Raw genomic sequence first — 57,671 nt, forward strand, 5'->3', positions numbered from 1 at the left:
TTTAATTGTACTTCTAAACAGTATTGCCAAGCGTGATCCTCTAACCAAATTAGTCCAATATCTTCTCCGAATTTATTTTTCATCCGGACTCCTTTTTTCAGAGTATCTAATTGTTCAAAATATTCGACTACGGCAATTCTCTTTTTGACGAGTTCTTGATTTTTTTGGTCAATAGGAGCAATAATCAGCTCAATAGCTTCACTCTCCAATTCCAATTCAAGTGTATACTTTTGACTGTAATTGACATTTTTGATTTCATTAAATGAAATAGGTATTTGACCGGAAAGGATGAGGGAAGATTTTGGACTGTTTTCTGATAAATAAAGAAAAAGAGGATAGGTGTATTGATCTGATGCAAAACCTCTAGTGATCCGACATTCACCAAATTCAGGATCTATTTTGATTGAGAAAGGTTTTGGAGTAAATGCCTCTCTTTCTTTGTCTGATTTGATTTCAGACCATTCGTCCTGATATAATAAATATTCAGTGACAGGTTCCTGATTTTCAATATGGCTTTTTATTATTTCTAGGCCTTTTTGTGGATTGAGGTCCTTGTACCAATAGTTAGGCTGAACAATGCATGTTGGAGCATCTTCACACCGACCGTTACATCTTGTTTTGATCGTGTGCGTGCTGTCCCATTGTCCACTATTTCTCAAGTAAGCACGTACGTTGCGTACCACTTCCTCTGATCCTGCTTTTTGGCAAGATCCTCCATCACAAAATAAAAAAATCTGTTGAGTTTCAGCGATGTTTTTCCCCATTAGTCAGATTGTTTGATTGAATAGCAACAATTGGGGATAATAGAATGACAATCTGCTAATTAAAAAATTAGTCTAGGAGACTAATAGCTGTAGTATAGATTGAAAGTCAGAACTTTTATTCCCGAAAGTCTTATAATTTCTTAGTACTTCTTCAGGCAGGTATTCTGACTTACTTTCTTTTGTTACTCCTTCCCATTTATCAAACAGTGGCTCATTGTAACAAAATTGTTTTCCGAAGAAAACGAAAGCTTACAGCTGCGGGTACAGTCTTGGATTTTCACCAAATTCCCTTTTCATTCCTCGATAGGAACACCCTTAAAGCATAGCAAAGTTACTTAATTTTCATTGGCATACAAACCTTGTCAAAAACAAAATTCATACGGTTTTCTACAGAATCAAAAGGAAGGTAAATTAGCTCAAATCCATACTCTAAATAGGTCTCTTTTAATACGTTAGAAAGTGATTTTTGGTAAGAAAATGATTCAGGTCTTTGGAGATCAGTGATATAAATCTTCTCCCATGGAAGGGCAAAAAAAACGACTTTATGATAAAATTTTTGATAGGGAAAGGATAATAAAGGTTCAGGGATGGATTTGTTTTGAAACTTCAGATAAGCTACTGTATCAATTAAACTTCGGTCACAAAAAGAGGCTCCAAAGTAGGATTGTAATTGAGTTATTGTTTTTTGAAATACCAATTGACTAAACCGTTCTACATCTTTCCAGGGCATCCCTTCTCCGCCTGTCAACTGTTCATGCATAATCACCTGTCGGGAAGCTTCGGGCATAGTTTCCACCTCGTTGTCAATTGCATTTATCAACGTTGTTTTTCCTGTTCCTGCTGCGCCTGAGATGATGTATTTTTGCATTATAAAAATTGAATTAAAACGAGAATAAAGACAATTGACAATACAAAAAGCCAGCTCGTAGCATAGTTTATATTCCCTACTTTGTAAATTTCTTGATGCTGAATATTTCTATCATTATGACCTATATAAGGCTTGTCTACTAATTTCCCTCCGTAAAAGTTGGGTCCTCCAAATCTGACATTAAGGATATAAGCCAATGCTGCTTCTGGAAAGCCGGCATTAGGACTGCTGTGTTTTTTACCTTCTGAGAAAACAGTAGTGAGACCTCCCAAACGAAACGTAATAATCAACATAAAAAGGGCAGTTAAACGAGCAGGAATATAATTCGCTACATCGTCTAACTTGGCTGCAAATTTACCAAACTTTTCGTAACGCTCATTTTTGTAACCAATCATAGAGTCAAAAGTATTGATCATTTTATACATCATGGCACCGGGTACGCCTAAAATAGCAAAGTAAAAAAGCGGTGCTATGACGCCATCACTTAAGTTTTCCGACATGGTTTCCAATGTAGCCGTGCGGATTTGTTGAGCACTTAATTCGGAAGTATCTCTTCCTACAATCCATGATAACCGCTTTCTTCCGGCTTCCAAACCTTCTTTTTCTAATGCATTAAAAACGGCAATTCCCTCTTTGACCAACGTCTTATTCGCCAAGCAATAAAATAGTAATATAATGCTGATCACTGTCGCAATAACTGCATTAAAGGAATGTATTAATCCAAGAATGTAAAAAGGCAAGGCGAATGACAATCCTACTAATATTATGGTCAAGAAGGCTCCTTTAAGTAGTTTGTTATTCCCTTTATTTAATCTTTTTTCTCCCAAAGAAATCAAGTTTCCATACCCTACAATAAGGTGGGGTAAAGCCCTTGGATCTCCAAAGATGAGATCTAATAAAAAAGCAACCGTTAATATAATAATAGACTCTAAATCCATGATTTTAATGCTTCAATGAGGTGTTGGTTTGCTGTATTAGATTGCACTGAAAGTCGGATAAATTCTCCTTCCAAATTGGTAAAATTAGTCGCATCACGAATCAATATTCCTTTTTCAATGAAATAGTTTTTCAATTCGCTCGCTTTTCCTTTCAATAATTTCACTAGGAAATAAGAGGTATTCGTGGATTGTACTTCTATAAAATCAATTCCCTTTAATTGCTCTTGAAAAGCACTTCTTTTTTCTAATAGTTCATCAATATCAAAAAGCAATTGATCATAATTCTCAAAAAGAAACTTCCCTGCCGAAAGTGCCAATCCATTTACACTCCAAGGAATTCGAATTGCCTTTAGAGTTTCAATACTTTTTGCATTAGAAATAATGTACCCTAAACGGAGTCCAGGGATAGTAAAGGTTTTAGTCAGTGATCTTACGATGATCAAATTATCGTATTTTTCAACTAAGGGAGCAACAGATGTTGTGGCAGAAGTAAACTCAATATAGGCTTCGTCAATTACGAAGGTAGTTGCTTTATTCTCCTTGATTAGTTTTTCTAATTCATCAAATGAAAAAACACTTCCCGTTGGATTATTAGGATTGCAGATAAATACCAAATCTGAGCAACGCTCTTGAATCACATTTCGATCCACCACCTGATAATTCACTTCATGAATCCTGCAGGCATCTTCATATTCTGAAAAAGTAGGCCCTACAATAGTAGCTAATTTCCCTCTAAACAACTGTGCTATCAGATAAAAGGCTTCAATAGCTCCATTGGTAAATAAGAAATTATCTGCCGGTTGATGATACCTTTTGGAGGCACACACGGACAGTTCTTCTGCTGCTGGCGAAGGGTAATTTTGAATGTTATGGAATTGTTCTTTTAGATGATCTAAAATTGCTGGGGGGCAACCTTTGTAAAAAACGTTGGAGCTGAAGTTGTGTTTGATTTGACCTTTTATGAGATGAAGATCGTCACCATGTCCGTTTAGCATATATCTTCCATGATTTTATTGATCTCCAAATTCTCCTCTACCCAGTCTGCCAGTTTATCAAACTGCTCTCCTTTGAACGTCTTATAATCTTGAGCCTCTGCATCTGGAAACTTCCTTTTCAATAGCTCATTGACCACTACTTGATTATCAAAAACACCATGCAGATACGTACCCCAACTCAATTTCCTATCAAAAAATCCTTCCTTTATACCTCCAATTGTATTCAATGCAAAAGCTTCCGGCACCAACGTTTCACCCATGTGTATCTCATATCCTTCACACACTTCATCGTGATTTTTGAAGGTAAATTGCTGCTGAACGGTTTGTTTATTTTTAGATAAAGTCGTTTCAATATCAAAAATTCCTAGCCCAAGTTCCTCTTCTTTTTCTCCTTCTACATGATGAGGATCGTAAACTACTTTACCCAACATCTGATAGCCTCCACAAACACCTATGATGGGAATTTTATCATACAATTCATGGATTAATTTGTCGATACCTTCTTCTTTCAACTTCGCTAGATCATTCATGGTGTTCTTCGTTCCCGGAAGTACAATCACATCTGCTTTCTTGAGTTCACCAATATCTCTTGTATAATATAAGTTGATCAGCGGCTCATTTTCTAATGCATGGAAGTCGGTATAATTCGACATATAATAATGCTTGAGAACCGCCACATTCAAGAATCCCTCTTGGGCAGTGACATTTCTAGTGCTTAAAGCAACAGAATCCTCTTCTTCAATAATAATATCTTGGGCATAAGGCAACACTCCCAAAACAGGATAGCCCGTCAACTCTTCCAACTTCTTCTTTCCTTCTACAAAAAGGCTTGCGTCCCCTCTAAATTTATTGATGATAATGCCTTTCAATAACTCCTTTTCCCAATCTTCCAACAAAGCAATCGTGCCATACACACTACCAAATACGCCTCCTCTGTCAATATCTGCCACCAGATAAACACATGCATTGGCCGCTTTTGCCATACGCATATTTACAATATCTCTGTGCTTTAAATTCAGTTCACTAATACTCCCTGCCCCTTCCATGACAATGGGACCGTATTGATCAGCAAGTTTATGAAATGCATTTTGAGCTTCCGCAAAGAGGTGTTTTTTATTTTCTCCCAAGAAATAATCTCTAGCCGACTGATCTCCTACAGGTTTTCCATGAAGCACCACTTGTGATTTATTTTTCCCGGAAGGTTTTAATAAAACGGGATTCATCTCTACCATCACGGGCAACTGACATGCTTCTGCCTGTACCGCTTGTGCCCTTCCAATTTCCAATCCATCATAAGTAGCAAAACTATTGAGAGACATGTTTTGAGCTTTAAAAGGAGCGGGTTGATATCCTTTATTTTTCAACCAACGACAGATACCTGTGGTGATCCAACTTTTTCCTACGTCAGAACCGGTACCTACCAGCATGATAGGACGCATGTTATTCATTTTAGTTTGATGTTAATTTGGGCTAAGTACTCTGGTGATCAATTAAACTATACTTTAATTTTGAAAAGAGTAATTAGTCATATTTTTTATAAATCTTGGTTACTTCTTAATTCAATATCAAAGTAAGATGAATGAAATGTATAGCGAACTAAGAAATATGACACTAAGGTAAATAATATTTTTTGATGGATGGGTTAGTAATCTTTTTAAAGGACTCTAATTAATGTCATGTTTTTTTTCAGAGAAGTGATTAAGAAATAAAAAAAGTGATACCGCCTAAAAATAGACGGCATCACCCATAATTGACAATTGAATCTAAATCACTACTACGCTAATGATTATCTTTTAATGACCTTCTTACGAAGGACTTCATTTTTCTCATGATTAATAATCTCGAAAACATATGTTCCTGAAGGGAGATCCGATAAGGATACTTCTATAGTACTGATGCTTTCTAAATTATCGATTGCTTTTACATGATGTCCTAATAAATTGTAGACATTAATAGTAGCGTTTCCAACAGCTCTATTCAATGCAATTTTAATAGTGCTCGATGTTGGGTTAGGACTAAGGACGGCATTTAAGCTTTCCGCTTCAAATGCTGAATCCAATGGTTTTTGAGTATTTATTCTTTCTGCAGATGACACATCATTTCCACCGAAGAAGAAACCGTATTCTGCATTGGCTAATGCCACTTCAATTTGTGCCCAACCTCTATGGTAACGTTGTGTGTAAGGCTCTCCCGCCAAGTAAGCCGCTTCTAATCTTGCAAACTCAGGATCGTCTTTGTATTGAGGACGAATATCTAAGAATGACATTCCAGATTGAATTGTCGCTCCACTTGGTAATGTACCTGTAAACGTTTCTGGAACATATACTTCTTGCTCAAAGATTCTCGCAAAATCAGCTCTCTCTTCTAATGAGGCAACACCTTTGTCATCACGGTAAGTTACCCACATTCTGTCTAAGATCTCTTTTGCTAAATATTGAGCGGCTGTATCAAGTGTAGCATACTTTTCAGTAGCAGCTGCATAGTAGATCAATGTTTTTGCTAAAGAAGCAGCCACACCTAAATCTTGATTATAGCTTGTCACCGTTACGTGAAGATTCGCATTGCTACCTGGATTTGCAGGATCCCAAGTATCAGGCTCTCCTGTCCACTCTAAACCAGCAGGAATATCAAAATCATTATCACCTACTAATACAGTTTCGTTGACAGCCCACTGTGCCCACTTCGTGATCAAGTCTCTCGCTCTAGGATCATTGTTGATATAGTACAACTCGGCAATACGCTCCATTGACCATACTTGCCATCCAAACCATCCACCTGAACCTGGATCATGGTACACTGGGTTTTCATCATATGCCATATCGTAGAAAGTAGATTTCCCAGCAGGGTAAACGCTGTAATCACCATTCCAGCTATTTGTTGCTCCACCAGCAATACCACCTTCAGCAGATTGTAACCAAGTATAGAATTCTAACTGACGGTCTAAACTTGTCGACCAATCTCTTACACCATTTGCTGAAACCGGCTTCAATTCTTCCACTTGAGATAATGCATAAGCCGCTACTGGGTTTTGGTACCCAAAGTGACAGTGTGATGCACCAATTCTAAATGCCCATGCTGCAGAAGCGTCCGTAGCTCCACCCCATGACATGTACCATGACATTAGGTAATGCACATTATCGTAGCTCGTTTGAGAAGTAGCATTTGGATCTTGTGCTCCTAGTGGTTTGAAATACTTATCAAACATGGCTAATCTCAAGTAATCACCCATTTTAGATGCTTTATCTAAATCTAAGTTGCTTAAACTTACCCCTTGCTCTTTTGCGTATTCGTAAGCCCAATACATTACCTGAACTGCTCTTGCGTCAGCATCTGGAGCACTTGTGTATCTCCATTGTGTTGAGTAAGATTTATCTTGTGTAAATAATGGTAAGAAACCATCTGCACTACCCCAATTAAATGCCTCCCATGATGGATGAGGAACGGTTTCGAATACAGATTCTTGCTCACCTCTTTGGAAAGTATTGATATACGAAGGAGCACTTACGCCATCACCGCGGTTGCCATAGCCATAGAAGTTATCGTTGTCCAATAACCAGTGCATTTGGTAGATGTGAGGATTTCCGTAGGCTGCTTCTAATTCTGCAGAAACATAATCCCCTTTTACTGGATTCGTAAAATCTAATGGAGCAGGATATAACTCAGGAAGTGGGAATTCAGGAGCATAAGCAGCCGGACTTGATGGATCATAAGCGCCATTTGTTGGCTGATCTTCTGCCGTTGGAATGATAAACTGCTCTGTTTTTCTCCAAACTTCTTGTAATGGCTCCCAGTCTCCTGTAATCCTACCGTGCATTGCTTCTAACCACATCCAGTAAGAATATAATTCTGAAGTCGATTCGTGACCGTGATCTGGTGCTTCTACAATTAATGATTCAATAGAGTGATGAGGAGATCCTTCAGGACTGAAGTATCCATTAGCAGGGTCCAAGTATTTATTTCTCATCTCCACAAAACGCTGAATGTACTCATTGTCTGTCGTTGGTGGAGGAGTAATAATCACATCGTCTTCTTCTGCTGTGATCGTAATGATCGCTTGATCTGATCCACCTTTTGTATCCGTAACTGTTAATGTCACATCATAGCTTCCTGCTACTGTATAAGTGTGAGTAGCTAAGGCACCTTCTGCTACTGTTCCATCTCCTAAGTCCCATGTATAAGATAAAGTATCACCATCTGCATCAGTAGAACCTGATCCGTCAAAGCTTACTACAAAAGGAATGTTACCAATTATTCCATCCACTGAAATACTTGCTACAGGAGGTGTATTTTCATCTGGTGGAGTCGTTCCGCCATCACAAGTTGGAGCTGTTGCAGTTTTGCTGAAATATATTGTAAAGCCACCTGTTTTCGACACCATTACAAAGTTATCCTGATCTGAAGTTACCCAATAGTCTCCATCAAAACCTGGAATTCCTGAAGCAGTTATTGTCACTGCAGGTTCAGCCGCGTCAAAAGTATGGGCTACTTTGCTTAATAGATCAACATACCAGTTAGGTTGTCCATTACTTGAATTAAAAGAGAATTGGTATAACCCTTTATTTGCAAGATCCCAATTGATTGTAAAATCACGCATGTTGCTTAAATCTGGACCACCGTTTCCTAATACAAAGATATTTGAATAAGCAGTGTGACCTGTCGATGCAAATGCCTCTGCTTGAGGAGCTCCGAAAGAGCAATCTGAGGTAACCGCCATAGCTGACATTACTCTCATAGAAGAAGCTGCTAGAGTTCCTGAACAATTTGGTGCTGTTGCTGAATTGTTGAAATAGATAGAAAAAGTACCTGTTTTTGATACTAACACAAAGTTAGCTCCATCCAATGTCGCCCAATAATCTCCATCAAAACCTGAAATACCTGAAGCGGTAATCGTTATTGATGGCTCAGCCGCATCAAAAGTATGAGATATTTTACCTAGTAAATCAACATACCAGCTTGGTTGTCCATTGTTTGAATTAAATGAGAATTGATACAGTCCTTTATTTGGCAAGTCCCAGTTGATTGTAAAATCACGCATATTACTCAAATCTGGGCCACCTTCACCTAATACATGAATGTTCTTGTACGCTGTATGCCCTGTAGATTCTAACGCTGATGCTGTAGGAGTACCGAAAGTACAATCAAAGCTTCCATCAGTCACTTTAATCGTTTCTGAAGTACTGCTTGATTTTCCTGAAGAATTAGATACTGTAAGTACCACAATGTAATCTCCATCGACTGCATAAGTTGTAGCAGCAGTAACACCTGTTCCTACTTCTCCATTACCGAAATCCCATGTATAAGTAAGAACATCTCCATTTGGATCAATAGAAGCGGAAGCATCAAAAGTAACATCCAATGGCATTACGCCTCCTGTTGTTGAAGCAGTGAATGATGCTACTGGAGGTGCATTTGGATCTAAAACTGTAATCGATTCAATCACTGGAGTCGATACATTTTCTCCATCACTTACTGTTAGCGTAACTGTATATTCACCTGGTAAAGTATAAGTAGCAGATGGAGTGACTAAGCTTGATGTAGTACCATTGCCAAAATCCCAAGAATAGGTAATTGGGTCTTCATTCGGGTCTGATGACATTGATGCATCAAAATTTACCGTCAGTGGTGCAACACCTTGATTTGTATCCATTGTAAAGCTTGCTACAGGTGTACCTCCACCGTTGGGTTCTGAACCGAAAACTAATACTCCATTATCATAAACAGGTATTCTTGGAGACTCATCTTCTGAATCTAATCCGAATGCGGACCAGTCATTTGAAGTATCATAAGGTACTCCGTTGGCTACTCTGAAGTTCACTTGTACATCACGACGGAATGCCGGATCACCAATAGGAGCGATTTGCTCACCTGCTAAAGATACTTCTGCATAATAGATATTATTTGCAGCATCCCAAGCTGCTACAGTCATCGTGCTGTTTCCTTGTACCGAGTTCAATTCAGGTTGGTAATCTGCAATCGTATAACCTTCTGCTACACCTTCAGAAATATCAAAGAAGTAACGGAAAGAAAGTTTATCAGTCACTCTTGAAGGCCAAGCCGTTCTGTTTTGAACTAAAACTCTCACTGTACTTCCTGATGCATTGTTGCTATTGAATTTAGAGAAAGTTCTGATCTCTGCACGCGTTGGTACTTCAGGAACTGGGAAGTCTGCTAATGGATCTCCACCAAACTCTTGATACATTCTTGCTAACGCTCCTGTAAAACAAGCATTGTAATCACAAGCTACCTCATTGGCTACATAATCTGAACGGTCATCCTCAAATGCATCATTTGGCTCGCCAGGGCCACCTACCAACGCTCCATATAATGTATGACTTGGATCGATTGGATTGTTTAAAAGGTTGTTTGCCCATGCTCCATGTGCTGATCTGTGATGCGGATTATAGGCAGGGTTATTTCCAAAGCCTACCATAAAACTTCTGTTGATCGGGTTATCACCCAAAGCATAATTGACTTGCTTCACAGCAAAATCATGATACTTTGCTTTTTTCTCAGGAGTCGTTGTCACGTTATCGCTGTAGATAAAAGCAATTAATGCCGTATTTGAACTATGACGTAATGATCCCCATTGCATCAAGTGAGCTTGCCCACCAGGACTGTAAGGAATTCTATCTCCTTCATAGCCATCTGTCCAATAATCCAAGTGTCTTTCAGCATCCGTTTTGTACTCTTCTTTACCTGTCAATTCAGACATTAAAACATAAATACCATAGGCTTTATCATCCCAAGCTAAGCCCCACTTATAGGCTTTCATAGTAGTTTGTCCTTCATTCGATAAGTTGGTGTATTCTGCTTCTGCTTTATCTAAATAAGTAGTTTTACCAGTAGCCTTGTACAACCAAGCTGCACCCCAAACTAACTCATCTTGATACCCACTAAATGAACGGTAGAACCCTGCTGCATCAGTGATTGATTCAGAATATACGCCTCTGTAGTTGTCTGCAAATGCATATAATTCCTCAGCGTGCTGTAACAATAAGGCACTATACGCTGGATCTGAATCTTTAAACACAATACTACAAGCTGCCATTGCTGCTGCAGTCTCTCCTGCTAAGTCAGAACCCGGGTTTGCTGCATCAATTTTATAAGCAGGTCGTGCCATTGTCATCACTTCCGGAGATCCCCAATACGCGTGATCAGGACCACCCGCACCTACTTGACCATAAAACTCAGTAGGGCCTGTATGACATCTTATAAAATAGTCAGTAACGAAACGAAGGTTCCTTTTCATTATTTCTAATTGCCCACTTTGTCTGTAAGCATCTTCGTATTCTACTACACCCCATGCCAATGTCGTAACACTAAAGGCCATTGGAAAACCAAATTTCACATGATCGCCGGCATCATACCAGCCACCCGTGAGATCTAATCCTACATCAGAGCCATCGTCTAATGCTGAGTCATCTCTCCAAGTCACCCTGTTCCATTCGGGTAATTTTCCAGATTGTTGTGCTTCATAAAAAAAGAGAGATTTCTGTAGGGCCTCTCCATAGTTAAATTGTTGTGCCCTTAGATTGTTAGTAGCAAGGCACAATAATAGTATTGTACCCAACATGAAATTGCGTATCATAATTAGTTTTAATTTAATGTACTCTTTAAGTACTAGGACGTTGATTGAGCCCTATTACTTAATGGACGTAACGAATAGTGCTCAACCTTTTAAGAAGGGAGCTTGTTGTTGTAATTATTTAATGAAGTACCAAGACAATTGTAAATAATAGTTGACTTTGTACTTAAGACAATGATTTAACCCTCCAGCTAAGAGGTTAAAGGGGTTGTATTGTTAAAATTTAGGACATAAAAATCCCTTCTAGTTTTTCGTTCCTTCAAAATTTCATTGAAAACAGAGTACAATGAAATTCAAAATGACTAGAGAAAACTAAGCAGTACGTATTATGTTGTTTTATCTCAACTTTACAACTACCCAAAAGTGTAGACATAACTAGGCCTAACCTTATTTCTTATTCTCAAAATAGAAATATGACTTTAATAATTCTCATGAAAAACAAGACATAACGGTAAAGTCTAAATGTCAATTAATTTTCATTTAAAAGAAAGGTTGAAGATTGTGTAATTCATTTCAGTTTTAATAGCATATATGATTACCCATTGATTTAACTGGTTTCAAAATAATAAAAAAGACAATTGCGATTCGGGCTCGACTCAATGATGCTATTGGTGTTGTTTTTAAATGGTTTAAAAAGAAAGATTTTGATATTTATTTTATACTAGAATATTTTTAATAGTTAGAAATTATTTAACTCATTTGTCAAAAATTTGACGGTAGCTGGATTTAGTTATTTCATTGTCAATTATTAACAATAATACAAATTTTGATAGTAAAATCATAATTTATAGACATATAATAAACTATGATATAAAAAAAGGGTTACCTCATTCCATCGAATGAAATAACCCTTATTTGGTAAAGTGTTACTGTTAGCTCACCTTTACTTTCGTTTTTTCTATTGCTTCTTTATACACCTCTTCATATTGAGGAATAATTTCAGCAATATTATAGCGTTGTGCTTGTTTGAGTGCATTGGCTTTAAACGTTGGTAGATTCTTATCGTCTAAAATATGTAATGCATTTTTTGCCATATCTTCTACATCACCAATGTTACTCATCATTCCAGTTTCTCCATGAATGTTTACCTCTGGAATACCGCCAGCGTTAGTAGAAACTACAGGTACTTCACATGCCATTGCTTCCAATGCTGCCAAACCAAAACTTTCTTTTTCGGAAGGCATTAAGAATAAATCTGCTACGGATAGAATTTCTTCTACCTCTGCCAACTTTCCTAAGAAACGAACATCATTACAAGTACGCAACTCGTAGCATTTCTCTTCCAATTTTGCTCTTTCAGGACCATCTCCTACCATCAGCAATTTACATGGTATTTTTTCTCTGACCCTCTTGAAAACCTCCAAAGCATCATCTGCTCTTTTCACATTTCTCATATTGGAAACATGAATCAATAGTTTTTCACCATCAGGGCAAATTGCTTTTTTAAAGTGATCTTTTTTATGCTTCATAAATCGATTTAAATCTACAAAGTTTGGGATCACTTTAATATCAGTCGTCAGATCAAAGTATTGGTAAGTCTCCTCTTTCAAACTTTCAGAAACAGAGGTTACACAATCTGATTCATCAATTGAAAATGCTACTACAGGCCCCAAACTGTCATCCTTCCCCACCAAAGTCACATCCGTACCATGAAGCGTAGTCACGATAGGCATATTAATTCCTTTTTTGGCTAAAATCTGCTTTGCGGTATAAGCTGCAGAAGCATGAGGAATTGCATAATGAGCATGTAAAACATCCAACTGTTCAGACTCTGCCACTTCTACCATTTTACTGGTCAATGCCAACTCATAAGGAGGGTACTTGAATAATGGGTAGGTCTTGATATCTACTTTATGATAGTAAATATTTTCATCAAAAAAGTCTAATCTTGTAGGTTGATCATAGGTAATAAAATGAACTTCATGACCTAAATCTGCAGCTAAACTTTTCCCTAACTCTGTAGCGACTACCCCACTACCTCCGTAGGTAGGATAACATATGATACCAATTTTCACGGTGTTGTCTGTTTAATGATAATTAAGCGACGATGTCTGAATAGGAAATTCCCATGTGAGATGCAGTGTAAACTACTTCACCTTTATCTAAAACAAGCACTTGAGGTGATTGATGCTCAATATTAAACTTTTCTGCAATTGCATTGGAAACATTTCTATATTGAATCAAATCCAAGTAATAAGCTGAGATGCCATTTCCATCGTCCCACGAACGTTCTAAACGACTTAATGCCATAGAACTAATCGAACAACGAGTAGAATGTTTTAAAATTAGGACTTTTTGTGATTGCGATAACGCCACTAACTCTTCTAATTGAGAGATTTCAGTTAACTGATGCCAGTTCATAACTTCTAAATTCGTTTAAACAACTTTCGCAAGTTAAGCAAATTATATTAGAAATCATTATGCACTTTTTCCCTAAGATTAGGTTATAATACAAATAGAAGTAACTAAAAGCATCATTAAGTAAGACTTCGAATACTACTTTTCAAACCTTAATGCTAAAGCAAAAATTCAAGAAATATCAGTCGAAATCAGGTATTATTCTTCGTTATTTTGATTATGTTGTATGATTTGTTCTCTTTGTTTTCGCTTCTCTTCTAACTCTTTTTGTTGTTTATCTTCCCACATTTTCTCTCTCATTTGCCACTGTTTCACTCCCACTCTACTGATCACTTCGTCAATTACTGAACTTGACAATTCTTGAATCAGTTTTTCATTTCCTTGCTTGGTTTTGGAGAACATAATCCCTTCTATCATTTCATAAACAACATCCTTCAAAATCAACTCATTTTTTTCAGAAGCAATATCTTCGAATAAGTCATTGGTTACCTTGAAGACTATATCAGAAATAGCATCTTCTAAACGAGAAGAGGCATAACTTCCCAAGACCGGTACTTTTTTAATGTCCTTAATTTCTTCATTTTCATTCACCGCATCCTCAATCAATACTGAAACGTAGTTTTCTAAATCTCCCTTTTTATTGGCATATGCCTCTTGCATAGCATACATGATCTTCCTTGAAATCCAAAAAGACAGATTTTCTTGATAAGGTTTGACTACGTCTACCATAAATTGTTGATTCGCATAACTCCCCGATTTAATCTCATCCTTCACTCCTTCCAATACATTAATCACTACCGCATCAGAGACTTCCTCCACTACTATTTCCTTGATGTGCAAAATTGTTCTGTACACACTCAGTTCTTCCAAATTGATCACCTCATGACTATGCCATCTAAACAACATGGCGAAAATTCTCAACAGCCTGAAAAAGTTCATTCCGGGAAAACTACCTATTAAGTCATAAAAATGTAGAAAGGGGTAAAAGTACCATTTTGCATACGCCTTTTTTCTGTAAGCTTCCCTCCATGAAGTGAAGAATTCAGTCAGATAAAAGACCATAAAACCAATTTCAATAATATAGAAATTATCAAAGATATAATCCTTGTACCAACTCGCCGGTATCTCTGCTACTGCAAACAAGAAGTGTTGAACAATTTCCGTTGCGAATAGCGAATTAAAAGTCATCCACAACAAATGAAATATGATAATATTTAGGATAATAATATCCCGCACTAGACGCTTGTATTCTTCTTTGTCTAGTTTATCGTAATTGAAATGTTTTTTGACGTTAAGGAAAACTCTCATTGTTAGTATTTTCTATTTAGATAGCTAAAATACCAAATATTATGGATTGGTGAGGGGTTTGGGCAAAAGATTTAATGAAGAATAACCTAATCTTAAACTGGTTCAAGTCTTAAGCCGTAGGCGTGACTTGGACCTATTATTTGGATAAAGTCTGTAGACTTTTAAACCAAATATTGTGTATTTATAAGTCTTCAGACTTATTACATTTCGCAAGCACAAGTCACACCTACGGCTTAAGACTTGCGCTAGTGGTTATTTAGAAATTACTACTTATTCAACCACTCCTTAAACTTTCCTACTTTATCTGCAGGAACAAATAATTCTGAAGGCGTTTCTGGGTTAGTGAAAATCTTCAATTTGGTTTTTGAATACCACGATACGCTGTCGATCGCATTAATCTGAACGATATATTTCCGGTTGACTCTGAAGAAATTTTTAGGATCTAGTTTCTTTTCGATTTGGTCCATGGTGTAATTCACATCATACACTTTTCCATCTGTCACTTGAATAAAAACGGCTTTGCTTTCTGCGAATACAAAGGAAATATCTTCCACTTTTATGGTTCTTAATTCATCACGGAAACTGACCATAAAACGTTCTTTGTAGTCGTGATTCATCTGCTGAGCGACGACTTGACCGAGTAAATCGTAATCTATTTTTTCAGAGGTTTTATCTGATAAAAAGCGTTTCTTGAATTTTTCAACACTTGTTTCTAATTCCGCTAAACTGACTGGTTTTAGAAGGTAATCGACACTGTTTTGTTTGAAGGCTTTTATGGCGTACTGATCAAAGGCTGTTGTGAAAATAATGGGTATTTCTACTTCCAATTTTTCAAAGATTTCAAAACTATTGCCGTCAGAAAGATGAATATCCATGAAAATAAGATCGACTTCTTCTCCGGATTCAAAAAACTCTATGCACTCTTCGATAGATTCTAATGAAGAAATGACTTCAAATTCATCCTCCAATTTCCCTAATAGCATTTTAAGTTTTCTAGCACTTGGTGCTTCATCTTCTACAATCAGTACTTTATACATCTTCTATTGATTTATCAATGGTAACTCTGCTATATATTGATCCCCTTGAACGCCAAAACGTGGGACTTTGTTGGAGATTAATTTATACTTTTCTTCCAAATTATTGAGTCCAGTATGTGTGGAGGCTGTTTCTGGAGTATCCCTTAGTTGGTAATTGTTGGCGACCACAATGTTGTTATCTTTTTCATAAATATGAATCTGAAGGGGTGATTTTTTAGAAATACGATTATGCTTAATGGCATTTTCAATCAATACCTGTAAGGATAAGGGTGGAATACTTTGGCCAGGAATTTCTGATTCCAAATCATTTTTCACTTGAAAACCTTCTTCGAAACGAATTTTCAAAAGAAATAAATAAGCTTCGATAAAGTCTAACTCCTGTTCTACAGGAACTAACATTTCTTCACTTATGGTCAATACATAGCGGTAGACCTTGGCAAACTCTTGAATAAACTGATCTGACTTTTCGATGTCTTCATAAATCAGGGAAGAAAGTACGCTTAGGTTATTGAAAAGAAAGTGATTATCTAATTGATTTTTAAGAGCGGAATATTTCGTCTGTAATTGTGCTTTTTCAACTCGCTCAAGGTTTAGTTCAAGCTCGTTTCTTTCACTGACCACCTCTATCATTTCTATTGCAACAATAAATAAAATGTTTTCTACCAAGGGTAAAGCAAACATGCCTTCGACTGGTAAATTTTGTTCTTTGAGTGCTATAAAACGATTGAAAAAATTCTCTGAACCATAAAAGAAATGCATAAAACTCATCAAAAGAATGGTCACCCCAAGCACCATCGCAAAATCGACAAGACCTCTTAAAAACAAATGCTTCTTCCAAGGAAGTACTTTATTTAATTTTACGACTGCAAAGTAATAACCAAATACAGCCAATGATGATGAAAAAAGAATCAGTGGTAATATCTCCGTAAGGAAATGCTTTACTTTATTTTCAGAAATATACCCACTCAATGTAAGCGTTGTCATTGGTATCAGAATGATACAAAACATGGCGAGCGGTATAAAAAACAACCACAATAAATTCCTTTTATTTTTCATATCTCTAATATAATCAGTTAAACAATTTCCTTTTAAATATTTAATACATTGTGAACTAAATTACCTTCAACTATCAATCGATATTTCTACAAGTTTTCTATGGTGTACTTTCAAACTTCATTCTTCTTCATTTTTGTCTTAACACAAAAACGAAGCAAAAAAGTCAAGGCTTAGAAGTCAAAAGCTAAATTACATGCCTTTCGCCTAAATGATTTTAAACTCGCTAAAGCTCAAACAACAAAATCATTTTTAACGGCTCAATCCATGAAATTCTTAACGCTTTTCCCTTCAAGGCCGAGGGTAGTACTACTAAACTAATAAGGTAGCAAAGCCACTGACGTGAATGTTAAGCATAATTATCATTCGTGTCTTCAGATCTTCAAAAATTTCCCTATTTATAATAAGTTAAAATGATTAACTATTTAGATTACAATGTATTAAAGCACCCAAGCCCGAAGACTTGAGTGCTGGATAACGGGGTTTACACTAATCTATTCATTAATTTGATCTAGTAGGTCTCCTGATAATTGTAAGATGGAATACTCTGCTACTTTGGCGTTGTATAACGCATCGTTTAATCTATTTTTTGCCGTCTGAAGATTGGTCTGTGCTGTACGGAAATCAATGCTTGTTACCTGTCCCAATTCGTATTGTTCTTTCGTTTGTCTGAAGTTCAATTCGGCTTGTTCCATGCTTTTGGCTTCCATGTTGGCAATACGTTGTTTGTAATCGTAATCCGACCAAGCGTTCATCACGTCTCTTTGCAATTCTTTGGTCAACTGCATGGTGTTTTGCTGTTGGGCCATTACACTGAGCTTTGCATTTTGCTCTTTCTTCTTTTGCTGATGTCCGTTGAATACATTAAATGACATGGTCACACCTGCTGACATCCCCAAGTTTTCATTGTAAAGAACTTGTCCAGCATCATTATTCATTCTGTTATAACCGTATTGAGCATAAGTGGAAAGTGTTGGTGATTTTCCTGCTTTTGCAATTTTCAAATCCAATTCTGTAATTTCCTCTTGCTTATGCTGAGCCAATAAAGAAAGGTTTTCAGTCATGGCTTTTTCCAATACATTATCAGCAGTCAATCCATTTAAGAATTCAAAATCAGCATCCACTTCATACATAGAACTTACCTCTCCTCCTAATACAACATTTAGTTTTCTAATCGCTGTGTAATAAGCTTGTTCTGTTTGAAGGTAAGCCGTGCTATCACTGTTCAAATCTACTTCTGCATTCAACACTTCTAGCTTTGTGGATTGCCCTAACAGATAACGGTTCTTCAATCTTTCCAATCTTTTGTTGGAAGTGACTATCGTTTCCTTAGAGATATTTAGGTTTTCTTGCTCACGCGATATATCATAAAATGCTTCCACCACTTGGAGAACAGTACTCTCTACTTCCTGCTTGAAACGGATATCTTCCAACGTCGCACTTTCACGAAGTTGATTTAATGTAAAGCGGTTGCCATTACCATTAAACAATACATAATCCATTCTGATGTTTGCATCAAAAGTTGTTGAAGCCGCATTGTCCAATTTCATTCTGTTATCACCTTCCGATGGAGCACCTGTATTCATAAACTCCATTTCGGTATCATTATTACTATAATCGGCCGTACCATTTGCTGTGATAGACGGTAACATCCCTGCCATACCAGCAGTCGCATTATTGTTCGCCTGTTCTTTATTTACTTCTACAGCTTTCAAGTTATGGTTGTTGGTCAATGCCAATTGAATTGCTTCATTGATGCTCATTTTTTCTTGAGCAATTCCATTTCCTGCCAACAATAAGAAACAGAAGGTATAGATGATATTAAGCTTCTTCATAGTCGTATGCTAATTCTTTGATTGCTGCTTCAACAGCTTCTTGATTTACTTGTTCTCCAGTTTTGATTTCTTTGATCTTCACTTTGATTTGGTTGAACATCTTGATACAAACCGGAAGAACGATAAGGGTAATTAGGGTTGCTCCTGCTATACCGTAAGAGATTGTGATCACCATCGGAATAAGGAACTGTGCTTGTAAACTTGTCTCAAAAACCATCGGCCCCATACCTGCTACTGTAGTTACCGTTGTCAATAAAATTGGACGGAAACGTGAGGTACATGCTTCGATCAAAGCATCATCAAATTTCATGTTGGCTTTTAAGTTGAGGTTAAAAGCATTGATCAATACTAAAGCATCATTGACCATCACACCAAGCAAGGCGATGACTCCCATAAATGACATCATACTAATGGCAAAACCATGTAGGTAATGTGCCAATACTACCCAGATAAAACTTAATGGAACGAGTGCAAATACGATGAACGACTGGCTGAATGATCTTAACGTAAAGACCACAATTGTGAACATGAGGATAAATACAATCGGAATTACTCTTGCCGCTGAATTACCTACTTTCTCTTGTTCTCTTTTCTGTCCATCAAAATCTGCTTCAACAGTTTGATGTTCTTTTAAAAGGTCAGGTAATAACTCTGTCTTGATTTTATTTAAGATATCTGGAAGAGCATCATCAGGATTTTTCAATTGAGCCGTCAACTTCATTTCTCTATTGAAATCAATGTGATTGATAGATGAATAACCGTCCTCAATGGTGAAATCTGCTATTTCTGAAAAAGGATAAGCGACTCCATTTCCCATTCTAATTTTCATTTTCTCCAAGTCACCGAAGCTATTTCTGTTGTCCATATCATAACGCACCCATACTTTCACCTCGTCCTGACCTCTTTGAATTCTTTGAATTTCATAACCGAAGAAACCTTGACGGATTTGAGAGATCACTTGCTGTTCAGTTAAACCTAGTTGATAGGCTTTATCTTTTAATGAAATATGGATTTCTCTGTTACCTGTGGGGTTGTTGTCTTTCACATTTCTCAACTCAGGCATTTTCTCCATACGCAACTTCAGTTCTTTCTTGACAACCGCTAACTCCTCTAAGTCATCTCCTCTTAATGAAACCACAACAGGATCTCCGAATGGGGAGAACGAAGCAAAACTGATTGACTCTGCTCCCGGAATTTTACCAATCTCTTCTGATAATAAATTACTGACAATGGCTGTTGACCCTGAACGCTCCTCTGCGCCTAACATGGTAAGGTTGAACTGTACTTGGTGGCCAGAACCCATATAGACCATGTTCACTTTTTTGATAATATCCTTATTATCTTTTTGTTCCGGTCTTAATTCTTTATTGACTACCTCAATTGCTCTTTCAATTTGCTGAACACCTTTCTCTGTTACTTCTTGTTGTGTACCGTTTGGCATTACCAAAGTGACTGTTATATCATCTCCTTCTATACTTGGGAAAAATGTTGCAGGTACTACTTTCTTGGCCATCATTCCTACCGAGAAAATAAATAAGGCCATTGTAATGCTAAATGTGATCGCCTTATTTCTTAAGGCAAACTCTAGGATAGGTTGATAAACATTGTCTCTAAATTTGAATAAATATTTATCTACCGTTTTCGTCACAATATTGGAATCTTCTTTCCCATTTTCTTTGAATGCTTTTGAAAAGGCAAGGTGAGCAGGAAGAATAATCAAACCTTCAATCAGAGAAACGAATAAGATCAGACCCACGATCCATGACATATCTTTGAAGAAATCTCCCATTGTACCATCAATGAACAGGAATGTAGAGAAAGCAACGATTGTCGTTAATACTGCTGAGATTACTGCTGGAAGAACTTCCATTGTTCCGTCGATTGCGGCTTGAATGGCAGGCTTTCCTTTCTCATAATGTTGATAGATATTTTCTGCAACCACAATCGCATCATCCACTAGAATTCCCAATACAACAATCAATGCGAAAAGGGAAATCATATTGATCGTTACTCCAGTGAATGAGATGAAGATGAACATCCCAAAAATAGAAAACGGAATACCAATCGCTACCCAAAAGGCGATTCTTGGATTAAGGAACAATGATAAAACAATCAATACCAAGATGATCCCTAGAATACCATTATCAATCAGAAGGTCTAAACGCTGTCCTAATAAATCTGACTGATCACGAATTACATCAATATGTAAAACATCGTTGTTTGCATTGAAAGTATCTATATACTCATACAGCACATCAGCTGTAGCTAAAATATCTTCACTAAATGTATTGTTGATTGTTACCGTAACGGCTCTTTTTCCATTTAGAGTCGCTCTTGCCGGTGCATCTTCCCATTGGTCAACGACTTTGGCTACATCTTTCAAACGAATCACACCGCCGTTATCTGTCTGACGAATGATAATGTGATCCATTTCTTTAGAAGAATAGCCTTTATTTTTTGCTCTGATGAAAAACTCTTCTTCACCATCTTTAATACTACCGCCGGTCATTTCCAAGTTGGCACTTTGTACTGCCATAGCCACTTCTTCAAAAGTCATATTATAACTTTCCAAAGCGTCTTCTTGAAGGAGAATCGCTATTTCTTCGTTGGGATAACCTGAAATCTCAATTTTAGAAATCCCTTTCTTTGCCAATAAATCTTTCTCTACTTTTCGTGCTGTTTCTTTTAATGATTTAAGAGAAACACCATCGCCCGTAATACCAAACATAAAACTGAAGTTGGCATCTTCATGCTTTGATGAAACTACCGATTCAACATCCAATGGAAATGACGCAATACCTTCTACCACGTTTTTCACACGTGTCAAAGCTTCATCCATATCTGTTCCTTTGAACATTTCTAAGGTAATTTTACCTACATTTTCTTGAGCGTAAGAAGTGATTTGATCCAACCCTTCAAGTCCTTTCAGCTCTTCTTCAATTTTCAGAATGACACCTTCCTCCACTTCTTCAGCAGATGAACCTGGGTACACTACATCAACATAAATAAAACGCTGAGGAGCATTGGGCATAAACGTACTCGTAATTTTACTTGCCGTTATAAAACCCATCACCAATGTGAGTGCCATTACTAGATTGACAGCCACTGGGAATTTTATAAAATAGGATATTAATTTTTTCATGATTCGATCCGCTTATTTCATCACTTGCACTTTCATTCCTTCGTAAGGGTTCTTGATGTTGGTCATCAACACTGCTGAGTTAGCAGGAACACCTTTGACAATCGCTTCAGACTTGAAAGATTCAAGCACTTCAACCTTCTGAATTTCCAGCTTATTGTTTTTTACTAGGAAGATTTTATTCTCATCAAAGATTAATTTTCGAGGAATTTGAATCGCATCTTCAAATGATGTACTGCTGACTTGTGCCGTTAAGAACATTCCTTCTTTTAGGTCTTTTCCTGAAGTTTGGATATACACTTTCACACTTTGAGAGTTGGCATCCAACGTACTTCCTATTCGGATCACTATACCTGCCCATTCTGTATCTAACTCAGAAGAGTACAACTTGACTTTACTTCCTTTTTTGAAATGTTCAATATCTTTTAGTGGGGCTGTTACTTCTAGTTCATAAGAAGACAAGCTGACCATTTCTCCAAGTTCTTCACCTGCTCTTACTGCTGTACCGGCTTCGATATTGCTCTTAGAGATCACACCATTGAAAGGTGCATAAATCGTATATTTGCTTAATTTCTCTTCAGATGATTTGATGGTATAGTAAGAACTATAAATTCCGTTTCCGGCGATAAAATATTTTTCTTTTTCAGTCTTTGGCGTTGGTAATTCCTTTAGCGGTTGATGGATATCAAGTGCTTTTAAATATTGATCCCAAGCAGGGTAACTTTCTGAAAAGTCTTCTTTTAAGTCTGGAAGAATCGCTGTAAGCTCTGTCATGAAATTACTTTTGTCTGCAAGCAACGTCATATAACGCTCTTGTTTGTCAATCTGTAAAACGACTTGACCTTTCTTGTAATAATTTCCTTCTCTAAATTTTTTCGCTGATGGTAACAAACGACCTTCTACCTCAGCATAAATTTCGTATCTATCTTTTGCTCGAAGCTTTCCTGTTACTTCAATTGTATTGTGTAATGTCTGAAGTTTCGCGTTTTCCACTTCAACTGCTAAAACACTCTTATCTTCGATTGGTGCTTCAGGTTGTTTTTCTGGTAATGCCTTCACTGCGAAAACAGCGATAATAATAATCAGAGGACTCAGAATTAGGTATAAGTATTTGCTTTTGACTTTCATCTCGTTGAATAAGTTTAATGTTATGATTTGATGATAACACAAACTTCCTCATTCTAGTCCTGTATATAAATTAAAGGTAGACGAAGCCGGGAAAATGAAGGATGAATCGGGAAAATTGGGGATGAAGCAGAAGGTAGAAATCGGGAGATTTCTAAGGATCTGTAGGACACGAATGACGCTGTCGCTTAACATTCGCGCCAGTGGTACTGATTCCCCATAGCGCAAATGTTAAGCGACAGCGTCATTTGTGTTTGAGAAATCAAAAGAAGTCTCTGACTTCTATACAAAATAAATAAAAAAATCACCCAACTTTAAATGATATATCTATTCAAAGTCGGGTGATTCAGGGTGCAAATTAAAAGATAACTGTCGATTAGAACTGCTTATCGAATTCTGTTTTCTTGCCTTTTTTCTTCGGTTTAGCATTCATGGTGTAGTTCACACTAAACTCTACGATTGGTCCGTATCTATAATAAGTTGTTCTTTGATAGAACGTATTTTCATTGGAATTTCTATCCTTACCCGTCGTATCTAAACCTTTGATATTAGATTGGAAAATGTCATTTGCTCTACCTGTAAAGGTCCACTCTGGCATACTTGTCGGTTTGTATACTAATGCGATATTTGACATATAGAACAAGTCATTTTGCCCTTGTGCTGTAACTGTCGCCGATTGTACATCGATATCAAATACAAAACTTAGCGTTTTCGTAAGCTCTGTATTCAGCGTAGATTTCCAACTCCAGTTCAAGCTACTTTGATCGATTGTCTGTCCATAAATAGATCCGTTAATTGCATAATGATATAACGATCCACCCATAAATAACTTCACTCTTCTGGCGATATTAAAATTAGAGTTCAACTCTAAACCTAATGACTGATCATCACCTGCATTGGTATAGGATCTCATCAAGACATTTTCTCCTTCGTTCACTACATTCACACGGAAAACAGCGTTTTCAACTCCTCTATAAAAGGCCGTTAAGCTGATGTTTTGGTTTCCGATTTTCTTATCAAAAGTAACTTCCGCCAAGTTTACAAATTCAGGCTGAAGGGTCGGGTCACCTACTTCGTATACTTCAAAGTGTCTTCTATATAGGAAAGGTGCCATGTTTTTCGTCGGTGGACGGTTGATACGTCTACTTGCTCCAAAGATTAATCTATTGTTTTCATTAAACTCATAATCTAAGTTTAATGAAGGGAAAGCATTTAATTGCTGAACGACAAACTCATCTTGTTCCGGTACATCAACGATAGGGAAAACGGCATAATTTCCTACTGTCATCACTTGATCAGTGTATTCCAAACGAAGTCCCGCTTTTAAATTTAACTTCCCGAACCTTGCTCCATAATCAACATAACCTGCATAAATATTACGCTTTAATTCATAAGAGTTTGAATACGGATGTTGCTCCCAACTTCCATTATTTAGGTTTAATGTATCATAGTTGTAGTTACCTGTTTGCGTCAAAAACTGAGGTTGTACACCAAAAGAAACCGTTTGATTGTCGCTGATTGGTTTTTCATAATCTAAAGAAAAACGAATGGCATGTAATGGCTGATCAGTCACCTGTGTATAATGTGTCAAAATCGTTTCTTCTGGCGACTCTGTTCCTTTATTATACACTTGGTTTTTGTTGTCCAAGTCATCACTCAAAATAGAGTGCTCATACACTAACCCAAGATTTAACTTTGATTTATTTTCAAACTGATGGAAGAAATCTAGGTTCGCAGTATGGAAATCACCAAAACGGTTGTGGGTATTGGGGTTATAAATATACTCTTCAGATCCATCAATCATTTGACCGTCTAAATCTTTGTAATAGTTATGGTATACATAATTTGCTGTACGCTTATTACTCTTATGACCGTAGAAATAAGAAGCTTTTAAAGAGGTATTTTCATTAAAATCATAACCAACACCTGCATTTGCTGAATAGTTGACATGCCATTCGGGACGATCACCTTCGGCATCCATATGGTATGTTCCAGTACGATTTCCATCACTGTCTCTTTGTGTAATTTCAGAATCACCCTCACGACGACCATCTACATTTCTACTCAAATAATTGGCTCCTGCATTAAAAGTCCATTTATCTTTTTGATGTGTAATATTAAAGTTACCACCACCACGAACGGGTTCCGAACCCTCTCTCCAAGGTGCACCACCAAGCATACCGCCTGCTGTAACTGAAGTACCTTCTAATTCTGATTTATTGACTGTAATGTTGATAATACCCGCTTTTCCTTGTGCATCGTATTTGGCTGAAGGAACCGTAATCACTTCAATGTTTTCAATTGATCCTGCCGAAATTTGTGATAATAAAGTAGAAGGATCAATTTGAGTAGGTTTTCCATTGATATACACCATAAAACCTTGTGTACCACGAACAGATACATCACCTTCAGGAGACACCGAAATTTGAGGTAATTTATTCAACATGTCTGTCGCTGTACCACTTCTAGCCGTTTCAAAATCAGAAGCATCGTATACTTTCCTATCGATTTTTGTAGAAACCGTTTCCTTTAAATCCTTTACCACAATTTCATCCAATTGTTGCACATTGGGTTTTAAGTATAATGTCCCAAGGTTAAAATCCTTAGTTAAGCTAATTGATTTATTTAAAGAGTGGTATCCAACAAAGGAAATCTCAATGTTATATTCCCCTTTTTTTACTTTATTCAGTTCAAAGTTTCCTTCAAAATCTGAACTCGTAAAAGTGATTATTTCTTCGTTTGCATCTAAAAGTTTAACGGAAGCATAAGGAATACTTTCATTGTTGTCTTGATCAACAAGTTGTCCTGAAATCTGAAAGTTTTGTGCAGAAAGAAAGGACACATTGACAAGCATCAAAATGATTGATAAAATTTGTTTCATTAGGTTTAGTTTTTAATTCATTTGGTTTAAAATAGATGTGTAAAAAATTACATCTACATGTCACACCATGCAAAGATGATAAAGTTCAAACAATAAGAGATGGTCTATTTGAAATTAAAAAGGTATAATCTATGTACATTTAGAATTTATGATAAAAACCGTTCTTTTTAGCCCATTTTAATGCATAAAAATCGAATACTCATTATATTAGTTGACCAATAAACAAGAAGCAGTCAAACTGCTCACATGTACAACACTTTTTAGAAACCAAATACTCACATGTATAATAAACCAATGCTACGAGATGGGGCACTTGAAGGGAAAACGTATATCGTTACCGGAGGTGCTACAGGCCTAGGCAAGTCCATGACTAAATATTTCCTTGAGCTAGGAGCCGATGTTACAATCTGCAGTAGAAAAGAAGAAAAACTTCAAGCCGCTGCAGACGAATTAGAAGAGGCGACTGGAAAACGTCCTTTTTATGTCGTTTGCGACGTCCGAAAATATAATCAAATTGAAAATGTCATTCAACAGACCGTTGAGAAGTTTGGACAGATTGATGGACTTTTGAATAATGCAGCAGGCAATTTTATCAGTCCAACAGAGCGTTTGAGTCACAAGGCTTTTGATACTATTGTTGATATCGTATTAAAAGGAACGTATTACTTTACTTTGGCGATGGGTAAATACTGGATTGCCAACGGACAAAAAGGCGTTATGCTAAATATAGTGACGACTTATGCTTCTACTGGATCAGGATATGTAGTGCCTTCTGCTTCTTCTAAAGCTGGCGTTTTGGCACTAACAAGATCACTCGCGGTAGAATGGGCAAAATATGGAATTCGTTCTAATGCCATTGCTCCAGGGCCATTCCCTACAAAAGGAGCATGGGATCGTTTATTCCCTGAAAACCTAAGAAGTCAATTTGATGAAGCAGGAAAAGTACCAGTTGGTCGTGTGGGAGAACATCAAGAATTAGCCAATCTAGCAGCTTATCTGATGTCTGATTTCTCTGCTTATGTCAATGGTGAAGTAGTTACGATTGATGGTGGTGAATGGCTGAAAGGTGCAGGAGAGTTTAATCATTTGGATGCTATCCCTTCACCAGTTTGGGATGATATTGCTTCAGCCATTAAGAGTAATACTAAAAAATAGTCTACATTTAGATTTTTAAAAATAAAAAAGGAGAACTGAAAATTACACTTCAGTTCTCCTTTTCCTTTGAAAGAGGTTTATATATTAATAATCATCCTCTTCGTCTATTTCCATAGCAGCTGCCTTTTCAGCATTTGCTTTTTTAATTCTTCTTGCTATTTCATCTGCATTCATTTTTTCTTTTACAACAAATGCAGATCTAAATTTCTTCTTAAGACTTGTATGAACACCGTGTGCAGTAAGACGGTCAAAGTAATAACCTACTCTTACTTTATAATTTGGTTGCTCATAAGTCATTTCAACTTCATAGTTACCAAATTCATTTTTTAAGAAATCCACTATTTCTTCCGCTTTATCTCTTGCTCTACCCGAATAAACTAAGATTCTATATACCTGTATTCCTCCAAGATCTCTTTCTGACAAGTGCGTTAAAATAGTGTCTACTTCTACATTGACATCACCTTCTGGAAAACCTAGTTCTTCTTGTCCCTGCGGTGTTTGTTCAGCAACATCATCTGTTTTCACTTCTGCTTTTGGCAAATAAGCTGTAAAATCTGTATCTACAAGATCAGACGACGGTACCGTTTGTTTTGGTTGAGAAGGTTTACAAGCCATTGCACTCATTAGCAAGGCTATAAATGTATAACGAATTAGTAGTTTCATATTTATATTTAGAAATAATGGAACGATCAAAGTTAAGCATTTAATCATTTGTATTGAAACTGTAAGCACCAGAAAAAAAGTAAACGGATATTTTATCTTATCTTTTTATCCTTTTCTTCGTTCCTTGTACTTATCAAAAAAAAGAGGCTGTCTCAAAATATGAAACAGCCTCTTGAAGAGTGATATCAAAGATTAACCTTCAATAATCACACATTTTCCATTTTGAACATCGTTCTCCACGGATTTATATTTTACACCTTCTTTGACAGTACCGTCACTGTATTTAACAGTTACTCTGTCATTTCTTTGGTATGTTTTTTCACTCTGACGTGGTTTAACAACTTCTACTGGAGCTTTTGGAGCTTCAGGAATATCACCACCTTGAGGAGTTGCGTCAGGAGCTAATGCCGAACCTGCGTCTGCCTTATTTGCCGTCACTTTTGGTTCTGGACGTTTCGGCATTGGAGGAGGAGCTGGCATTGGAGGTGCTTCCTGTACAGGAATCTTCGCTTTGGCTAAGAAACTAATGATCTCATCATTTACTTCCGCTAAGAACGTTTTGAACAATTCAAATGATTCGAACTTGTAGATCAATAATGGATCTTTTTGTTCGTGAACCGCATTTTGTACTTGTTGCTTCAACTCGTCCATTTCACGTAAGTGATCTTTCCATAAGTGGTCAATCACTGCCAATGTAACGTTTTGCTCTAATGCTGAAACTACTGATTCTCCATCATTTTCTAAAGCCTCTTCTAGGTTTACATGCACTTGGAACATCTTATGACCATCTGTAAATGGAATCACGATATTCTCAACTACACCACCTCTTTTTGCTTTTACTTTTTCAAAAACAGGTTTTGCTTTTTCCCAAAGTTGAGCATTTTTCTCTTTGTAGTGCGTTAACGCTTCTTTGTATAACTCTTGCGTTAAATACTCTTCGTTATGGTGTTGGAAACCGTCTTCTTTGATACTAGTTGAAATACCTAAAATCTTAAGGGCATCCAATTTGAAACCTTCGTAGTTACCTACGTGAGTTTCAGAAATATTTGCTGCTACATCAAAGAAAGAGTTCATTACGTCTACTTGTAAACGCTCTCCGAATAACGCATTTCTACGTCTACGGTAAATTACCTCTCTTTGGTAGTTCATTACATCATCATACTCCAAAAGACGCTTACGGATCGCGAAGTTGTTTTCCTCCACTTTACGTTGTGCTCTTTCGATAGACTTAGTAATCATTGAGTGTTGGATTACTTCACCTTCTTGAAGACCCAATCTATCCATAATACCTGCAATACGGTCTGAACCGAATAGACGCATTAAGTTATCTTCCAATGACACGAAGAACTGAGATGATCCTGGGTCACCTTGACGACCAGAACGACCTCTTAGCTGACGGTCTACACGACGAGATTCGTGACGTGATGTACCAATAATCGCTAAACCACCTGCATTTTTCACTTCATCAGGTAACTTAATATCGGTACCACGACCGGCCATGTTGGTAGCAATTGTTACTGTACCTGGCTGACCAGCTTTCGCTACTACATCTGCTTCACGACCGTGCTGCTTGGCGTTCAATACTTGGTGCTCGATACGTCTCATCTTCAACATACGGGACATTACTTCTGAGTTTTCTACTGAAGTAGTACCTACCAATACTGGACGTCCTTGCTCTACCAATTTCTGACATTCTTCCGCTACAGCATTGAACTTCTCACGGATCGTCTTGTATACATAATCCTCTCTGTCATCACGAACAATCGGACGGTGAGTAGGAACAGTTACTACGTCTAATTTGTAGATTTCATAGAATTCACCTGCTTCCGTTTCGGCTGTACCTGTCATACCTGTCAGTTTGTGGTACATACGGAAGTAGTTTTGTAAAGTCACCGTTGCATACGTTTGTGTAGCATCCTCGATCTTTACATTTTCTTTTGCTTCTAAAGCTTGGTGTAAACCATCTGAGTAACGACGACCTTCCATTACACGGCCAGTCTGCTCATCTACGATTTTCACCTTGTTGTCCACCAAGATATAATCTACGTCTTTTTCAAATAACGTATAGGCTTTCAACAATTGCTTCATCAAGTGAATACGCTGAGATTTTGTATCAAACTCTGCGATTAAAGCATCTTTGGCTTCAATCTTCTCTTCGTCTGACATTGCCGGGTCATTCTCAATCTTGCCAATACCTGTTGCTAGGTCAGGAAGGATAAAGAAGTCAGGTGCATTGGCTCCAGTCACAGAAGCAATACCTTTTTCCGTTAATTCAACGCTATTATTTTTTTCTTCGATAACGAATAATAAAGGCTCATCCGCTTCAGGCATTCTACGGTTGTTATCCGCCATGTACTCGCCTTCCACTTTTTGAAGCAATTGCTTCATACCTTCTTCACCTAAGAATTTAATCAAAGGCTTATATTTTGGCAACGAACGATGAGCTCTTAATAATTGAAGACCACCTTCTTGCTTATCGCCATCTTTGATTAATTTCTTCGCTTCATTCAACATTTTTTGAGTCTGCTTTCTTTGCTCATCTACTAAATGTTGAACTTTTGGTCTTAACTCACCAAATTCTTCTTGCTGATCACCTTTTGGTACTGGACCAGAAATGATTAGTGGCGTTCTAGCATCATCAATTAATACTGAATCGACCTCATCAATCATTGCAAAGTGATGCTCTCTTTGTACTAGATCATCTTTGTCTCTCGACATGTTATCACGCAGGTAATCGAAACCAAATTCGTTATTTGTACCATATGTGATATCTGCTTGATACGCTTTTCTACGAGATTCAGAGTTAGGCTGGTGCTTATCAATACAATCTACTGAAAGACCGTGGAACTGGAATAATGGTGCATTCCACTCCGAGTCACGTTTTGCTAAGTAGTCGTTTACTGTTACTACGTGAACACCTCTTTTTGCTAATGCGTTTAAGTAAGCAGGCAATGTACCAACGAGTGTTTTACCTTCACCCGTCATCATTTCACCTACTTTACCTTGGTGAAGGAAAATACCTCCCAACAACTGTACATCATAGTGGATCATGTTCCACTCCACTTCATTTCCGGCTGCTAACCACTTGTTTGACCAAGTCGCATTGTCACCTTCAATCGTGATGTTTTCATACTTTACAGCCATTTCACGGTCATAGTCCGTTGCTGTAACCGTAATTTGTTTGTTTTCAGTATATCTTCTACCAGTTTCTTTTACCACTGCAAAAGCTTGAGGTAAAAGATCCATTAATATTTCTTCTAATTTTTCGTTACGCTCTTTTTTCAGCTTATCAATTTCCTTGAAAGTCTTGTCTTTGAACGCAAGGTCAAGCTTAGTATCATTTTCAACCGCTTCTTGTTTCGATGTAATTTCATCGTCAATTGAAGCTAATCCACTTTGGATATAATCAATGAAGTAAGCTGTTTTAGCTCTTAGTTCGTCATCTGAAACCGATGATAATTTTTTATATTCTGCATCAATTTTGGCTAAATAAGGTCTGATCTCTTTCAGATCTCGCTCTGACTTAGTACCAAAAATTTTAGAGAATGCTTTGGTTAATGAACCTAACATATATTATTTTTTGATTTGATCTTTTTACAAAAATTCTTGATCGTCTTACAATCAACTTTACATCAATTAGACTTCTGCTTTAAAAATGTGATTGTAAACTGAAACTGCCGATCAATTATCCGACAAATATCACACAAATTTAATGTAATAAAACGATTTTCAATAGTTAAGCTTACGAATAATTAAAATAGGAAGTTCTAATTATTCACATTTCTTCTTAGACATAAAAAAAACCGAAAGATAAAGGAGTCCTTATCTTTCGGTTTTTCTCAATTTATAGCTCAAGACGTACTATTGTTCATCTACTTTCCATAAGCTGTCTACCTTAATATCAAATACTAAAGTAGCGTTTGGAGGAATAGTACCCGTTCCTGAAGTTCCATAACCAAGGGCTGAAGGAATAATCACTCTTGCCTCTTGTTTCTCGTGCATGCTGACTAATGCAATATTCCATCCTTCAATGATCGAAGTTTTACCTAAAACTACTGGGAATGGATCTTCTGATAATCGATTACTATCAAAGATTTCACCATGAAGTACCCAACCTGTATAGGTAATGTGCATAGAGTCACCAAGACTGATATCTCTATCTGTCAAGATTTCATCTTCAGGTGTGATTGAAGACATATATACTCCAAAGTTATAATACTTATCAACAGCTTCTTGATGAGTATCTGCACTAAAGTATGGAGGACCTGATATAATATACTCTTCGATCAAGTGCTTTTCAGCTTCATCAAAATCAATTTCTCCATCAAAAGAACTTGACGTTGTACACGAAAAGCCAATGAATAGGGTGCTTAAAAGCAGTAAATAGTGTCTAATGCGATATTGCATACTATAAATATGAACTAAAAAATATTATTATTGCTCGTCTTCTTTTATTTCAATAGTAAATACTAATGTCTTAAAAGGACGGATTGTTTTAAATAAATCTGATGTGTTAGGATTATCTCCCGTTTGCCAGTAAGCAGTGTGTGAAGGCATCACAAAAACAGCTTTTTCACCTACTTGCATTGTACGTAATGCTTTGTACCAACCATTGATTACAGTTGAAGATACGCTAGCATCTTGTGCAGCTTTTGCATCTTCAAAAACTACTACTTGGAATTTAGAATCTCCAGAATCAGTATTTGAATCAAATACTTCTCCATTTTGATCAATAAATTTACCTTCGTAACGAACTTGAACCGTATCACCAATTGCCACTACATCACCTGTACCCGCTTGAACTGTATGTTTTACAATATAGTCAGGTAGCTCTAAAGGTTGATCATCACCAAAGTAGTTGTCATCAACAATTGATTTTGATGTACCGTTGTATAATGTATCGTTTTCAATTTCTGTAAAACCTTCAATTGAATCTTTAGCATATTGTAATGCAACAAGTGCTTCGTATTCTGCTTGAGAATAGGCTGTACGTTCCGCTTTAATTTCGTAGTTTTCTAAAGTAACGATATCGTTAAACTGTAAACCTAAATTTGCTGAAGATGTACCACCAAATGCTAAGTAAGATGGAACATAAATTCTATCTAAAACCTCACTTGGTACGATAGAGTTCAAAGTTGCATCTGTTACACCAAGACAAATCGCACCTCTACGCATTGCAAAAGTGTACGTTGAATCTTTTAAAAGTGCATGTGTTACCAAATCATCAGGACCTTGATCAAATGCAGGGTCTCCAATGTATTCTTGAGCAAAACGTCTTAAATCTAAGTTGATTTCAAAAATTCTTAAATCGAAATCCTTAGGAAGTTCTCTTGTACCTTGGTTTGGAGGAGTAATGTAAACACTACCACCTGAAGGTAAAGTAGATGTTTTACGGTACTGAATGTCGTATGAAGCTAAGTATGCCTCCAGAGTCTCTGTATCTTTAGCGAAGTAATCCACAATGTCGTCATGAATACAACTTGTGAATCCAAGGAGGAAAAATACAGGAAGTGCGAACTTGAAAAATTTGTAAGTATTGTTCATATGATAAGTAGGTTTTAATATTAGATTTACATTTAAGAAGAATGAGAAGATCGTTCTTTCATTTCATTCCAATAAATACTCAGACAATTGTCTTTTGGTGGCAGACAAACATAAACCATTGTATTCTCAACAAATTTACTGTACTTATCAATAGTAAACTCATTGTGTTTGAATATATTATGTTAAGTACTCAAACAAAATTACCTTATGTTTAATTATTGCAACTTTGTCTGAGTACTCATTGTAATTTCAGTAATTTCTCAAATCGAAAAAATACTAAACTACCTCAAAAACACTTCTCCTTAATTTTATATTTTTAAAGGAAATGTCTTCTAAAATTATTTTGTTGGATTAACGAAGTCAATCAACTCAACATCAAATTTTAATACTGAGAACGGCTTGATCATTGATCCTGCTCCATTTGCACCGTAACCTAATTTTGAAGGAATGAATAAAGTTGCTTTAGAACCTTTTTTCAATAATGTGAAACCTTCATCCCATCCTGCTATTACTCTACCTTGACCCAATGGGAACTCAAATGGTTGTCCTCTATCTACTGAAGAATCAAATTTTTGACCATCTAATAAAGTACCAGTGTAGTGTACTTTTACGCTAGCACCTTTTTCTGGAGCTGCACCAGAACCTTCCTCGGTGATTACATAATATAATCCGTTGTCCGTTTTTTGAGCACCAGAAATATTGTTATCTGTCAAATAATCTTGAATTAACTGATCGTCAATTTCAACATATTTTTCAGCTTCTTCTTCCATTTTCTTCATAGCTTCCGCTTGCTTTTCTTCCATAGCTACACGGTAAGCTTCTTCGTCAGTGTATACGTTTACAGTACGGATACCTACTACTACTTCTTGCGAAGGATCTTTGATAAATGGAGGAGCCATTTTTCCAAAGAAATCAGAAGCGATAATTTTCATTTGAGCACTGTCTCCTTCGCTCATCATAGCAACCATTTCTCCTAGTGGATCCGCTGGCTGTCCTGCAGCTTGTTGTTGTTTCACGATTGAATCAGGGAAAACTTTTACAGCAGCAAACTCTCTTCCTGTTTCAGTAATATCAAATAATGTAGAATCTGAAGGTGTAGAGATATTTAATGTAAACTCAACGATATTATTTTCTTTGATCGCTGTACCACTTCCGCTCTCAACGATACTAAATTTCTTACCTGTTGGAGTTTCTTTTTCCTGTGGTCCACAAGCAACAGCACCTAACATTACGGCTGCAATTGCAATTTTCTTTTTGATTTGCATATTCAGTTTATAAGTAATTATTCTATTTTAATTTTTCCTGGAGTACTTTCTTGAATTTAGCGACTGCCTCATCAATTGTAATTCCATCAATTCTACCCCCTGCAGCATTTTTATGACCTCCACCATTAAAATGTTCGGCCGAAAGATCTGCTACAGAAAAATCTCCAATTGAACGGAAAGATACTTTAATGCCATCACGTTCGTCTTTTTCTTTGAAAAGTGCGGCGATTTTAATTCCATTGACAGACAAAGCATAATTCACTAAGCCCTCAGTATCTCCGGATTGTAACTTGAATCGTTCTCTATCATCTTGACTTACGGTGAAATATCCTGTATTTAGCTCAGGCCAAAAAGTGAGGTTCTCCCCTAAAGCATAGCCTAAGAATCTTAATCTAGTTTCAGTATTATTATCGTAAATAAGGTTGTAGATTCTAGCGGTATCAAGTCCTGTATCTTTTAAAGATGCTGCTATACGTAATGTTCTACTGCTCACACTTGGGAACTTAAAAGACCCTGTATCTGTAATTAAGCCTGCATATAAACAAGCGGCAATTCGTTGATCAATTTTCTGAATTCCTTCGTCTAAATCAATAAATTCATATATAAGTTGTGCGGCAGCTGCTGCATCAATATCCCAAAGTTCATAATCAGCAAACTCTTCTTTCCCTCTATGATGATCAATCATCACAATCGTTTTCTTGCTAATCGAGTTTCTGACTAATGGTCCTAGTTCTTCAATTCTACTTAGAGAAGAGAAATCCACACAAACAATCACATCTGCTTCTTCAATGATTGTTTCTGAAATTTCAGGTTTTTCTTTATCGTAAACCACCACTTCTTCGTGTCCTGGCATCCAATGCAAGAACGATGGGTAGTCATTTGGAGAAAGAACAGTTGTGATATGCTCATCTTTTCTTAAATACCAAGATAATCCCAATGCCGATCCTATAGCATCTGCGTCAGGCTTAGTATGCGGAATGATGACCACTTTTCTTGGTTCCTCTAAGAATTCTTTTAGTGTACTAAAATTGTGCATATAATATTTCACGTAACTGTGACATTACTCTAACATCACTTCTTATTTTTTACTCCCCTCAGCGAGAGAAGTATGCACAAAAGTCTTAAAAAATGTATTCTTAATCAATTTATTATCAATTCTATAGTTATTTATTCTTCACACCCAATACAAACAACAATTCAAATTACTGAAAATCAATTACTTAAACCTTTATTTTTTAGTGATATATTTAAGTTAAAATACCTTTCATTTTAAATAGAATATTAAAATAATACAGTAATTCACATTAATTCTAAATTTTAGACCCACTATATCTGATCTCTATTCACCCTCCTTCCTGTTAAAAAAATTAAATACTATAAACCTTTTTATTAATCGATCGTTCGATTTAATATAGATAATAAAAATTGATTAGGTAGTAGATTAGTTAAGATCGTGCGTATTTGGAAAGGGATCTCTTGATGAGGGATCCCTTTTTTTGTTTTAGCACAAAAACGAAGCAAAAAAGTCAAGGTCTTGAAGGGGAAAGTATCATGGATCAATACAATCCGTCAAAAAGCTTAAGAATTATTGTCTCTTCCATTCTATCACAATGCTATATTCTAAAACCTTTCCTTAAATTTGCAGATCAATTGGACATATCTTATGATATATGTCTCAAAGGAAGTTAGAAAATAATAATTTTAGAGCCTTGGCGAAGACAAAGACAAAGAAGGAAACTCCGATGATGAAGCAGTTCAATGCGATCAAAGCAAAGCATCCTACTGCTATGTTATTATTCAGAGTTGGAGATTTTTATGAGACGTTTGGAGATGATGCAATTACTGCAAGTAAGATATTAGATATCGTTTTAACGAAACGTTCTAATGGTTCTGCTTCTGAAACGGCATTGGCAGGTTTCCCTCATCATTCTTTGGATACCTACTTACCTAAATTAGTCAAAGCCGGACAAAGAGTTGCTATTGTAGATCAACTTGAAGATCCTAAAACAGCCAAAGGAGTGGTAAAAAGGGGAATCACTGAGTTGGTTACGCCTGGTGTGTCTATGAATGATAATGTACTAAGCGTAAAACAAAACAACTATTTGGCAGCAATTCACCTTTGTAAAAAAGAAATGGGAATTTCATTCCTAGATATTTCTACTGGTGAATTCTTTGTGGCTCAAGGTGATCAAAATTACATCGATAAATTATTACAAGGTTTTTCTCCTTCTGAAGTATTGTATTGTAGAACGGAACAGGAGCAATACAATGATACTTTTGGAGATACTTACCCTACTTTCAGACAAGATGATTGGGTGTATACTTCAGAATATGGTTATGATAAACTGACTTCTCATTTCGGCACGAAGAACTTAAAGGGCTTTGGTATTGAAAATCTTCCATTGGCAATTATTGCTGCGGGAGCTATTTTGAATTACCTGGAGTTGACAGAGCATCATCATATTGATCATATTCATCAAATCAGCAGAATTCAAGAAGATAAATATGTTTGGTTGGATAAATTTACAGCTAGAAGCCTTGAATTAATCTTCCCTCAAAATGAAGGAGGTGTTCCTCTCATCGACATTATGGACAAATGCGTTACTCCAATGGGGGCTCGTTTGTTGAAAAAATGGACTGTTCTTCCTTTAAAGGATCAAAAAAGTATTGATGCCCGTTTGAATGTGGTGCATTACTTTACGGAGGAGGAAAATACAGCAGATGAGGTACTCTCTCATTTAAGACAAATCACAGATATTGAACGTCTGATTTCCAAAGTAGCTGTAGGAAGAGTCAACCCTAGAGAAATTGTCTTTATCAAAAAAGCATTACAACATGCTGCTCCTATTAAGGCTATTCTTTCAAAAATTGATCATCAAGAGATCAAAGGAATAGCAGACCGTATCAATACATGTAAAGTCTTGGTTGATCGTATTGAGAAAGAAATGCAGGACAATCCTCCATTAAACCCTGCCCAAGGTAATATCATCCGCACAGGTGTTAATGCTGAATTGGATGAACTGAGAGCAATTTCTCACTCAGGAAAAGATTTCTTACAGAAAATACAAGAAAGAGAAAGTGAGCGTACAGGTATTCCTTCTTTAAAAATTGGATATAATAAAGTATTTGGTTATTACCTAGAAGTAAGAAATACACATAAAGATAAAGTTCCTGCAGAGTGGATTCGTAAGTCTACACTTGTCAATGCAGAACGCTATATCACAGAAGAGTTGAAACAATATGAAGAGAAAATTCTAACTGCAGAAACGCAAATTTCTGTTATTGAGAATAAACTTTTCATGGATTTGGTACATGCCTCAACAGAGTACATCAGTCCAATTCAACAAACGGCTTCAACACTAGCAAAACTTGATTGTCTACTTTCTTTTGCTACCAATGCCATTGAATATGATTATGTAAAGCCTGAGATTACAGCTGATAAAGCATTGTCAATCAAAGAAGGTAGACACCCAGTGATTGAGAGACAACTATCGGTAGATGATCCGTATGTTCCGAATGACGTGTATTTAGATACAGAAGAACAGCAAATCATGGTGATTACTGGTCCTAACATGTCAGGTAAGTCTGCCTTATTAAGACAAACTGCTCTGATTGTTTTGATGGCTCAAATGGGTTCTTTTGTTCCGGCACAATCAGCTACGATTGGTATTGTCGATAAAGTATTTACACGTGTAGGAGCATCCGACAATCTTTCAAAAGGCGAATCGACTTTTATGGTGGAAATGACAGAAACGGCTAGTATTCTGAATAACATTTCTGATAGAAGTTTAATTCTGATGGACGAAATTGGAAGAGGAACGAGTACTTATGATGGGGTTTCAATTGCCTGGGCCATTGTAGAGTACCTTCACAATCATAAAAAAGCGAGAGCAAAAACGCTCTTTGCTACGCACTACCATGAACTAAATGAGCTGGCGGAGGATTTCCCTCGTATCAAAAACTTCAATGTTTCTGTAAAAGAACATCAAAAGAAAATTATTTTCTTGAGAAAACTTAAGGAAGGTGGAAGTGAGCACAGTTTTGGTATTCATGTAGCACAATTGGCAGGTATGCCTCAAAAAGTAGTAAGACGTTCGGAAGAAATCTTAGAGCATTTAGAACAAGATAAACGCAAAGAGAAAAATACAGAACGTATCAAAGAAGTGCCTAAAGATAATTATCAACTTTCCATTTTTGACTCGGTAGATCCCGTTGCTAAAAAATTGAAAGATGAATTTGAAAAAATTGATGTCAATACCATGACTCCAATTGAGGCAATGCTTAAATTGAATGAACTAAAGAAACTTTTATCATAGATAGAAAATGAACAATCAATTATCGATAAAACCAATAGCACTAAAGTATGGTGCCATCATAGGCGTTTTCTCTTTTGGATACAGTACACTCCTTCATTATTTAGGAAATGCTCAAGACCCTTTTTTACAATACTTGAGTATAATGGTCTATGCCACTGCTACTGTCTTTGCTTACAGAGAATATAGAACGAATAATAATGAAGTCCTTACTTTCAAAATAGGGACTAGACTTGGTACATTGCTCTCTTTTGTAGCAGCCGCTATCTCTTCTGTATTCAATTACCTTTATATTAAATTTGTAGATGACAGTGCTATCAGAGAGGCTCTTGAAATTACAACCAAAGCTTTAGAGGGAAACCCTGATCTTACGGATGAACAATTTGAGATGACCGTTTCTTGGATGGAAACCATCAGTTATTCGGTACTTCCTCATCTTCTCAGTATTGTATTTTTGACATTCTTGGGTTTTCTATTCTCAATGGCCGTTGCTCAAATGATGAAAAGAGAGCCAGTAGATCCTGACCAAGATTACGATTTTTAATTTACAAGCTTCACTACTTTTAAAATGGAAGAAAAGAAAATAGATGTATCCGTAGTTGTTCCTTTACTCAATGAAGAGGAATCCCTCCCTGAATTAGTAGAATGGATCAGTAGAGTATTTGTTGCTGAAAAAATCAATGGTGATCTCTACCTTATTGATGATGGAAGTACTGATAATTCATGGGACATTATTGTGGAGTTGAAGAAGAAATTTGAATGGATTCATGGCATTCAATTTCAAAGAAACTATGGTAAATCAGCAGCACTACAAGTCGGTTTTCAAGCTGCTGAAGGTGAAGTAGTGATTACAATGGATGCTGACTTACAGGATAGTCCAGATGAAATTCCAGAATTAAGACGAATGATTTTGGAGGAAAAGTATGATATTGTTTCTGGTTGGAAAGAAAAAAGGTTTGATCCAATCACGAAAACGATTCCGACTAAATTATTTAATGCAGCTACTCGTGCTTTGTCTGGTATCCACTTAAATGACTTCAATTGTGGACTTAAAGCTTACAAACAAAATGTAGTAAAAAGCATTGAAGTCTATGGTGAAATGCACCGTTATATTCCTGTAATTGCGAAATGGCATGGCTTTGCAAAAATTGGAGAAAAACCAGTACAACATAGAGCTAGAAAGTATGGTACTACAAAATTTGGTTTGGAGCGTTTTATCAATGGGTTCCTTGATTTAATGTCCATCACTTTTGTTTCTCGCTTCAAAAAAGCCCCAATGCATTTCTTCGGTTTATTGGGTACACTTTCTTTTATGTCAGGAACTTTGGCCGCTGTTTGGCTATTAGGAGAGAAGGTTTATTTATCAATCAATCGCCTTCCTGTTAAAAGAGAAGTAGTAGAACAACCGTTATTCTACCTCGCACTGACTGCTGTAATTATAGGTTGTCAGATGTTTATGACTGGTTTTATCGCTGAAATGGTTTCTTTAAATCAGCCTAATCGAAATGATTATGGTATTAAAGGGAGGGTTTAGATCGTTCAAACGGGTTACGTTACTATACGAGAATAAATTGGGTTGAACCAATATGATAGCACCTAAGCACATTATGATGTTTAGGTGCTATTTTCTTAAATCATCTTTAAACTCTCTTGGTGTCACACCGTATTTCTTCTTGAAGTTAGCCGAAAAATGACTTGCACTAGAAAAACCCAAATCCATCGCTATCATTGACATCGTTCTTTCTCCCTCCTGTAAATAGGTTTTGGCAAGATCAAGGCGTACATCTTGATGGAATTGATGAATTGTCACTCCAAATACTTGCTTAAATAGCGCTCTAAGTCTACTGGCACTTAAACCACATTCTCTAGCCAAATCATCAATTTGAACCGGTTGGCTCACTTGGCTTTTCAAATAGTTTCTTGCTTTGAACACTGCTTTTGTATTGAAAGGGTATTTATTTGATTCCAGAATATTTTCACGCTCATTTACTTTAGAGAAAAAAGTAGCGACCAAATGCAAAGCACTAGCGTGTACTAATTCTTGTTCATAGATATTCTTCACCTCATCCGAATACATTCGCCAAAACATGCCATGCATGACAGGATCAAATTCTTCAAAAATATAATAGGGAGCATCTTCTAAGAAAAGCTGTTGATAATATTCCGATTTACTTGCCAAAAATTTATAATACTCTTTCTTCAACCGAATGCTCACAAACCTGGTTTTCCGATGTGGGAATAATTCCCACCCAACGGTGTCTTTTGTATTCGTGGTAAATGCTCCTTCCGTAAAGAAGGCAAATTCTTCCTTTTCATTATTTTCATTCTCAATATCAATTGTTTTCTTTTCTGAAGGTTCACCAAAGAAAATAGGAATATACTCATCCATGGTGTTCAACTGCTTCCCTGTAGAGGCAATTTTCTGTTTCAAATAGAAGTCAAAACGTAAAATTTCCATTTGATCATTGAAACGAAAACCATCAACAACTCCCTGTCCTAACTCATTATTAAAAATGATGGAGTCTTCTACTCTTTTACCATTGAATATTCTACCCCAAGCTTCTAAGGCTTTATCAAAATCTCTTTGTTCCATAACATAAAAGATATAAAAAAACCATTAGTAATTCCATATCTTCTCAGATTAAATTACTAATGGTTTAGAATGTATCGAACACCTTATTGAAGGTATTCCTTTATGGAAAATTAGCGGAGTTTATTGATTAACTCTGCATATTTTTCAATCGGGAAGTTATTGTCAGAGAACAAGTTTTGCATTCTTAGAATTGTAATTCCAGAATAACTTGTATTGGCTCTTGTCAAGGCCTTTTCGATTTGATCCCATCCTGACTGACTGTAAAGTTCATGATAAAGGGCGTTTTCACCCATTACTTGAATTCCCAGTTTTTTGGCAGAATTAGAGAACCACATCACAAGGTCTTCCGCTCTTGAGTAACCTTCCCAGTCCTTGTTCATTTTTTCTAAACAAGTAAAGTGAAGTACCACTCTTTCTTTAAAATCCTTGTCGATGATTTTCTTGAGCATATCCTCATATTCACCTCTATCAGTTGCCCCTATTCCTGGATAAGGAGCAATCAAACCTGCTGTAATCTCCGCTACCCTTGGTTTATTTGGATCTGAAATTAACCAGTGAATACCCGGCATTTTGAAACCAATTGGTACTTTTTCAAACTCCTCATTAAAGATCGCTGTTGCTCTTCTGATAATTTTATTACCATGTTTAGCAAGGCTATCATTGTACCAATTGAAGAAGTCCTGACCTATACGTGAAGTCGCATAATTATTATTATTAAATAAGTTATCAGCATCTGGCATTGGAATTTCTTCTGCTGATTCATATCCGGTATGCCATACCTCATTAATATAGTCTAAGCTACCGTACATGTTAATCACATGACGTTGGAAGTCTTCTTTTGCCAATCGGCTATAACACTGTAATGTACCACGGTTAGGGTAATCACCCCAGTCATGCGAGTTGTAAGAAGGGTATCTTAACTCACCCGCAGGTCCTAATGAAACGTTGATTTCATCCGTCATCCAAGCATACTTTTTATAGCGTTGCTTAAAAGCTTCCATGAAACGTTCATAATAAGGCATCACGTATGTATCTGCCCAAAGTGACACATACTCCACACTTACATCTCCTGTTTCAGAAACGTATTGTAAATCTTCGATTGACTTCAATTGAGGGTTTTCTTCAACAATTTTACCCCAGATCCAAAGCGGAATCATCTGCGTAAAGTCGTCGTTTACATTACCTCCTGCTTGGTGGAACGATAAAATCGGCACCCAATTCAATCCTTTTGACTCAATCAGTTTTACCATATTATCATAGTAAGACCAATCAAAAACATTTGATTGTGTACCTTCTACCAATCCCCACCATATATCAATAGAAACAGCAGAAACACCAATATCCCTCATACGATCTAATTGACGTGACACCGTCAACCAGTCATGATCTTGCAATAATCGTTTTGGGTTGTGTGTTTTAACATGCAAAGGTCCCATTACTCTGAAAGACTTTTGCTTTGTTTCTATATGATCATCTTTAAATTGAACTTTTCTGATCAACTCCTGTAAACGAGCACTACCGGTGTTTAATTGATCGAATAATACTTTCATATTATTGATGATCAAACCACTCAATGTGTCATTTTTCAGAAGCCAAAGTGCTGCGTTATCCCAAATCACGTGGGAGTTGATACCTTCTACAGAACTATTTTCTAAATAGAACGAAATCGGGTTACCTTCTCCAAATGAAAGTAATTCTTTTACTTTCAACGCATATTCAGAGTCTTTTTTGTACTCCGTTCTGCTCTTCGTTGGAATAATAATTCCTAATCTTTCTTCCTGAATACCATCAGCAATCATTGACAATGATGTCTGATAAGCGTCACCAATTGAGATATCTTTATGAATAGCAATACTTCCCGAACCAACTTCTAATTGGTGTGGAGTATTTTTTAGATTTTTTTCTGCGTAAGCAATAGATCCTCTAATACATAATTTCGAATGCTCAAATCCATGATCACTGAATGTATTTTGAAGAATGTGCAATAACTTATTTCCGTGATTACAAAGCGACTTACTGTACCAAGAAGTAACATCAAACCCATAAGTAGTATCAATGTATTTTCTTCCTTGAAGTGCATCATTTGTTTTAAAATAAGACAATAATGCTTCCTTATCTGTAATCCCTTCTATTCCCCAAGCTTCACCTGCTTCTCTATATCCTTTGTATTTTTCTCTCACATAGTTATCCCAATCATCCATAGCTATTGGAGAATAGCACTGCATATTTCTTCTTGGGAAAGAGCATTCATTAAGTGGATAACTTAATTCACCTTGTGGAGTAGCAGAGATAATAAATTTAGTGAAAGCACCAGAGATATCTTGGAAGTGATTTTTGAAAGATTGTATCAGTTCTTCATAGTAAGGCATCACATAATGATCTGCCCATAAGGAAACAGCATCTTGAACACTTCCTCCTGCTTTATTGACGTATTTTAATTGACTTAAGTATTTGATTTCATCGTGAGCACACATCAACTGCCCCCATAGCCAATCTGGTAATGTACAAAGGAAATTTTCTTCGTAATTGTTGATCATTTGAAAGTTGAATTCAACCACTACTTTTAGGTCGTTTTCGGTAATCTTGTTGATCAAACTTCTGTAGTATTGCCAATTGTAGTGAATGTAGTGTTCTTTGTGATCTGATGCCTTTCCTTCTCCTTCTACTAACTTCCACAACACGGGCACCAAAACCACTTCCATACCAATTTTCTTTCCTCTGACAATCCATTTTTCAAGGTCTGTCCAATCTGGATCATGTTGTGAAAAACAAGTATCAGGAGATAGAATTGAATACGGTAATCTGACTTCAAAAGTCTTCATTTTCTTTTATTAATTTAGTTAGAAACAATCCAAAAATGAATTGCCAATCATAGCATAAGACGAAAGTCGTTATACAATTTAGTTTAGTAAATATAATCAAGTTTTTAATAGAGAAAGAAATCAAGTAATTAAAATTTAAACAAATCATTTTCAGCAACCGGTAACATAATTCGCTAATTATCAAGGACCACTATTTAAAACACTGTTACCTCATTTTCTTAAAATGTAATTGTGATACAAATTTCAACCGCTCTGTTAAAGTGTTATTAGAAGACCTTAAAACCAACTATATCTCAAATCATTTTTTGCATTATTATAAGATAAGCATTGCAGAGAATCAAAATATTACATTTTCAATAATGTTATTTCATGAGACTATTATAGCTCAAAAAGCTAGTTTACTATTCTTCTATATTAGCAATAACAAAAGGAAAAGAAATAGAATTATTTCACTGCAAAAAAGAGGCAATTTCACGGTAATGATACTTATTAAGTAAATAGTTGATAAACATAAAACCACACCTTTGTAACAATGTAAAAACAAAGACTATAATCGAAGCTACTACTAGCTGAATACTTGGGGATTAATATAAATATTTAGCATTACAACATTTTGTAACATAACCTTTTTGTCACCCTCTCCCTTGTTTATTACATTTAACAATCTACAAAACACACGAGTACGAGCAATACTCCTTTTATTTTCAGAATAATAAACTATTCATCGAACATCACCTATGAACAAAACACTATTCATTTTACTATTATTCTCTTTCATCTCATGCAAGAGCAAAAAAACAGACAATGAGACGACTAAAGCTCTAACAAATGAATTGCAAAAAATCTCAGAGACAGGTTTAATCAAAGGTTTTTCAGTAGCAATCGTTGACGATAAAGATGTTTTATATCAGAGAGGTTTTGGGTATTCAAATGAAGAAAAGAAAACGCCTTACACCACACAAACTATTCAGAATATTGGATCCGTTTCTAAAGTGGTCATTGGCCTTTCACTTTTAAAAGCACAAGAACTAGGCATGCTGCATTTTAATGATCCGATCAATAAGTACTTACCTTTTAAAGTTTTCAACCCAGCATTTCCGGGTGAAGTCATCACAATAAAACATTTAGCCAACCATACTTCCTCCATTCTTGATACAAAATTTTATGATGAAAATGTATATGTACTGAAAGAAGATACTGATTCGGTTGAAAATGAACAACTCAAAGGCGCTTTCCAACCTGCAGACACCTATATACCAATGCCCGAATTCCTAAAAAAATTACTTTCTGAGGAAGGCGATTGGTATTTAAAAGAAGGTTTTGCGGAATTCAAGCCAGGTGAAAACTTTGCTTATTCTAATGTCGGTGCAGCATTGGCCGCTTATATCTTAGAAATTGCCAGCGGTCAATCTTACCCTGAGTTCACAAAGCAATATATTTTTGAACCGCTAAAGATGTCCTCTTCAGGATGGTCTTTTGAAACGGTTGATCTTTCTAAACATTCAACTTTGTATTTCGGTGAAAATGAACTTCCGTTATACAGACTTCAAAGTTATCCTGATGGCGGACTTTTGACTTCTGCCAATGATCTAGCGTTACTTTTAAAAGAACTGATCAAAGGACAATCCTCTAAAGGAAGTTTGCTACAACCTGAAAGTTATGAGGCACTCTTTGGAAAAAGGACCATTGTGCAATTAGCAGATACAGTCAAAAAGGAAAATCCTGTTTTTTCTGTAAAGTATGATTCCAACCTATTTATGGGAAGTACTTCATCAGGGTTCTATGGACATACTGGTGGTGACCCTGGAATTGTTTCTCTTTTCTTCTTTGATGCAGATCGTAAAGTAGGAAGATTAATCATAGTCAATACACACATAGATGGCAGTAAAGAGGCTGTTCTAAATGAACTTTGGACCATTTGGGAAAAGCTGGATGAATACAAAGTGAAGCTCATAAATTAAAGGAGATACACGAGCTGAATTCCCATTTTTAGAATTGAAACTCTATCAATTCTCTTATTTTTTTCAAAAGATCCTTATTTACAGCACTTCAATTGCTTATATCGTTATTTAGATTGAGAAAATATCTTATTTTTGCACGATCAAAAATTTGAAAATTTATAAAACTCACTAGAGAAACATACATGGACGCAAAAAGTATTCGCCGCACGTTCTTGGAATTCTTCCAAAGCAAGCAGCACGCCATCGTTCCTTCGGCACCACTTGTGATTAAAAACGACCCTACGTTGATGTTTACCAACGCAGGTATGAATCAATTCAAAGATTATTTCTTAGGAAACAAAGCCGCCGAGGATACACGTGTCGCCGATACTCAAAAATGTTTACGTGTATCTGGTAAACACAATGACTTGGAGGAAGTAGGTATTGATACTTACCACCACACCATGTTCGAAATGCTTGGTAACTGGTCATTCGGAGATTATTTCAAAAAAGAAGCAATTGAGTGGGGATGGGAACTTCTTACTGAAGTTTACAAACTGCCAAAAGATAGATTGTACGTGACAGTATTCGAAGGCGATGAGGCTGACGGTACTGAAATGGACCAAGAAGCAAAGGATATCTGGAAAGGTTTAATTCCTGAGGAAAGAATTATCCTTGCCAACAAAAAAGATAACTTCTGGGAAATGGGTGAGACAGGTCCTTGTGGTCCTTGTTCTGAAATCCATATTGATCTTCGTAACGATGAGGAAAGAGCGAAAGTAGACGGTCTTACTCTTGTAAATGAAGATCACCCATTAGTGGTAGAGATCTGGAACCTTGTATTTATGCAATTCAACCGTAAGGCGGATGGTTCATTGGTTTCTCTTCCTAACAAACATATCGACACTGGTATGGGATTCGAACGTTTATGTATGGCGATTCAAAAGAAAGAATCGAACTACGATACAGATGTATTCCAACCTATGATCCAATTCTTAGCAGCGAAGTCGGGTAAAGAATATGGTAAAGATGAGAAAATAGATATCGCTATCCGTGTGATCTCTGACCATATCCGTGCGATTTCATTTGCTATTGCTGACGGTCAATTACCTTCAAACAACAAAGCAGGTTATGTAATTCGTCGTATCCTTCGTAGAGCGGTACGTTACGGTTATACTTTCTTGGATTTCAACAAGCCATTCATGTATGAGTTGGTGGATATCCTTTCTGATCAGTTTGAAGAAACTTTCCCTGAAGTAATTTCACAAAAAGACTTCATCAAGAAAGTAGTAATGCAAGAAGAGGCGGCTTTCTTAAGAACACTAGACAAAGGTTTAGGGATTCTTCAAAAAGCAATGGACGCAGCTTCTGACAAAAAGATCGCAGGTAAAGAGGCATTCACTTTATACGATACATTCGGTTTCCCTCTTGACTTAACACAATTGATCGCTTCTGAAAACGGATTCTCAGTAGATACAGCCGGTTTCGATGTAGCCATGAAAGAGCAAAAAGACAGAGCTCGTGCTGCTTCAGCTTCAGAAAAAGGTGATTGGATTGATGTAAACGACGGTGACTCAGTGGAATTCTTGGGTTACGATGCATTAGAATCAGACGCTTCTATTTTACGTTACCGTGAAGTAACGGAAAAGAAGAAGACAATTATACAATTAGTGCTTGATCAAACTCCTTTCTATGCTGAAAGTGGTGGACAAGTAGGTGACAAAGGTATTTTAGTTTCAGGTGAAGAAACAATCGCTATCTTCGATACAAAGAAAGAGAACGATTTGATCATTCACTTCGCCAACAAACTACCTTCTAATCCTTCAGCTCCTGTAGTAGCTAAAGTTGATGCTACACGTAGATCTTTAACAGAGAATAACCACTCTGCTACTCACTTATTACACGCTGCTCTTAGAGAAGTATTAGGTGATCACGTGGCTCAAAAAGGTTCATTGGTCAACGAGAAACACTTACGTTTTGACTTCTCTCACTTCCAAAAAGTAGAAGCTGAGGAGTTGGCACAAATTGAGAAAATCGTCAACCAAAGAATCCGTCAAAATATCAAATTAGACGAACAAAGAAACGTTCCTATCGAAGAAGCAAAAGCAATGGGTGCTACTGCACTATTCGGTGAAAAATATGGAGACTTCGTTCGTGTAATTACTTTTGATAAAGATTACTCATTAGAACTTTGTGGTGGTACTCACGTTCCAGCTACTGGTAAAATTGGTTTACTAAAAATCACAGCTGAATCTTCAGTTGCTGCAGGTGTACGTCGTATTGAAGCGATCACTGCCGATGCTGCTGAGGAATATGTGGATGAGCAAATCACTTTATTACAAGAGATCAAAGAGCTATTGAAAGCAAAAGATCCTAAGAAAGCAGTGGCTGACTTAGTAGATGCTAAAAACGCTCTATCGAAAGAAGTAGAAACACTTCGTAATAAGGAGCTTCAAGCGGTGAAAAACGAATTAGCTTCTAAAGCGGTTGCGAAAGATGGTTTCAACTTTATCGCTGCCAAAGTGGCTGTTCCAAATGCTCAAGGTTTAAAGCAATTGGCTTACGACTTAAAAGCTGTGGTAGAAAATATCTTCTTGATCTTAGCGGCTGACGTTGACGGAAAACCTCAAGTAGCAGTAATGATCGATGAAGAGTTAGTAAAATCGAAAGACTTACACGCTGGTAAAATCGTTAAGGAATTAGCGAAAGAAATCAAAGGTGGCGGAGGTGGACAACCTTTCTTCGCAACTGCGGGTGGCAAGGATATTACTGGCTTGGATGCTGTTGTTGAAAAAGCGCAAGAGTTAGCTTAGTTAAGGGAAGAGGGATGAATGAAGTGGTAAGAGGTTAATGCCAAATACCTGATCTATTCATTCTAAAAACCTTACTTTGGATAATTCTTAATAGATATTGAAACGGCCTTCTCTTAATTGAGGAGGCCGTTTTTTTGTATACCCATGATTGAAATCATGGGTTTTTGATAGGGACTTAAACTCAAGCCTCAAACTGGTGCAAGTGTTAAGTGAAACGTAACTTGTGTCTGGTATTTTTATAAGGCACTGTCTTAAAAGGCAACAAACTTTTTACATATTTCAAGCACAAGTATTATTATTACGTTAAATGTATTAGTAAACAGTAACTACAAAAAACTCTATGTCTGATCAAAAATATTGTATTCAACTTAAAGCAACTTTACTTCACTTACCCTCGAATAATAAGCCAAAAAAATATCATTTTAAATATTTCATAGTCACCACAATAATACTAGTAATTCTATGTATTTTCTTGGGAAATATTTACTCAGAAGATCAGTATAAAGGTTTTATCATTTGTCTATATCTTCTTTCATCATTACCTCTTGTGACCTACTTCTTTTTAGAAGTTGATTTTGATACACTTAATGTATATGAAACATACCCTCTTATTGGAAAAATCGAATTCAATTCTGACACGTTATATGTAAATGAAGAAGAGTTGTCAATTGATAGTATTCAACAAATCAAGTTAGACTTTATTCAACATGGTAATATTTCATGGAGCATAATTGATGAACAGATTAAGGCAGGCTTTATTCAAAACCCAAATAAGGTTAGTCTTGGTGGCCGTAATGGCTATCATTTACAAAAAACTTATAATTCGATTATAATTTACCCAAAAAAAGGTTCTGCTAATCGATATTCATTTTTTATAGATAAAGTAACAACAGAAGATACTGTGTTAGCATTTATCAATTTTTGTTACCACAACGGTATAAATTTTAAAGAGTATACAAATGGTATAAGATCATATAAAATGAAAAATGATCTTACTTATGATGAAATTCAACAAATCAAACAAGAGCATGATTTAAAATCATGGGTTTAAACTGTCTTGGTTTACATTTTCTAAGAACGAATATAAAACTGTAATAACCTCAAACTGGCACAAGTGTTAAGTGAAACGTCACTTGTGTCTATATTTTTTATGAGTCTGTTGGCTTATTAAAACTCCGATTATCTAAAACCTTGATTTAAGAGGGAGTTTAGTGATAAAATCTCTATAATTTAGGATTATTAAATATTGAATTACCGTTGCAGTATTATTTATTCAAATAAAAAGTGCACCTTTGTATTAAGTATTAATCCTGTTAGATTAATATGGGCATTGCTATGGCTTCAATTTCTTAGCAATGCCTTTTTTTATCTACAACACATGCACAAAACAACATATATGCATATTTAATTTATACCAATAAGAAAACCACTCTTTATTTCAGATATTGTTCGCGTATTTTCACAAGTGTTAAGTGAAACATCACTTGTATCTATATTTTTTATGAGTCTGTTGACTTATAGAAATATTTTTGTACTAAAACATATCTAAAGCACTAATGAGGGCTCATTATATAAGAGGTACTATTCAATAAAATAACCTCTCTCGTTAAACTATAATAAAATCACCCAACAAATCTTAAACTAAATTTGTACTACAAATATTCTCTCTAAATTAATAAACGATAATTTTATTCCTCTTCATTTTAAAGCAAACTATTATGAGTATAAAAAGCCTATTCGGTTTACTTCTTATTTCATTATTAATAAGTTGTGATCAATCCCAAGAAGATGAAATGAACAAAGCCAAAATCCGTTCTTTAATAGAGAGTACCTCTCCTATTGAAAAAGAAACATTTTCATTTGATAAATCAGAAAACATCGAAATTGTGACCAAAGACAGTGTTTTCATCAACATCAACTGGGAAGATTTAGAAATTGATGAAGCCAATTTTTCTGGTAAAATCAATGTCAAGTTCACTAATTACCCTACAAATATCGATATGTTTTTCGGTGGTCTAAAAACCGTTGCTGATACTGCACTTTTTGAGTCAGGTGGTAGTTTTAATTTAGAAGTCTTTGATGGAACAACTCCTGTAAATCTTAAGGAAGGTAAAACTGCAAGTATACAATACCCTGTCAATGGAACACCAAAAAAAATGGACTTGCATCTCTATGATGAAACAGGAAATTGGGTAAAAACGAATGTTCCTGTAGAACAGAGAACTATTGAGCGAAAAGATACTATTACCAAGGAAATCGTTATAGCTAGGAAAAAAGATGACCCTTTGTATTATACAAGAACAGATAAAGTTTACACCGATGTTAGTATTCAAGTGACAGACCTTGATTTCTACTACGTAAACCTGTCAAAACTCAATTATGCTTACTTCGATTACCCTCCTAAATCTCAGTTAACATTCATCAACATAACTCCTAACTTCGATCTACAAAGTAATTATGATGTTCATATTTTATTTAAAAAATTTAATGCGATTCAAAATTATTGGATAACGAAAGAGTCTCTTGTTCAAGGAATTCACAATACATCAAATTCGCTCCCTTTAGGAGCAAAAGCTACTGTTTTAGTTTTTTCTGTAAAAGGTGAAGACTTCTTATTCGAAAAGAAAGACATCAAAATAGAAGAAGGTCTCGTTTTAGAATTGAATCCTAAAAAAATGTCTAAAGAGAAAATTCAGCGTCAATTACGCTCCTTAAAAAGGCACTTTAAATAGTCACTTTAGATTTGTGCTAGTGAGTGTTAATATCAAAAGTATTACCGCACTTAGGACATGTACACTTTTCTGGCACATCCGGTTTTCCTGATTTAATTCTTGATATTTCTTCTATAAAGCCTGTCCCAATAATACCTGTAGGAAGTGCAACAAGACCAATACCCATAACTGCAACAAAACTTGCTATTATATCTCCTAAAGGAGTAACAGGGTACATATCTCCATAACCTACGGTGGTAAGAGTAGCAACTGCCCACCACATTGACTTAGTTATACTTGAAAAAACACCAGGTTGTGCTTCTCTTTCTACAAAGAAAATTAATGATGCAGAGAATACTATTAAAATACAAGACATAAATATGGTCAACAAAAGCTCTTCTTTTCGTGACTTAATCACTCTTATAAGGATAGACATAGCAGAACTATATCGTCCAAATTTAAAAAGTCTAAATAATCGAAATAATCTTAGAATTCTAATAAAGCGAAGGTCGAGGTTGGCCAGAATAAAATAAGATGGAATAATCGCTGATAGATCCACCAAACCATAAAAAGAGAAGACGAAAGCTAATATTGCTCCAACTCTTGATTTATTAGGATATTTGTATTTTGAGGTTACTAACCTAATAATATATTCAATAGTAAAAATTACAACTGAAAACTGTTCAAATATAAAGAACTCTTTTTGATATTGATCATAGATCCATTGATGAGACTCTAAGATAACTGACAATACATTTAATAAAATTAATGATATTATAAAAACGTCAAAAGCTTTACTTGTTTTGTTAGTCCCATCGCTTTTTTCAACAATTTGAAAGGCTTTCTGTGTAATATTCATTTTTATGGTTAGTTACAGTTAATTGTAGTATCAAATGTAATCAATATTATCTCGAAGAGTTTCTAAAAGTGGTGTAAGAGTTAAGGAAAACACCATTTGTACTACGTGTCTTTATAAGTCCGTCAACTTATAGAAAAATTTGCTCATCTCAAAGTCTTCATACTTGCACTCCTTTAGTTTATTACCTCCCCCTTCGTTGAAAAACAACTGCCTTTCATTGAATAAATTACTGAACCTTCATGAGATATTTTATCTTTATTTATGTTGAATACTATTTAACGGTAAAGAATATGAAAAATAAACTATATCTCTTTTTTTTTTTCTGTAATACTATTACTCTCTTTTAAAGGAAAAGATAAAGCGCCTACAATCACTCATAAAGCTACCTACGAAGTTAATATCACGGAAGATATCATATATGCAAAAGGATTAAGTCATGAGGCGATTAATAGTGTACAAGCAAATGAAGTCCCATTAAAATTAGACGTTTATTCTCCCAAAAATAAGGATAATAATCGACCAGTTTTTCTATTTTTCCATGGAGGAGGATTTAAAGGTGGTTCACGAAAAATGGTCCATATCGCTAACATGGGAAAGTATTTTGCATCTAGAGGATGGGTATTTATCTCAGCAGATTATAGGGTAATGAAACAAAAGGGAACTATTCCTCAACAATGGATAAGTATTTCTAAAAAATATCCTCAAAAAGTGAGAGGACAAGCATTGGCCGTTTATCCAGCTTTGCGTGATGCTAAAGCGGCTATGCGATGGGTGATTGCCAATAAAGAGCAATACCATATCAACACTGATTACATCACTGTTGGTGGAGGATCTGCTGGCGCTTTAACTGCAATTGGTTTGGGTATTTCTGACCTCGAAGACTACAGAGATGAAATTAGTATTGAGACTGACCCAACTTTATCTACGACCCATCTTAAAGAAGAATATAAAGTAAAAACCATTATTGACCTTTGGGGTACAAAAGCGGTATTAGATGCTCTTGAAAAACTAGATGGAAAAAGTCGATTCGATAGCGATGATCCTTCCTTATTAATTTTACATGGTACTCAAGATCAAAATAAAAACACTCCTTTCAATAAAGCGGAAGAACTTAAAGCCACGTATGATGCTAATGGGTTAACTGCTAAATTAATTCCTTTGGAAGGTGCAGGACATGGAGCTTGGAAAGCCACTGTTGATGGGAAAAATTTGGCTGATTTGGCTTTTGAATTTATTGTAGAGCAACAAAAACTACAAACAGAATAATAAATTTTAAGCTCTAAAAAAGAAATACTTAAGAAAGTTCAAACCTACCTTATCTTTATTGAGAAGGTAGGTTTTCTAGATCTATATTTAGTTAAGGATTAATGCGGTACATCTCCCCTACTTCCTTTTGCATCCAATCTCCATAGTTACTGATTTTTCTAGAACTAGATGATTCCTTAAAAAGGTCTATCACCTGTAATAAGTAATAACCATTTTCCTTCTGGGACTTATTACTTTCGTAATTAGATGTAATCATTTTCAAATGATCTGGCCTTAAGCTTTCGAAATAACCATCATATAAGTTTTGAGAAGAAATACCTGACCCAAGATCCATTTTTGCTCCCAACCTTGCCTTTGATTCCACGGTTACCTCAGTAAGTTGTTCTCTACCATCCTTTATTCCAGTTTCAAATTTTGCTACTAAAGACAAGTTATCTTTTTCACCCATAAAATCTTTTCTTGAAATAGAGTAAATACCATTTTCATACTTTAATTCATTACCATTTTTTCTGTTAAGTTCGATACTCGATACCGCTATTGGTAATGTTTCAACATGTTTTGTACTGTAGGAATAAGCCATAAAATCATCGCTATACCCTGATCTAGATACAGCAAAGGTTTTTATTTTATTGCCTCTTTTTATGGGGAAAAGGACTCTTTCTTTGCCATTATTATTAATCCTCTGTAAGTTATTGGAACAATAAACATCTGTTCCATGAATATCAATCAAACTCTCTATATAGATCCACTCCCCATTTTTTTCAGGGAAAGGCTGAACCGCAATAGCATCTTGAATATCCTCTAATTCTACACTTACTGTAGAACCACTTTCGTAGTTCTGGAAAACTATCGCAACACCTCTTGACTTATCATCAGAATAGAAAATAAAAGGGTAAACTTTTTCATTTTGCTCCAATTCTCTGTAAATAAATTCATGATAACTGTAATACTCATCTGAATACAAAAACCTTTGGCTTTTAGCTCCTCCAAAATTTTTATACACTCTACTTACTTCATGAGCTATTTTGAGAATTAATTTTGAATCATCATTTCTTGGTCTGAAAGTCTTCATTTCTTGATCTGAAGAAGATACATGTTCATACGTTAATTTATGATTTTCAATATGTTCTTCCTCATTTGCAGCAGTATGTATATAATCAAAATAGTACTTTTCTGCTCTGACAAAATAAAAATCTTGTCCAATAATAGACGGATCTAATTCGATTTCAATTTCTTCATTACAAGTAGAAACATCGTACACCTTTGAGATTACATTACCTTCGACATCGGCAAAATACACATTGTATTTATAATCAGATGTACTTTGCAAGTAATAGAAATCATATCCTGGCAAACCAGATTCTGATCGAAAATTAAATTGATCGACATAACCGGTTTCAAATTTAAAAGGAGGCAGAAAATTATCGACTTCAATTGCCGCTTCAGCCGTTAAAAATTCAGAAGTTGTATCTTCTTTTTCTTTGGGTATTCGAACAGAAAATAGTTGGAGTCCTTCTTGTATCCCTTTTGAATCAAACGCTATAGCATAATTATTTGCTGACTGCTTCAAAGTAATTGGAACCTCCTTCCCATTACAAAACAATTGAACGTCATTCATTTCTAATTGAACTTGATCCTGAATCAATAATTTAATTTGAGCCATACCTCTAATATAAGATGGTGCCTGTAACTCCAAAGGTTTGTTGATCTTGGCTTTATCTTCAAAAAGACTACAAGAAAAAAAGGGCAGCAGGCATAAAAGAATCGTAATCAGTTTACTGAAAAAATATTTAGTCATAAAAAAATTAGGAATTGATTGATGGTTTTAATTTGTCACGAAAATAGGGTTTAGTACGCGTAATCTGAAAATAATATCTTAATTAATTCTCGCCTGAAATTTAGTTGTTCAAAAAAAAACGACCTATTCATAACTGAATAGGTCGATTTCATAAGTTTTTTAAAGTCTAAAGGAGACCGGTAAAACCATTCTCTGTTTTACCGTTTGTCCTTTCATTCTTCCAGGTTTCCACTTAGGTGCTTTTTTAAGTACCCTTAAAGTTTCCTTATCAATAGAAGGGCTTACACCTCTTAGAATCTTAAAATCTGAAAGTTTACCCGATTTCAATACTACGAACTGTACATATACTTTTCCTTGTACATCATTTTTTTTCGCATCAGAAGGGTATCTCATATTTATTCCCAAGAAGTTATAAAACGATACCATTCCTTTAGGATAGGTGGCAGGAGATTCAGGTACCTTATAATCGTATTCATTGGCTTTTTCATCCCAGCTTACACCTTTAATTAATTTGCCTTTTTTGTAATTTTCTTCAAAATATTTTTCTTCAGAAGCAAATACACCATTCCATAAACCTTGCTTTAATGAGTTCTGAACTTTTCCTTCTTCAGTATATTTTTTTCGAGCATTGTTGGGGTAAATCGTATGTTTTATTTGCCCCTCTCCATCTTTAAGTGTTTGATTCCCGTCTTCATCCCATCCATTCACAAATAGCATAGATGGTATTCCGGATTTCTTGTCATACTGTACTTTATATTCTAAATTAAGGTTTCCATTTTCGTGGTAGGCTTTCCACATTCCTACTTTTTTACTATCTGCATACTCTCCCTCGTCTGATTTATTTCCATTTTTAAAATAGGATACAAACTGTCCTTCTTTAGCATTGTAATATTTAGGTTTAATGGTCTCATAAGTTCTATGTATCGACCCATCTAAAAAATAGATAGTATGCTTGAATACTGTTCCATTCGATTTGCCTGCTTTGGAAAGAATATAATATTCCATTCTCGTTTCATCCTCTGTCTCACCATAACCCTCAGTCAAAAATATTTTTGATTGACCAAAAGAGATGACCGTATAAAAAGCCAAGAGCAAAGTTAAAAATAACTTTTTCATAAAATTAGTGCTTGTTTTAATGATAAATTAGTTTGCTTGCGGCACTTCCAAAAATGCCAAATTATTTATTAGAATTAATGTTCAGGATCTCTTCCCTGATATTATATTAGGTGAAATCTTAACAGGTTCTAAGCATTTATTTTAGCAAGTATATCACCATTTTTAATGACATACAAATTTCATACATCAATATTAGATTACATTTATTAGTGCATAAAAAAGGGTCAAGTTCTCATAAACTCAACCCTTCCTTTAATGTATTGCTTTCTACTTAATAGCTCAAAACCATCTTCTATTGAAATTAATTCAATGAACTACAATTGACCAATTTGTAGCCTTTTCCAACATAATTGATTTGCATAGGGCCATATTGAGTACCATCATATGGTTTGAAAAAGTGAACCCTTTTGATTCCACATACATCGTATTTATCTGTAACAAACAAATAGGTCACTAGGAATTTTCCCTTTGTAGCACCTGTTGTTTCATCTTTTTCAATAAGCCATTCACCATTTACAATTTTAATGTCTTTTACAGTAAAGCTCTGATCTTTATCTTTAAACATTGTGATCATTTGTTTCTCCAATGCCTCATCATCCATTACTGTTCTATAATCAACCCAATTGTGCTCTACTTCTTTCGTTTTCAAAATACCTCCTATATACGCACCTATTTCAGCGTTATAGGTTCCCTTTTCCTTCGTTTTATAATAATAGAAAGAATATTTCTTCCAAGTGAATGAATTATACTTTTCAACAGCTTTAAAAAGTGCTACATCATTATGGCTAATTGCAAATTTAGCGAGTTTTTCTCCATTTGATTTTTCAATTTTGGCACCTGCACTCTCTAAGTACTTTATCATTTCGTAGTTTTTTTGATTTTCACTACCTTCCTCAACTACAAGGTCTAAAGCGGTGCCTTTTTCAA

36 protein-coding genes and 1 riboswitch (2 of these 37 cut by a window edge) are annotated in these 57,671 nt (G+C 35.9%); of the genes, 9 read left to right on the plus strand and 27 right to left on the minus strand.

What is annotated here, in order from left to right; genetic code table 11:
• From IC221_RS14415 to IC221_RS14485, 15 genes are all read right to left on the minus strand, one after another.
• A protein-coding gene (locus IC221_RS14415) for a ferredoxin (RefSeq protein ID WP_188169638.1) crosses the window boundary here: on the minus strand, positions 1 to 764 show its 5' portion. It extends 25 nt beyond the left edge of the window; only the first 764 of its 789 coding nucleotides appear in the window; its start codon is at positions 762 to 764; its stop codon lies off the left edge, out of view.
• Between the two features lie 136 nt (positions 765 to 900).
• A riboswitch (cobalamin riboswitch) is annotated at positions 901 to 1,096 on the minus strand.
• The gene (locus IC221_RS14420) at positions 1,096 to 1,632 is read right to left on the minus strand and encodes an AAA family ATPase (RefSeq protein WP_188169639.1); all 537 of its coding nucleotides are present in this window, start codon (positions 1,630 to 1,632) and stop codon (positions 1,096 to 1,098) included. (Overlaps the previous riboswitch by 1 nt.)
• Positions 1,632 to 2,570 (minus strand): adenosylcobinamide-phosphate synthase CbiB, encoded by a 939-nt coding sequence (gene cbiB, locus IC221_RS14425; protein WP_188169640.1) that lies wholly within the window; start codon positions 2,568 to 2,570, stop codon positions 1,632 to 1,634. The genes IC221_RS14420 and cbiB overlap by 1 nt, the downstream gene beginning before the upstream one ends.
• Positions 2,561 to 3,565 carry a histidinol-phosphate transaminase gene (locus tag IC221_RS14430; protein WP_188169641.1) on the minus strand — a complete coding sequence of 335 codons (1,005 nt, stop codon included), beginning with the start codon at positions 3,563 to 3,565 and terminating at the stop codon, positions 2,561 to 2,563. The genes cbiB and IC221_RS14430 overlap by 10 nt, the downstream gene beginning before the upstream one ends.
• Complete coding sequence (locus IC221_RS14435) at positions 3,559 to 5,013, minus strand: cobyric acid synthase (RefSeq protein WP_188169642.1); 1,455 nt, start codon at positions 5,011 to 5,013, stop codon at positions 3,559 to 3,561. Before IC221_RS14435 ends, IC221_RS14430 begins: the two co-directional genes overlap by 7 nt.
• A 338-nt stretch (positions 5,014 to 5,351) precedes the next feature.
• The gene (locus IC221_RS14440; RefSeq protein ID WP_223241386.1) at positions 5,352 to 11,153 is read right to left on the minus strand and encodes a glycoside hydrolase family 48 protein; all 5,802 of its coding nucleotides are present in this window, start codon (positions 11,151 to 11,153) and stop codon (positions 5,352 to 5,354) included.
• A gap of 869 nt (positions 11,154 to 12,022) precedes the next feature.
• A complete protein-coding gene (bshA, locus tag IC221_RS14445; RefSeq protein WP_188169643.1) occupies positions 12,023 to 13,165 on the minus strand; it encodes an N-acetyl-alpha-D-glucosaminyl L-malate synthase BshA in 1,143 nt (380 codons plus the stop codon).
• 22 nt (positions 13,166 to 13,187) lie between these two features.
• Complete coding sequence (ytxJ, locus tag IC221_RS14450; RefSeq protein WP_188169644.1) at positions 13,188 to 13,511, minus strand: bacillithiol system redox-active protein YtxJ; 324 nt, start codon at positions 13,509 to 13,511, stop codon at positions 13,188 to 13,190.
• Positions 13,512 to 13,706: 195 nt separating this feature from the next.
• The gene (locus IC221_RS14455) at positions 13,707 to 14,816 is read right to left on the minus strand and encodes a hypothetical protein (RefSeq protein ID WP_188169645.1); all 1,110 of its coding nucleotides are present in this window, start codon (positions 14,814 to 14,816) and stop codon (positions 13,707 to 13,709) included.
• Between the two features lie 266 nt (positions 14,817 to 15,082).
• The gene (locus IC221_RS14460; RefSeq protein ID WP_188169646.1) at positions 15,083 to 15,853 is read right to left on the minus strand and encodes a LytTR family DNA-binding domain-containing protein; all 771 of its coding nucleotides are present in this window, start codon (positions 15,851 to 15,853) and stop codon (positions 15,083 to 15,085) included.
• Between the two features lie 3 nt (positions 15,854 to 15,856).
• Complete coding sequence (locus IC221_RS14465; protein ID WP_188169647.1) at positions 15,857 to 16,909, minus strand: sensor histidine kinase; 1,053 nt, start codon at positions 16,907 to 16,909, stop codon at positions 15,857 to 15,859.
• Positions 16,910 to 17,400: 491 nt separating this feature from the next.
• Positions 17,401 to 18,741 carry a TolC family protein gene (locus tag IC221_RS14470; protein WP_188169648.1) on the minus strand — a complete coding sequence of 447 codons (1,341 nt, stop codon included), beginning with the start codon at positions 18,739 to 18,741 and terminating at the stop codon, positions 17,401 to 17,403.
• Positions 18,728 to 21,883: an efflux RND transporter permease subunit gene (locus IC221_RS14475; protein ID WP_188169649.1), complete on the minus strand. Its 3,156-nt coding sequence runs from the start codon at positions 21,881 to 21,883 to the stop codon at positions 18,728 to 18,730. The genes IC221_RS14470 and IC221_RS14475 overlap by 14 nt, the downstream gene beginning before the upstream one ends.
• A gap of 12 nt (positions 21,884 to 21,895) precedes the next feature.
• Positions 21,896 to 23,008, minus strand: coding sequence for an efflux RND transporter periplasmic adaptor subunit (locus tag IC221_RS14480; protein WP_188169650.1), 1,113 nt, complete (start codon positions 23,006 to 23,008; stop codon positions 21,896 to 21,898).
• 373 nt (positions 23,009 to 23,381) lie between these two features.
• Positions 23,382 to 25,886, minus strand: coding sequence for a TonB-dependent receptor (locus tag IC221_RS14485; RefSeq protein WP_188169651.1), 2,505 nt, complete (start codon positions 25,884 to 25,886; stop codon positions 23,382 to 23,384).
• A gap of 279 nt (positions 25,887 to 26,165) precedes the next feature.
• On the opposite strand from IC221_RS14485, the gene IC221_RS14490 reads away from it, so the two are divergent.
• Entirely contained in the window at positions 26,166 to 27,041 is an 876-nt protein-coding gene (locus IC221_RS14490; protein WP_223241387.1) for an SDR family oxidoreductase, read from the plus strand.
• Between the two features lie 84 nt (positions 27,042 to 27,125).
• Here the strand turns inward: IC221_RS14490 and IC221_RS14495 are convergent, their stop codons facing one another.
• The 6 genes from IC221_RS14495 to IC221_RS14520 all read right to left on the minus strand — a co-directional run bounded on the left by IC221_RS14495 (position 27,126) and on the right by IC221_RS14520 (position 35,549).
• The gene (locus IC221_RS14495) at positions 27,126 to 27,704 is read right to left on the minus strand and encodes an SPOR domain-containing protein (protein WP_188169652.1); all 579 of its coding nucleotides are present in this window, start codon (positions 27,702 to 27,704) and stop codon (positions 27,126 to 27,128) included.
• Between the two features lie 192 nt (positions 27,705 to 27,896).
• Positions 27,897 to 31,274: a preprotein translocase subunit SecA gene (gene secA, locus IC221_RS14500; protein WP_188169653.1), complete on the minus strand. Its 3,378-nt coding sequence runs from the start codon at positions 31,272 to 31,274 to the stop codon at positions 27,897 to 27,899.
• 291 nt (positions 31,275 to 31,565) lie between these two features.
• A complete protein-coding gene (locus IC221_RS14505; RefSeq protein WP_188169654.1) occupies positions 31,566 to 32,111 on the minus strand; it encodes an FKBP-type peptidyl-prolyl cis-trans isomerase in 546 nt (181 codons plus the stop codon).
• Between the two features lie 27 nt (positions 32,112 to 32,138).
• Entirely contained in the window at positions 32,139 to 33,248 is a 1,110-nt protein-coding gene (locus IC221_RS14510) for an FKBP-type peptidyl-prolyl cis-trans isomerase (RefSeq protein WP_188169655.1), read from the minus strand.
• Between the two features lie 338 nt (positions 33,249 to 33,586).
• The gene (locus tag IC221_RS14515; RefSeq protein ID WP_188169656.1) at positions 33,587 to 34,513 is read right to left on the minus strand and encodes an FKBP-type peptidyl-prolyl cis-trans isomerase; all 927 of its coding nucleotides are present in this window, start codon (positions 34,511 to 34,513) and stop codon (positions 33,587 to 33,589) included.
• Between the two features lie 22 nt (positions 34,514 to 34,535).
• The gene (locus IC221_RS14520; RefSeq protein ID WP_188169657.1) at positions 34,536 to 35,549 is read right to left on the minus strand and encodes a bifunctional oligoribonuclease/PAP phosphatase NrnA; all 1,014 of its coding nucleotides are present in this window, start codon (positions 35,547 to 35,549) and stop codon (positions 34,536 to 34,538) included.
• Positions 35,550 to 36,183: 634 nt separating this feature from the next.
• Between IC221_RS14520 and mutS the strand changes: the two genes are divergently transcribed.
• The 3 genes from mutS to IC221_RS14535 are packed head-to-tail and all read left to right on the plus strand — an operon-like array spanning position 36,184 to position 40,360.
• Positions 36,184 to 38,829, plus strand: a complete 2,646-nt coding sequence (gene mutS, locus IC221_RS14525; RefSeq protein WP_223241388.1) for a DNA mismatch repair protein MutS — start codon at positions 36,184 to 36,186, stop codon at positions 38,827 to 38,829.
• A gap of 7 nt (positions 38,830 to 38,836) precedes the next feature.
• Positions 38,837 to 39,370, plus strand: a complete 534-nt coding sequence (locus IC221_RS14530) for a DUF4199 domain-containing protein (protein WP_188169658.1) — start codon at positions 38,837 to 38,839, stop codon at positions 39,368 to 39,370.
• A gap of 24 nt (positions 39,371 to 39,394) precedes the next feature.
• Complete coding sequence (locus IC221_RS14535) at positions 39,395 to 40,360, plus strand: glycosyltransferase family 2 protein (protein WP_188169659.1); 966 nt, start codon at positions 39,395 to 39,397, stop codon at positions 40,358 to 40,360.
• An 87-nt stretch (positions 40,361 to 40,447) separates the two neighbouring features.
• On the opposite strand, the gene IC221_RS14540 is transcribed toward IC221_RS14535, so the two are convergent.
• Positions 40,448 to 41,419, minus strand: coding sequence for an AraC family transcriptional regulator (locus IC221_RS14540; RefSeq protein WP_188169660.1), 972 nt, complete (start codon positions 41,417 to 41,419; stop codon positions 40,448 to 40,450).
• A 110-nt stretch (positions 41,420 to 41,529) separates the two neighbouring features.
• Positions 41,530 to 44,241 (minus strand): family 14 glycosylhydrolase, encoded by a 2,712-nt coding sequence (locus IC221_RS14545; RefSeq protein ID WP_188169661.1) that lies wholly within the window; start codon positions 44,239 to 44,241, stop codon positions 41,530 to 41,532.
• Positions 44,242 to 44,978: 737 nt separating this feature from the next.
• Here IC221_RS14545 and IC221_RS14550 point away from each other — a divergent pair.
• The 4 genes from IC221_RS14550 (at position 44,979) to IC221_RS14565 (ending at position 51,726) form a co-directional block, all read left to right on the plus strand.
• Positions 44,979 to 46,202, plus strand: coding sequence for a serine hydrolase (locus IC221_RS14550; RefSeq protein ID WP_188169662.1), 1,224 nt, complete (start codon positions 44,979 to 44,981; stop codon positions 46,200 to 46,202).
• A gap of 182 nt (positions 46,203 to 46,384) precedes the next feature.
• On the plus strand, positions 46,385 to 48,994 hold the full coding sequence (alaS, locus tag IC221_RS14555; protein WP_188169663.1) for an alanine--tRNA ligase: 2,610 nt from the start codon (positions 46,385 to 46,387) through the stop codon (positions 48,992 to 48,994).
• 340 nt (positions 48,995 to 49,334) lie between these two features.
• Positions 49,335 to 50,045, plus strand: a complete 711-nt coding sequence (locus IC221_RS14560) for a hypothetical protein (protein WP_188169664.1) — start codon at positions 49,335 to 49,337, stop codon at positions 50,043 to 50,045.
• Between the two features lie 667 nt (positions 50,046 to 50,712).
• A complete protein-coding gene (locus tag IC221_RS14565; protein WP_188169665.1) occupies positions 50,713 to 51,726 on the plus strand; it encodes a hypothetical protein in 1,014 nt (337 codons plus the stop codon).
• 16 nt (positions 51,727 to 51,742) lie between these two features.
• On the opposite strand, the gene IC221_RS14570 is transcribed toward IC221_RS14565, so the two are convergent.
• Positions 51,743 to 52,564: an ion transporter gene (locus IC221_RS14570; RefSeq protein WP_188169666.1), complete on the minus strand. Its 822-nt coding sequence runs from the start codon at positions 52,562 to 52,564 to the stop codon at positions 51,743 to 51,745.
• Between the two features lie 327 nt (positions 52,565 to 52,891).
• On the opposite strand from IC221_RS14570, the gene IC221_RS29915 reads away from it, so the two are divergent.
• The gene (locus IC221_RS29915; protein ID WP_367397769.1) at positions 52,892 to 53,830 is read left to right on the plus strand and encodes a carboxylesterase family protein; all 939 of its coding nucleotides are present in this window, start codon (positions 52,892 to 52,894) and stop codon (positions 53,828 to 53,830) included.
• A 91-nt stretch (positions 53,831 to 53,921) separates the two neighbouring features.
• Here IC221_RS29915 and IC221_RS14580 read toward each other — a convergent pair whose 3' ends face one another.
• The 3 genes from IC221_RS14580 to IC221_RS14590 all read right to left on the minus strand — a co-directional run.
• Entirely contained in the window at positions 53,922 to 55,628 is a 1,707-nt protein-coding gene (locus IC221_RS14580; RefSeq protein WP_188169668.1) for a hypothetical protein, read from the minus strand.
• 159 nt (positions 55,629 to 55,787) lie between these two features.
• Positions 55,788 to 56,744, minus strand: a complete 957-nt coding sequence (locus tag IC221_RS14585; protein ID WP_188169669.1) for an energy transducer TonB — start codon at positions 56,742 to 56,744, stop codon at positions 55,788 to 55,790.
• 301 nt (positions 56,745 to 57,045) lie between these two features.
• Positions 57,046 to 57,671: the final stretch of a hypothetical protein gene (locus IC221_RS14590; RefSeq protein WP_188169670.1), read on the minus strand. Its footprint extends 733 nt past the window's final position; only the last 626 of its 1,359 coding nucleotides appear in the window; its start codon lies off the right edge, out of view; the stop codon is at positions 57,046 to 57,048.

It is taken from the genome of Flammeovirga sp. EKP202 (assembly GCF_014534745.1).
Lineage (GTDB): Bacteria > Bacteroidota > Bacteroidia > Cytophagales > Flammeovirgaceae > Flammeovirga.

Excerpts from the sequence above, each read along its gene's own strand:
- IC221_RS14420 (WP_188169639.1), bottom strand. The coding sequence starts at position 1,632 with ATGCAAAAATACATCATCTCAGGCGCAGCAGGAACAGGAAAAACAACG.
- cbiB (WP_188169640.1), bottom strand. The coding sequence starts at position 2,570 with ATGGATTTAGAGTCTATTATTATATTAACGGTTGCTTTTTTATTAGAT.
- IC221_RS14430 (WP_188169641.1), bottom strand. The coding sequence starts at position 3,565 with ATGCTAAACGGACATGGTGACGATCTTCATCTCATAAAAGGTCAAATC.
- IC221_RS14435 (WP_188169642.1), bottom strand. The coding sequence starts at position 5,013 with ATGAATAACATGCGTCCTATCATGCTGGTAGGTACCGGTTCTGACGTA.
- IC221_RS14440 (WP_223241386.1), bottom strand. The coding sequence starts at position 11,153 with ATGATACGCAATTTCATGTTGGGTACAATACTATTATTGTGCCTTGCT.
- ytxJ (WP_188169644.1), bottom strand. The coding sequence starts at position 13,511 with ATGAACTGGCATCAGTTAACTGAAATCTCTCAATTAGAAGAGTTAGTG.
- IC221_RS14455 (WP_188169645.1), bottom strand. The coding sequence starts at position 14,816 with ATGAGAGTTTTCCTTAACGTCAAAAAACATTTCAATTACGATAAACTA.
- IC221_RS14460 (WP_188169646.1), bottom strand. The coding sequence starts at position 15,853 with ATGTATAAAGTACTGATTGTAGAAGATGAAGCACCAAGTGCTAGAAAA.
- IC221_RS14465 (WP_188169647.1), bottom strand. The coding sequence starts at position 16,909 with ATGAAAAATAAAAGGAATTTATTGTGGTTGTTTTTTATACCGCTCGCC.
- IC221_RS14470 (WP_188169648.1), bottom strand. The coding sequence starts at position 18,741 with ATGAAGAAGCTTAATATCATCTATACCTTCTGTTTCTTATTGTTGGCA.
- IC221_RS14475 (WP_188169649.1), bottom strand. The coding sequence starts at position 21,883 with ATGAAAAAATTAATATCCTATTTTATAAAATTCCCAGTGGCTGTCAAT.
- IC221_RS14480 (WP_188169650.1), bottom strand. The coding sequence starts at position 23,008 with ATGAAAGTCAAAAGCAAATACTTATACCTAATTCTGAGTCCTCTGATT.
- IC221_RS14485 (WP_188169651.1), bottom strand. The coding sequence starts at position 25,886 with ATGAAACAAATTTTATCAATCATTTTGATGCTTGTCAATGTGTCCTTT.
- IC221_RS14490 (WP_223241387.1), top strand. The coding sequence starts at position 26,166 with ATGTATAATAAACCAATGCTACGAGATGGGGCACTTGAAGGGAAAACG.
- IC221_RS14495 (WP_188169652.1), bottom strand. The coding sequence starts at position 27,704 with ATGAAACTACTAATTCGTTATACATTTATAGCCTTGCTAATGAGTGCA.
- secA (WP_188169653.1), bottom strand. The coding sequence starts at position 31,274 with ATGTTAGGTTCATTAACCAAAGCATTCTCTAAAATTTTTGGTACTAAG.
- IC221_RS14505 (WP_188169654.1), bottom strand. The coding sequence starts at position 32,111 with ATGCAATATCGCATTAGACACTATTTACTGCTTTTAAGCACCCTATTC.
- IC221_RS14510 (WP_188169655.1), bottom strand. The coding sequence starts at position 33,248 with ATGAACAATACTTACAAATTTTTCAAGTTCGCACTTCCTGTATTTTTC.
- IC221_RS14515 (WP_188169656.1), bottom strand. The coding sequence starts at position 34,513 with ATGCAAATCAAAAAGAAAATTGCAATTGCAGCCGTAATGTTAGGTGCT.
- IC221_RS14520 (WP_188169657.1), bottom strand. The coding sequence starts at position 35,549 with ATGCACAATTTTAGTACACTAAAAGAATTCTTAGAGGAACCAAGAAAA.
- mutS (WP_223241388.1), top strand. The coding sequence starts at position 36,184 with ATGTCTCAAAGGAAGTTAGAAAATAATAATTTTAGAGCCTTGGCGAAG.
- IC221_RS14530 (WP_188169658.1), top strand. The coding sequence starts at position 38,837 with ATGAACAATCAATTATCGATAAAACCAATAGCACTAAAGTATGGTGCC.
- IC221_RS14535 (WP_188169659.1), top strand. The coding sequence starts at position 39,395 with ATGGAAGAAAAGAAAATAGATGTATCCGTAGTTGTTCCTTTACTCAAT.
- IC221_RS14540 (WP_188169660.1), bottom strand. The coding sequence starts at position 41,419 with ATGGAACAAAGAGATTTTGATAAAGCCTTAGAAGCTTGGGGTAGAATA.
- IC221_RS14545 (WP_188169661.1), bottom strand. The coding sequence starts at position 44,241 with ATGAAGACTTTTGAAGTCAGATTACCGTATTCAATTCTATCTCCTGAT.
- IC221_RS14550 (WP_188169662.1), top strand. The coding sequence starts at position 44,979 with ATGAACAAAACACTATTCATTTTACTATTATTCTCTTTCATCTCATGC.
- alaS (WP_188169663.1), top strand. The coding sequence starts at position 46,385 with ATGGACGCAAAAAGTATTCGCCGCACGTTCTTGGAATTCTTCCAAAGC.
- IC221_RS14560 (WP_188169664.1), top strand. The coding sequence starts at position 49,335 with ATGTCTGATCAAAAATATTGTATTCAACTTAAAGCAACTTTACTTCAC.
- IC221_RS14565 (WP_188169665.1), top strand. The coding sequence starts at position 50,713 with ATGAGTATAAAAAGCCTATTCGGTTTACTTCTTATTTCATTATTAATA.
- IC221_RS14570 (WP_188169666.1), bottom strand. The coding sequence starts at position 52,564 with ATGAATATTACACAGAAAGCCTTTCAAATTGTTGAAAAAAGCGATGGG.
- IC221_RS14580 (WP_188169668.1), bottom strand. The coding sequence starts at position 55,628 with ATGACTAAATATTTTTTCAGTAAACTGATTACGATTCTTTTATGCCTG.
- IC221_RS14585 (WP_188169669.1), bottom strand. The coding sequence starts at position 56,744 with ATGAAAAAGTTATTTTTAACTTTGCTCTTGGCTTTTTATACGGTCATC.